Below are 43,212 nucleotides of genomic sequence, written 5' to 3'. Positions count from 1 at the left end.
ACCTGTCATAGGGAACGAAAATCACACGACGACCGACAGGGCTCCGAGCATGCCCACGTACAGTTCTCGCTGACCGGATCTTACAAGAGGGGTCGGCCGCGATGTTGATGACGTTAGCGAGTACCAGCAGAACCACCGCACTGCAGAGCAGCCACTTCCGACAGTGGATGTACATGTTGGACGCCAGACCGTTCACGCGGCCGATCCGCGCGCTGACCAGTTGTATGGCCGTAAAACCTTGCAGCTTTGCGAAGTCTGCGCGCGTACGTATTTAGGACACGAGCGCTGGGAAACCGGATCGCTGGCGTAAAGAACAAAAGGACGTCGAAAGGCGCGGTGCGTCTATGCTAGTCGGCACAGCTAAAGCAGCGGTTACCTGCGGATTGTCGCCTACTACATCGTGGTCTTCTATAATTCGCGGAATACTACCTGTTTTATCATCCAACTCGTAGCTTCGTCCCATTTTAGGACGTCTATAGTCAGTTGCGCAGACGATGCCGTTGAATTCAACTCGTCGAGCAGAAGACAGTCAGCCCGGTCGCAAGGACGACTCATCCAATCATGCTTTCTGCACCGCTCTCTGATAACGAACCCGCTCGACTTCGCCTCCTGCGCAGTCTCGCAGTGCTCGATACTGCGCCGGAGGAGGCCTTCGACCGTGTAACGCGTCTTGTCGCGCAAATACTGCAGGTGCCGATTGCGCTTGTTTCTTTGGTCGATGAGCACCGTCAGTGGTTCAAATCCCGCGTCGGCCTCGAGGTATGCGAAACAAGCCGCGAGATCGCGTTTTGCTCGCACGTTGTTAGCGAAAATGCCATGCTGGTAGTTGAGGACACGCTAACCGACCCGCGTTTCGCCGACAATCCGCTGGTCACCGGCGCACCGTTCGTACGGTTCTACGCGGGCGTTCCACTGCGTTCCAGCGAGGGGCTCGTCCTCGGGACGCTGTGTGCCATTGACGCAGCTCCGCGTTCAATCTCTAAACCGCAGCGTGAGGCGCTTGTTGACCTGGCAGCCATAGTTGAACGCGAACTCATACAGCGCGAAACAATCCGCGACACACGCCGAGTCCAACAACTCGACAGACGCAATCTGCTGGTTAGCGAGGCGCGATTCGCGACTATCTTCCAGAAAACGCCTACCGGTAAGGCGATCGTCGACTTGAAGGGCCGCTTCCTCGACGTCAATCCAAAACTTTGCGAGATTACCGGCTACACCGCGGACGCACTGATGCGGATGACGTTCGCCGACATTACCGTGCCGGAAGATCTTGCGCCGGACCTGCAACGTGTAACCGATCTTCTCGCTGGCCGGATCCAGACGTACAGCCTGGAAAAGCGTTATCGTCGACCCGACGGCTCGGTTGTCTGGGTGGATCTCACCGTCGCGCTCGTGCGCGACAATCAGCAACGCCCGCTTCACTTCATCAGTGTGGTGCAAGACATCAGCAGCAGGAAACGCAGCGAGCAGTTCCTGCGCGACTATCAGTCGGAACTGGAAAATCGCGTCATACAAAGGACGTCCGAACTAGCGAGCAGCCGCGCGGCACTACAGACGATTGCTGACAACCTCCCGGTTCTAATTGCTCACGTCGATTCGGATCTACGCTACACGTTCAACAATGAGGTTTACCGCCAGGTATTCGGCGTGGACCCTGCCGAGGTGAAGGGTAAGCGGTTGTCAGACATTCTGGACCGGGAACTCTTCGCTGAACTGAAGCCATGCTTCGATGGCGCACTGGCCGGCAATCGCACAACTCACGACAATGTCCGTTATGACAGGACGAAGGACCGCGTCTGGAGTTCCACTTACATCCCTGACATCAGGGAAAACCGCGTGGTCGGCTTTTATGTTATGTCGCAGGACGTGACCGAGCGCAAGCGCGCCGAACACGCTATGCGCGAAGAGGCAATGCGAGACGCCTTGACCGGCTTGCCCAACCGGCGCGCCTTGCATCGCCATCTCGACGAGGTGCTTAACGACGCGCACTACAGAGGCGTTCCATTTGCAACGTTCTTCCTTGACCTCGATGGCTTCAAGAAAGTCAACGACAGCTACGGCCATGACGCAGGCGACGAAGTACTGAAGGAAGTTGCCGTACGCTTGAGACGGGTGGTCCGCTCTTGCGACACGGTCACCCGGCTCGCGGGCGATGAGTTCGTCATCATCAGTCGTGGCACGTCGACGACGGACGCGTGCAGTCGAATAGCACAAGACATTTGCCGCTCCGTTGGGCGTCCGTTCAGTTTTAATGGGTCGAGCCTGCGGCTCGGCACAAGCGTAGGCATCGCTATGTGCACCGGTTGGGAGAGGTCAACCGGTGAACTGATTCTTGGTCGTGCTGACGCCGCGATGTATGAGGCCAAACGCAAAGGGCGCAACGGCTTCCGTTTTGCGAGCAATTTTGAGTCCGGCGCGGATGACAATGGTAGTGTCAAGCCGCGCTCCGGATCGATCGACAACGAACAGTTGTTCTAACCGACGCCTGCCTCCAGAAACCGTTATTCTGCCAGCTGGTGTCTTTGCTAGCATCTCGAATCGCGGAAGATGCCCGGGCGAGGCTCGGCTGATTCACAACACGCAGGGAGGTCGTCCGCCTACGACGGCCGAACAGCAATGTTCAGCGATTCACGTCCGCAAGAGAAGGAACTCAGAAGCGCTGGATAAGCAGCCTCTATCTTCGACCGATGCGGCCCCACACATAGCGGTCCGCCGTTGCCATCGGCTCCCGGGTGCGTGGCGCGTTGACCGTGGCCCGCGCATCGCGATGCTGTTCAACGGCCTTCTGCCCCTCCTGCTGGACCTGCCGTAACGTGACGCCGGCCGGACCTATCAGCGACAAGCACATTCCTCGAAGAAAGAACGTATGGCATAGTGCTGGACGTCAGGCAACCTAGGGGAGAATATGGCGACTCTCTCAAACATCGAAGAAAGGATTAGCAAATTGCAGGCTCGAGCAGACGCGATTCAAAAGAAGCAGGCGATTGCTGTGGTCGCAAAAATTCGTTCGCTCATGGAAGAGCATGGCCTGACAATCGACGACCTGACTCAGCGAGGAAGAGCTGGCGCAGCAAAGCAATCGGCCGCCGCTCCGCTAGCTGCGATCGGCAAATACCGTGATCCGAAGACGGGCGCGACGTGGAGCGGTCGAGGCCGAGCGCCGGCGTGGATAGCGAAGGTCAAAAATCGAGCGATGTTCCTAGTCTCTGCCGCAGTCGACTCTAACGATAGCCACTCCGGCAGGCGCATAGGGAACTACCCTCGCGGTCCCCAACCGGCGAAGTATCGAGATCCCAAATCGGGAGCCGAGTGGAGCGGCCGCGGCAAGGCGCCGAGATGGTTGGCATCGGTAAAGGACAGAACCAAGTTTCTGATTCTCACTGCTGATACCAAAACGGGTGGCACCAGCAAGCCGAAGTCCGAAACGAACGCAACGCCTGCGCGCTCGGCGAAGACCCGAAAGGCGCCCAGCGCCGCAAAGGCCTCCCGAGCAAAGTGGACATAGCGGCAGATCAATCTTATGCGCACGCAAATTCGTCGCGCGCAGGCTTCGACCAGAGCTTGAGCGACGAGGAAGAGCGTGCAGTGTCAGCGCTCGGATAATGCGTTAGGGACGGTTAGATGCCGCGTTTCGCTTAGGCGCGCTTCGGGCGGAGAACCGAGGGAACTGTTGCTGGGTGACGTCGCGAGATGGAAGTCCGGCTGGAGGACGATGACCGTCCGCCGTCACGGCATGGGCCGCCGGTTAACGATGGTTTAGGATCAAAGCAAGTCGGCACGGCAAGTTTCTACTCGGACGTTTGTCGAACAGACGCAACTAATGGTCTCCGCCGCCAACCCCTTAAGAAAAACCGCCGGCAACGCATTGCGAGCAGAGGGGCGCGTGATTTCGCGTGTTCACAGCGGCATCTTGGCAGTTCACAGCGTTCACAGCTATGTGAACCTAGATGCCTACGAACTCCTGGGTTGATTCGCGATGATCGGCGAAGGCCCGCCGCTGTTGAGTGGCAGCGCGGATATAGTAACGACCGTTTTTCTCCGTGCTCAAACTGTCCGGCTGGCTCGCTCGGCTAAGCGCTGCACGACTGCGGTCGTTCGGACAACTAACGGAAGATCGATAAATTCTCCATGTCCACCAATAGGTAGAATCCGAGACCCACAGCGCGTTAGGTCGCTCACCCTGGAACAGACGTTTGACCCTGTTCAGCGGGCACGGCACCGCACCGTCGCGCTCGTTGTTTCGATCCCGCGCCCATGCTGTTGCCTTTCGCCGTAAAGGGGCCGGGTGTTTTCGGCGTAATGGCGCCAGCGAAAGGCGCCTGATTCGGGGCTCGAACGGGGATCAAGAATCCTTGTTTTTACCTCCTTTCGCAAGTGCTGATTTGTTGCTCTCGGGCATCGGGCGTGGAACACGGTAGCTCTCGCCGTCGAGCACGACGCGGTACGCGGCATGTCGCAGGCGATCAAGCGTTGCGGCGCCGAGCATTTTGTTGGTCGCGAATGCGTCGCCCCATTCCGTAAAATCCAAATTACTCGTTAAGACAGTCGACGTACGCTCGTACCTCTCGGCAATCAGATCGTGGAAGTCTTCATCTTCGGGCGTGCGCATGGGTTTCAGCCCGAAATCGTCAATGATGAGCAGCGGCACCTTGGCAAGCGCCTGGAAGCGCCGGTCGTAGGAGCCGACGGCTTGCGCATTGCGTAGCGCGCCGAGAAGCCGGGTCTGGGTCATGAACAGGACATCGTGACCTTGCCGGGCGGCGGAGTGGCCCAGTGCCTGCGCCAGATGACTTTTACCCGTTCCACACGAACCCACAACACACTGCCCATCGTCATCACGAGGATGTGGTCATCCGGTGTCCGTTTCACCCACGTTGTGGCGCGCGGATCGTCGTCCTTGGATTTAACAACTACCGCGGCGAGTCGTATCTGATCATCAAGCAACCGGACGGCACTCGCGCCCATCTTCCGCCGTGGATGGCTGACGAGACTGCCGCCCGTATGTCTATCGTTCTGCAACCGGAAGTCCCACATGGAGTTTTGGTCGAACTCCTGCGTCTGGTCGATACGGCGTTATCGTGCCTTGCGTTGTCAACCCGCGAAGGAGATGGCGATGCGCAAGCAGATGACGAGACAGCAGGATCTGTTCGAGGAAGTTGTACGGGGCACACTGGTGTCAGAAGAGATGCAACCGGAGCTGGTGACGCGACTGGCGCTGCTGATGTTCGCGTTGATCGACGCCATCGAGACGGAGGTGCATGATGAGCAAGATCGGCACTGAGCACCTTTCTCGTCGCGCATACGTCTACGTCCGTCAGTCAACACTGGATCAGGTCCATTTCAATCGTGAGAGCCAGCTACGCCAGTACGGGCTGGCCGATCGCGCACGCGGACTTGGCTGGCCAGATGTGACAGTCATCGATGACGACCTTGGTCGTTCTGGTTCGGGTATTCATCGCCCAGGCTTCGAGCGCCTCCTGGCAGCGCTGTGCAGCGGCGAAGTGGGTGCCGTATTGTGTATTGAGGCATCTCGTCTGGCGCGCAACGGACGCGACTGGCACACGCTTCTGGAATTCTGCCGCCTCGTAGGATGCCTTCTGATCGACGAGGACGGAATTTACGATCCGAGACAGCCTAACGATCGCCTGCTATTGGGCATGAAGGGCACGCTCTCCGAGATGGAACTCTCCACGTTTCGCCAACGCTCGCAGGCTGCGATCGACCAGAAGGCCAAACGCGGCGAACTGTTCACGTCGATACCGATTGGTTATGTGCGTGCGCCTGGAAATCGTATCGAGAAGGATCCTGACCTACGCATTCGCGAAGCGCTCGATCTGGTGTTCCGCAAATTCCGCGAGTTTGGTAGCGTCAGGCAGGTGCTTCTATGGATTCGACAGGAGCGCATTGACTTACCCGCGGTGAACTATGGGCCAGACGGCCGTCATATTGAATGGAAGCTCCCGGTCTATAACACCTTGCTGCACATTCTGACGAATCCGACATATGGCGGTGCGTACGCCTTCGGCAAGACCCGGACCACCGCCCGCATCGTAAATGGCCGCAAGCGGGTATTTGCAGGTAACCGCCTTCCACGTGAAGACTGGCAGTCCTTGATCATCGAGCACCATGCGAGCTACATTAGCTGGGACGAGTTCGAGGCGAACCGCAAATTGATTACCCATAATGCGAACATGAAGGGCAATATGGTCCGCGGCGCGGTCAAGCGAGGCAGTTCGCTGTTGTCAGGACTACTCCGTTGCGGTCATTGCGGACGCAAACTGCACGTTGCCTATTCCGGCACAAAGGGCACCGTCGCACGCTACAACTGTCAGGGCAGCATGATCAATCACGGTGGCCCGCGCTGCATTTCGTTCGGCGCAGTTCGCGTTGACCTTCGGGTATCTGAAGAAGTTCTGCGTCAACTCCAGCCTTTGGGTGTTCGTGCATCACTTGAGGCCATCGAGCGTGCGCGGACCGAGCAGGATGAATGCGTACGACACAAAGAGCTGGCGCTTGAACAGGCCCGGTATGAGGCTGCGCGTGCACGCCGGCAATACGATGCAACTGATCCTGAGAACCGGCTGGTTGCTGCCGAACTCGAGCGACGCTGGAATGAGACGTTGAAGGCGCAGGCGCAATTGCAGGCCGAAGTCGACTTGCTGCGTGAACAGTCTTCAAGAGCGCTGAGTGCCAGCGCGCGTGACGAGCTTCTGCGACTGGGCCATGATCTGCCTCGGTTGTGGTATCACCCGGCCAGTTCTGTCGAGATCAAGAAGAGGATCTTGAGAACTGTCCTCAAGGAGATCGTCGTCACGAAGCAGGACAACACGATTCGCGCGCTCGTGCATTGGCAAGGAGGCGATCATACTGAGATCGTGTTCGAGAAGAACCAAATCGGACAGCATCGTTGGGTCACGGACGTCGAAACGATAGACATTGTTCGTGCATTGGCGCGGACGTTGCCTGATCAGGCCATCGCAGCGGTCATCAACCGGCTTGGCAAGCGCACGGCAAGAGGCCACACGTGGACCGCCGTGAGAGTCTGCACACTGCGTCATGACCATCGAATCGCAGCGTATCGCGAAGGAGAGCGCCAGGAGCGTGATGAACTGACCATAGCCGAAGTGGCCAATCTCCTCGGCGTTAGCGCGCCGACCGCCATCCGTCTGATTCGAGTGGGAAGGTTGCCTGCTTCGCAGGCCTGTCTGGGGGCGCCATGGATCATCCGCAAGGCCGATCTCGATGCTTATCTGGCACGACGGGCGAACGCCGGTCCGCAATCAGCAAATCCGAATCAATTATCCATGGATCTTCAATAACATAGGGAGGTGAGCGTTATGTCTCGTGTCCGCTCGGACCGGCGATCAGCACGCTGACCTTCTCATCGATGAAGCGGCAGGTCGCCAGATCATGGACGACGGCGCGATTAAGGTTGGGCAGCCGGTCGAAGTCGAAACCTTCCAGTGTCTTCTGGCCACGGAAGTTCGCGCGGCGCATGCGGGCGTCGAGCTTTCGATGATCGCGCCGTGCGATCTCGTCCTGGATGAGCAACGTCAGGAAATCGGTATAGGCGAGCTTACGGTCGATGGCTTCACGGTTGCGCGCTTCGAGCGTGTCGAGGATGCCGGACAGTCGCAATTGCTTAAGGGAAGACGTGAGTTCGGGAATTGGATTCATGTTCAATGGATAAGCAGAGTCTGGGTATCGCGGCAGAAGCGGCCGCCGTGGGTGTAGGTACTCGCGCCCGATTCAATGGGCTCGGTCGACAGCCACGACTGATCAAGGCCTTTCTGCAGGATCAGCTTGACGGCTTTGTAGCTTGGGGTACCGAAGTGATTCGCTCGACGGCAGGCCGCCTCCAGGCGGGACGCGCCGAACTGCTGAGCGAAGCGCAGCACGCCCTGTACAGCGCGCAGCTTGATGAGAACCTGATCGCCGAAGAGCGCGTGAACAAGCGCGTAGCACGACGGCCCGATACGCTGCGCTTCTCTCAGGCACCATTGGGTGTCGTGCAGTTGCCAGGCCTGTGCTGCTGGCGGCATGTGATCGGCCACCGTGCTACGCGTTCCTGGCGCAGTCTGGCGGACATGCGATGCTGACAGTTCGTGCTCGTAGTAAACCTGCACCATGGTGGCGGTTGCCTTGAGCCACAGCTCTTTACCGGCAAGCCGGAACGGCACGGAATAGTAGGCGCGCTCGAATTGCACATGGGCGTCGCGATGGACCTTCACGCGCGCCCAGGTTGCCAGCTCGGGCGGCACATCGGGAAGCGGCTGCAACAGCGCCCGTTCAACGTCTTCGAAACGCTTGAGCGGCACCTCGCGCGTCGTGCCATGCGTCCGGGTGCTGGCCTCTTGCATCACCCAGGCTTGCGCTTGCCGATTGGCGTCGTCCAGATCACGAAATTCGCGAAGAGGAAGGAAGCTCGACTTCACGTATTTGACGCCCGATTCGACAATTCCCTTTTTAGCCGGGTCCCTCGGCGGACACGGATCGATCTTGAACGAATACCCTTCGGCGCATTGCGCATAGGCCCGCTGGACTTCGGGTTCGTAGATACAGGCCTTGACGATGGCACACTTGGGGTTATCGATGGTGACGCGTCCCACTACGCCATTGAACCATTCGAAGGCGTGACGATGACATAGCAACCATGTGTCGACGCTCTGGTCGCGGACAAACTCGACGTATTGATGCCGCGACCAGCACAAGGTCATCACGAAGAACCACGTCTTGTGGACCTCGCCCGTGTGCGCGTCCGTGATGGTCGGACCTGCGCCGAAATCAACCTGCGCGGCTTCTGCAGGTTTGAACTCCAGCCGCATCGGTACATCCGGCGTGAGCTCCGCCTTCAATTGCTGAAGTAGCCTGTAGACGGATGAGTAGCTTCCGTCGTAGCCGTGGTTGCGCACCAGCGCGCTGTGAATCGTCGTGCCGGGCACGCCCGCGTCGTGCCACTGCGCAATCTGCTCGCGCCACGGCTCGGCCGACGAGATACAGCTCGCAGGCAGGAACTCCCTTCGGCTGAACGCTGAAGCAAGCTGCGCGTCATCCGGCAGAGCGTTGTCAGGAGAAAGCCACCCCCGCTCGGTTGCGATCTCCCGTACGGCTGCCAGCTTCTTACGGCCCATGATCTTCGAGCGGTCGATATCCCGGTCGGAGTCACCCTGGCGCATTCGCACCAGAACCTGTCGATATTGGTACATCTCGAACTTCCTCTTCAAGCCACCCTCCGGAGCAAATGCGTGCCACGAGGGTAGCGGTTGGCGAAGTTCGAGCGCCCGACTCAGACGCCAGTGGCGCCTTTATGGCGAAAATCTACTGGCGCCTATACGCCGAAAGACTTGTGGCGCCTAAACGCCGAAAAGTCCCCGGCGCCTTTATGCCGAAAACGGTTTGGCTCCTTAACGGCGAAAGTTCACACATGCCGCACACCTTGAGGCCGATCACATTCGTGAGGCGCATAACCGTGCAGCGCACGACATTCACGCCATCTCTCAAAAACTGGCGCCAAGCCTTTTCGCATACCATAGACGTCAAAGTTCTGCGCGCGGACCGCCCGTATGAAGGTCTTCAGTTCAGCGTCGCCTGGGAGCCGAGACAGCAAAATGGGGCCAACACGAGGTTCACTCACTTTTTCCCGAAAGCTTCCTTCGGTAATCCGCCACAGGCAGCCCCCCCCAGCCCCAGTTTTCCAATTGCACTTCCTCTATAACGACGAACGTCGCCTCATGCGGTTTTTTCAACACGTCTAGCATTAGCTGGCTGGCACCTGCTATCAGCCGCGCTTTCTCGTCTGCCGTAACAGCATCTGCGCCTGGGCTTGTGCCCTCACGCGTGACTTGAATAGTGACGATGGGCATGGACTGGCTCCTTTTGTTTAGTGCGGACCGCTCATCTCAGTCACCGGCAGCCCGTTCCACCATCTGCGTGCGGAGTCTGGCCAATGACAGAGGTGCGCCGTTCAAAAAAACCGCGTTAACAATGTCGATCTTAGTACACGGAAAAAAGGGCCGACAGTTGTGTCGGCCCAAAGATTCCGACACCGGAGTGGTTGTCAGAACCTGAGAGACCATTTAGGGTTGCGTCCATTCTTGATCGAGCGACCGACGCGGTGCAGCACGGCAGGAAGATCACCTCAGTAGTCGTTCTTCGCCTCTACAGCGGCTTCAGCGGCGACAAATTCACATCGACAAATAGTTACGCAACGCATAGTAGTTGAACTTGACGTTCCGTCAACTCATGTTGATATCTTGCAAAGGCTCTGCGAAAGAGACCGCCTGACTCCGCGCGTGACAACGCGACTCGCAGGTGTGTCGCAGTGGCTGTGTCCAACATTGCCCGCAGTATAGCCACGGCTGCATGATTGGAGAATCACCGCGCTACGGCAGACGCTCTTCCGCATTTCGATGCGAACAAACAAGCCACACCCCGGAGATGCGTGATTTATAGCAAGGAATCGCGCGCGGCTTTACCACTTGGCTCAATGGCCCGCGCTTTGTCCGCCATCGACGTGCAAGATCTCACCGGTGACGAATGGAGCGTCGTCGAGGAACAAAACTGCGTCGACCACATCGCGCATTTCGCCCATACGGCCGATTGGATGAAGCGCATCGAGCGTGGCATGCGTTTCCTCGGGATGCATTGGCGATTTGATGATGCCCGGCGATACCGCATTGGTACGAATCCCGCGCTTCGCATATTCGATCGCCAGCGACCGCGTTGCAGCGGCGATACCACCTTTGCTCAGAGAGGCCAGCACAGACGGCACGCCGCTAATGGCATGATCGACGAGAGTCGTCGTGATGCTGACGACATGACCACCGCCCTGTTTTTCCATCTGCACGACTGCGTGCTGGGTAATATTGAAAAAGCCCGCTACGTTCACTCCCAATACCGCAGCATAGTCATCTTCTGTATAAGCCGTGAATGGCTTTGCGATGAAAATGCCAGCATTGTTAACCAGCGTATCGACCCGACCAAAGTGCTCCAGCGCTCGCGAAATGACGCGCCGGGCGGTTGCGGGGTCGCTGATGTCGCCGGCGACAGCAACTACATTTGGATCGTCCGTTGGTTGTATGGATCGCGCGGTCGCGACGACGCGGTAGTCGCGAGCGCGAAACGCTTTGACAATTTCGGCTCCGATGCCTTGCGAAGCGCCTGTTACAACCACGACCTTTGTCTGCTCGTTCATTTGGATAACTCCGGTTTATGATTCATTTACCAACTGTCGGAAGCGCGTAGATGGGGCGTTCCGTCGACGTAAATGTAGGCGATCCAGCGTTGCAATCGAAGGCATGACAAATTGCAACAGTTTTGCGTCAACGTCACAAATCGATGCAGTCCGATCCAGTCAACTGCGTTGACGACGTTGGTACGGCGGCGCTCGGGTCATTTCTGGCCGACGCAGCCGTTGCTTCCAACGGCCGTCATCAACTGTCATCTGTTCTAGACTTACCACCCAATTTGACGCGGGCTCTTTACAACAGGGGCACGGAGCGCGCCTCGCAAAATCAGTTGAAGATGCAGGAACTCAAATGGGATCTCTGCGGCAGGCTCGGCCGTTCGACGTAGCCGGCGTTGTCGACGTTTGAAGAACCTCGCTCATCTAGTAGTGTCGTGAGTTATAGGTTCGTTGAAATCAATTTCCTGTTGTCTCCGGAACGCCTCGTTCGCAGTTATTCTTTAGCTGCTCGTGGCAATGTAGTCTCGCCTTGCAGAAAAGCTGCCTCAATTGACGTGAACTCGGTGGAACTTATTGAGCTGTTGCCGTCTGAGTTTATCAACCTGAACAGTTGTTGCGCGAACGGGCTGGTTGGATCGTCCAATGCATTGGCCAAGCCTTTCTCGAACTCGTCGTTTGAGATCGCCCCGTCACGATCGGTGTCGAATGCCTGGAAGACTTTGGCGACATCCACAGCCGCACCGGCAAGACGGGCAACCAGCTTGTTGAAGGCCGACTGCGACAGCCCTGCGTCAGAGTTCTGCAAAGCCTCGGTAGGAAGCGTCTTCGTTGCTCGCTGCAGTTCAGGAATTTGCTGTGCCATTGGCTCACTGTCAGACAACGCGAGATCCGACAGGTTGGTTTGCCCAATGGAAATTCCGGCTGCGGCAGCCGCCATCAGCGCCTGCGCGTCAGGGCTGAGCGTGACTACGCTGGAGAATTCCGTCGAGTTCGAAGACGTGACATTCACGGCGGCGTCTGATAGCCCTGAAGCGCTTCCGAACGTGTTGCCGCCGATTAGCTGGTACGGCTTTGGGGATGGATTGACAGATGAGACTGACATTTTGGCTCCGTTGCGTTGGGGCTTGCGCCATATCTTAAAATTTGGGACACGCGAGGACTGTGACCGGCTCTTCAAATCACGCGGCTTTCCTCCTGTGCCGGAATACGTATGATAAATGCAGTCGACTGTTCGAGTCAGTTTGTGTTAGATAGATCCGATGTAATAACTGTTTTGCCCTGTCTCGCGCAGTGAGGGTGCACTCGTTACACCGCACGACTGGATTAGAACTGTCGAGGCAGCCGACCTAAACGGCGCCCGGACACGCTTGACGCCGGGACATGGCCCCTTTCAACGTTGTTCGCTTGACGTTGTCCTTTTCCATACCGATAACAAACGATCCGCTCGACGAGCTCGCGATTTCGGGTAAACGTGAGTGTAGATCTCATACAAGTGGACGCACAGCGACTAGAATGGATACGACCATGCCATAAACGAAGGAAGATAACGGAAGCTCTATACAAGCGACTACATCGCAATCTAGTCAGATGCGGAGGAAACGATGCTTCACCGGCTTGAGACGGCAAAGAGCAATGCGGCGGCGAGCGATAAAACGCCGGTGGTCTACGTTGTCGACGACGACGAATCTATCCGCTTGTCGATGCATAGCTTGATTAGGTCAGTCAGATTGCGAGTTGAGACGTTCGAAACGCCTGATGAATTTCTTGCTTTCGCAAGATATGACGCACCTAGTTGCTTGGTTCTCGATGTTAGACTGCCAGAAACCAATGGGCTAACGTTCCAAGCTAAAGCGGCACAGTTCGGCGTGCGGATGCCCATACTGTTCATCACAGGGCATGGTGACATTGAGATGACCGTAAGAGCGATGAAAGCGGGTGCTGTCAACTTCCTCCAGAAGCCCTTTCGCGAGCAAGATCTGCTTGATGCAGTCGCGGAAGCGCTCAATCGCGACGCTATTCGCCGCGACGCGGAGAGTTCATTGGCTGCGGTCTCCTTGTCGTTCGAGTCGCTGACAGAACGCGAAAGAGATGTCATGAAGCGCGTTGTCGAGGGCGCACTTAATAAGCAAATCGCCTACGAGATGAACCTTAGCGAGGTGACTATAAAGGTCTACCGTGGACAGGTCATGCGCAAGATGGGATCGCGCAACCTGCCAGATCTTGTTCGAAAGGCGGAGGCGCTATCTCTTGGGTCACATACCGTTCGTGAAAGGGCGGATTCAATGCGACGTTCGCCGGCCCGCGAGCCATCTGTGTCGAACTCATCAATCGAGCGTGAGTCGCGGCAACACTAGGCTTTCTGGCTTGCACGGCGCGCGTTCGTTAAGGCGGTAATGTTAGAGCCCTAGTCCACCTGCGTCATCGCGGTTAATGGTCTTAGCGTCCGGCCGGAGCGGAACCCGGCTTCCCGGAAATAGAATGCACGGGGAACTCGCAGCCTCCTGCTATGGCAGCGAAGACCCGAGATGAATGTAGAGACGACTGCCTGATCGTCCGGTAATTCCAAGATGGATATGGAGTAACGTCCGAGCCCGTCGACATCGACCAGCGCAGCGGCTGGTGACCTCGCAACACCGATGAGGCATGAGGCCCGCTGAACTATGGGGCGACTAAAGGAAGCGTGAACAAGAACGTTGCGCCGGTGCCGACATGCTCGCCGGCCCAAAGCTGTCCTCCATGCGCCTCCACGATCGTACGACTGATGCGAAGCCCCATTCCAGTGCCTTGCGTCTTTGTAGTGAAGAAGGGATCAAATATCTTCCCGACAAGATCCGGAGGAACTCCAGGTCCGGTGTCGTGGACCGCCACAATGACAGTTCCGTTATCGGACCGCCGCGAACTAATGGTCACCTCACGGGTGCCAGCGTGATCTTTCACCGCTTCGATGCTGTTGATGACCAAATTTGAAATCACCTGCTGCACCTGTATTCTATCCCCAAGTACGATGCTTGAAGCATCGGCCCGCTCCACTCGCATTACGACGCCATAACGCGCCGCTTCGCTCTTCAGAAGGTGCACTGTCTCGTCGATCACAACGTCGATCGAGAAGCGCTCGCGATCCAAGGGGCCCTTCCTGAACTGGGCGCGAATTCTGTCAATTATGTGGCCAGCACGCTCGCCGTCATGGCTTATCCTTTCCACCAACTCGCGCACTTCGTTGATATCTGGTTCATCGCGGTTCAGCCACCGCAGACAAGCTCTTGCTCCTATTACCACAGATGTAATCGGCTGATTGATCTCGTGAGCGAGAGAGGCCGTCAATTCTCCCATTGTCGTGGCTCGATTAATACGCGATAGGTCACTTAGCGCACGGTTCAACGCCTCACGCGCCAGTGTAGGCCCGCTGATGTCATGGATAGCACCGATGTAATCCAGATCTCCAGCATCAACGGCCCGGCCAACAGCGCGCACATGTCTTATCTCGCCATTCGGCATCAACAATCGATGTTCAACGTCGAACGACATTTTTTCCCTCATCGCCGCAAACAGCATTCGACGGACAATACGCTGGTCGTCCGGATGCGTACGTTCGATTGCGAGCTCTACGGACGCCCTTACGTCACGGTCATATCCCAGCAAATCATACGTTTCATCGGACCAGTAGTATTCTTTCCTCAAGAGATTCCATCCGAACGTGCCAGTTAGGCTAATTCTTTGTCCTTGTGCGAGAAACGCTTCACTGCGTTGTAAATCGGTGTACAACTTTGCATTTTCCAACGAAATCGCTGCTTGCGATGCCATCAATTGAAGAATAGCCAAACGGTCGGCTGTGAAGACGTCGGGTGCTAAGGCATTCTCGAGGTACATCACGCCGATGACCTTCGCATGGCGCACAATCGGGACGCAAAGCAAGGACCGCGATCTGTTGCGTTGGACATACTCATCGCGTGCATATACAACGTCGGCGGAGGCATCACGCAGCACAAGGTAATCGCGCGTTCGCAATACATAACGAACGATGGATTGCGGCACGTCCGTCGATGTCATTCTAGCTTGCCGGAGGTGTACCGAGATATCGCTGGTTCCTGTGACTGCTTCTGCCTCTACTTTCAGATCATCGATTTCGCTGCCAACGAGTATAAGCAGCCCTCTTTGTGCCCCCCCGTTTTCAATTGCCATACGCAGCAAAACCTGAGTCAACCGCGGCAACATTATCTCGCTGGAAAGTGCTTGCGAGACCTTTACTACGGTCGATAGATCTAATACGGCTACCGGGGCCATAATCGTAGCGACAACAGACGATCGCGCCCCATCTTCGCTGGTTGGGAAACTTCTATCCAGTTGTCTCACCTTGCCTTCTGCACCCCAGCTTAGATAGCAGTGGCGCCCGTCTTGCAGGTATGCAAGGGCGATCCTATGATATCCTCGACTCTCGTAGAAGCGCGACGCTAGCTCATTCGCTATCGCTTCGTTGTGTATGAAGCCGCTTTCCCTCGCTGAGACGATCGCCTTCTCGTACCAGTCCTGAGCCTCGATTAGGCGCCCTTCGACCCGTGCGATTTCTGCATTGACTAGTGCTTCTCGATTTCCGAAATTCTCTGGACAATGGCGCGCCCATTGCTCAAGACGTCGCGCATGCTCAAGAAGTACGGAGAAATGCGTCGGGCGTTGAGCGTCGCTTAATTGATCTAATAATTGCGCTCGCGCCAGCGCGCCATAGTATTGATGCTCGGCGGCTTCAAAATGCGAGTGCGCGGTCCAAAAGAGGCGGTCTGCGTGCGCGGACGCTTCTACCGCTACAGCATAGTCGCCCGCGATAAACCTCGCTTGCAGCTTACGAACATAATAAAGATACAAACGGGTCAACGCCTGGCTAGATGACAGGCGGAGCTCAAAAGTCGCTTCGCTGAAGTTTCCGTCATCGAAGGAGCCGAATTTTGGCGTTAGCCCTCGCAATGTTCGAATCAGCATCAGCTGTGCCGTCATGTGCTCTGCCATGCGATCAAAGCGTACGCTTTCCGCAAAACGGAGGCCGTCTTCCACTTGTCGTTGAACGTCCGCTAGACGGTCGCCCGCTGCGAGCAGGTTCGTGTTTAGATGCGCATAACTATAACCTGCGAAGCTGACGTCGGACATCTCCGCAGCAGCTTCGATTGCGCGGCGTATCAGGTCCCGGCCTCTGCGAACATGTCCGATCCATGGCATGATGCAGTCCGCGAAACGGACGTAGACACGAGCGCGGTAATCGTCAAAGCGGTATCGTTCCACGAGGTCATACCCGAGTTTTCCCAGCTGATAGCCCTTCCCAAAATCGCCGAACCTCGATCCGGCGAGCATGCCAAGCGAAACATACGCGAAAGAGCCGGCTCCGCTGTTGCCTTCAGTTAATGTCAACTTCACCATCCTAAAAATCAATAATGCGTAAACGTTCGGATCGCTAAGCATTGCTGACATCGTTACCTCAGCTAGTACGTCAAGGAGCTGCAACGTGTCTTCCTCCGACAGCAAAGGCGTCGATAAAAGGTCCTTAGGGTCACGAGCGTCTACCATTGCACATATCTGGCCGTACTCGATCGATACCTGTTCATCGCTGGGTCGTTGGGACCATAAGTCGCCCTGTGCACGCCGGTACTCGATAAACGTCCATATTGCAGCATCGCCTTTACCTAGGACGTTATATAACGAGACACGCAACCGGGTCACGCGCGCTGCGTCGGCCGCGCGGTCGACGTGGCTGGCTAACATCGAAAGCCGCCTTTCGGCAGAGGCGAGATCGCCCGTCAAGAATTCGCATTCAGCCGTCAGGCTTTCAACAGAAAACATTAGACGAGGATTTCGCTTCCATGTGTCATCGTTGAGCAGCCGGCGACCTGCGAGCACGAAGTTCAGTGCAGACGAGTAAGCGGTCGACGCTTTGGCGCGCGCGGCAGCGATAACGTTAAGCTTAGCGAATCGTTCCCGCGTTTCGACGGCAGCCACCAAGTGCGCACCACGATTTAGTTGGTTTACAATATCGAAGATGCGCTGATCTAGCTCCTGCCCTTCTACCTGCGTTTCGAGAGAAATTCCGATCTGCAGATGCCTCTCGGCACGAGAAGCATCTGGGATTTGGCGATACGCGGCTTCCCGTACCTGGTCGTGGACGAACCGGTAATAGCCTTCTAAACGGATAATGAGACCAGCATTCACCGCAGGAAGAAGGCATTGGTGGATGTCATCCTCGGATTGTCTTCTGACGGCCGCCAGTATTTCCACAGTGGCCGCGCTGCCCAAGCATGCGAGTCCCTCGACGATCCTTTGCGTTCTCGGTGGAAGGCGACGCAATCTGTCTACGAGAAGGTCAGCAACGTTCTCTGTGGATCTGCGCTTTCGAATCCTATTCAAATCCCAAAACCATGCCGCGGCGTCCCGATCAAACTTAATAATTTCATCTTCCAACAGTGAACGAATGAATTGAATCACATAGAATGGGTTGCCGTTAGTCTTCTCATGGATGATTTCGCTTAACGAACTGCAAAACTCTCGTGAGCAATGAAGAAAGTCGGCGATAACGTTATCGAGATCACTGCGTCGTAATGGTTCAAGCTTCATATGTCGTACCGAAGCTGCTGAGTTTCTTAGGGACAGCAGTTTAAGCGATAACGGACTATCCGATGGTAATTCATTATCCCGATAGGCACCGAGCAAGATCACATTGGTTAAGCTTTTATCAACGACTAAATCCTCAATCAGATCCAGTGTTGCGGTGTCGGACCATTGCAAGTCGTCAAAAAATAGCACGAGGGGTCGCCGCAGTGCTAAGGCTTGAATAAAGCGTCGTGCGACAGCGTGTAATCGAATCTTCGCGTCGGTTGGTGGCAGAGCTGGCACTGGCCGTTGCTCTCCCAAGTGCACCCGCAAATTCGGGATTAGGTCCATTATGACCTGGCCGTTCGGGTAGAGTGCTGCTGAGACCGTCTCGCGCCACTGCGTTAGTTCATATTCTCCTTCTATCAACAATGGCCGAAGAGCGGCTAAAACGGCGTCGCCAAATACTGCGTAAGGTATATCGCGTTTCTGCTGGTCACACTTGGCTGATGCAAAATTACTGCGTATGCCGACAGTCGACCGTTGCAACTCATCTACAAGAGAAGATTTCCCGACTCCTGAATTGCCGGAAACCAATACGAGTTCACAAGGTCGATCTAATGCGGCACGATTAAGACAGGATTGTAGTACTTCGACTTCTGATTCCCTTCCATACAGTTTCTCACCTATGCGAAGTCCGCTGGTCGTGTCCAGTGTCCCTAGAGTGAAGTCCTCAACGTGGCCGGTCAGCTGCCATCCTTTGAGACACTGCTGGAGATCGTTGGCCAGACCGGCTGCGGTTTGGTATCGCTCGTCCGTATCTTTGGCAAGCAGCTTGGTAACTATCGAACTTATTACAGCAGGCACGCTTGGAACCAACTCCGTAAGGGGGACGGCTTGCCGTGCAACGTGGCAATGCACCCATTCCATCGGATCAGAAGCAACAAAAGGAAGCGTACCAGTCAGTGTCTCGAAAAGTGTAACCCCCAACGAATAGAGATCGCTGCGACAGTCAACTGGGCGATTCATCCGGCCAGTCTGTTCCGGCGACATGTATGCCAACGTTCCGGCAATCGTCTCGGGCGGAACTGTTGGTTGTCGCTCATGAGAAGTCGTGGATGCTATGCCGAAGCCGGTCAGCCAGGCACGTCCCGCAGGGGTGACGAGGATGTGCGACGGCTTGATGTCCTTGTGGACGACTCGAAGCCGGTGCAGTCCGTCTACCGCGGTTGCCAGTCCAATGGCGATATTCAGAAAAAGGCTGATATCCGGGGGGAAGCTCTCGCGTCGCGTGAGAAGAAGGTCGAGGAACTCAGCTTGAGGATCAGGATATGCAACTACGAGGGCCGCTCTGGCGTGTAATCGCGTGAGTTCTAAAGGCTGTGCTGCCCAACTCGCGTCGAGGCGACGCGCGAAGTAGTACTCGTGTTCGAGCTGGCGGACGCTGTCAGGCGTCGGCAATTCAGCCGCGACGGCGATCACGAAAACTTTCTGCTCAGTGTCGACCTTGGTGCCCTTATAAAGAGCTAGGTCCCTATCCGTCCGCAGTGGCTCTAACATGTAGCCAGGAATGTAGCCAGAAGCACCTTTCATCGCATGATCATTTGGTTCGTGGATATGACCGTTCAGCAATGAGATTGGAGTATTAGTCCTTACAGCGGCAAGGAACTAGTGTCCATGCGCCTGCGGCGACGGCAGAAAGACGCCGTCGCCGCAGGCGAGGACGTCTTGCCCGAACGCCCAAAGACCCGCATCCCATGCAAAAGCATAACGTTCAAGAGGCAGCCGTAGGTGAAACCGCTGCTTGCCGGAAGGCGGACCATATATTTCGAAAGGTTGCTTGGCGGCTCATGCCCTTCCTCTTTTTGATTTTCGTGCTCGCTATGATAGACCGGGTAAATATTGGTTACGCAAAGCTTTACTTTTCCCAGGATCTGGGCTTCTCCGACGTGGTCTACGGAGCTGGTGCCGGCGCATTTTTCGTAGGATTTGTATTGGCTGACGTGCCAAGCAATCTGCTGCTTTATCGATTCGGAACACGCATAACGATCTCACGCATCATGATCTCGTGGGGGCTCGTTTCCAGCGCGATGATGTTTATTGTCACACCGACGCACTTTTACCTTTTGAGATTCGCGCTCGGACTCGCGGAAGGCGGGCTTTTCCCGGGAATTTACCTTTATTTGACTTTCTGGTTTCCAGCTCGTCTCCGAGCGAAGATGTTGGCTCTATCACTAGCCGCAATACCGGTTGCAGGACTAATTGGCGCGCCAATTTCAGGTTATCTCCTACACCTAATGAGCGATGTCGGAAAATTGCGGGGCTGGCAGTGGATGTTCCTCTTTGAGGGTCTTCCGTCAGTGATAGTCGGGGCAATAGCCTACTTCTACCTTGAAGACTCGCCGCAAGACGCACCGTGGCTAACTGAGTCCGAGAAACGCGCAATTCACGACACATTCTCCCTGCATTCACCACAGCGGGCGCAAACACCACGGGTTAGCTGGCGACACGCGATCGTGTCGCCAGTGTTCAGACTCTTAGTGACGCTCCAGATTATCAACGGCATTGCCAACAGTAGTTTTTCGTTCTGGCTTCCACAGATCGTCCACGATCTAGGCATCACGGACTCCCGTACCAACGGCCTAGTGACTGCAATTCCGTACCTCTGTGCTGCCATTGGAATCACATACTGGGGATATTCATCCGATCAGAAGCGTGAGCGTCGGTGGCACTACGCTTTGGCGGCCATCGTTGGGGCGAGCGGGCTGACAATCGTATGCGGTTCTGGTCGTCAAATTGAGGTCGCAATTGCCGGACTTTCCCTTGCATACGTCGGCGCACTGTCGTGCACCTGTGTCTTCTGGGCGTACACCACTACCTATCTAAAGGATAAGGCCGCGGTGATAGGGATCGGACTGATCAATTCGATCGCCGCACTAGTCTCCTATGTCAGCCTAATTGGATTTGGTGCCGTTCGCTCCGCCACTCACTCGGCGAATATGGCGCTGTCGGTAATCGCGATACTTATGCTCGGCGCCGGCCTATTAGCGTTCCGCCTGCCGACATATGTCGAAAACGAAGACTGAGATCAAAGATCGAAGTTTGGAGGACGTCTGTGACAACTTGGTAATCGCGGGGGTTGACGATTCGCGGTGGTTTGAATCCGGCGTTCAATGACCACGTCCGACCTTTTGCAAGCTTGAGCGCAAGCCTGTTCCTCGGTATAACGGACGGATCCAAGGTATAGTTGAGCGCCCGGTTGAATCAGCGGATATTGCTCTCACGACAACCGGGAGGCCGAGAATGGACCAGCTTCAGCACGACGTCTTGAAACGTGACGGCGTTTGGATTCACTACGTGAAAAGCGGGACATCGCGCAGGCAGGGCGGTGGAAACCGCACGATTGTATTGCTGCACGGTTGGCCGCAAACATGGTGGGAGTGGCGTTATATCATTGAACCGTTGCGCTCCGAAGGGTGGTTCGTAGTTGCGCCAGACTACCGCGGCGCGGGCTCGTCGTCGAAGCCGGACGGTGGCTATGACAAGCAGACAATGGCCAGCGACATTAAGGCGTTGATCGAGCACCTAGGCGTCGACACACCAGTAACCTTGGTGGGTCACGACCTCTGAATGTTGGTGGCATATGCCTTTGCTTGCCTTTATCCCTCGGCGGTTGAACGTCTTGTATTAATGGAGGCGCCTATTCCGGGTACAAGAACGTATGAACGGGTGCTCGCCACTACACGGTACAGTACTGCGAAGCTCTGGCACTTCCACTTCCATGGAGCTCCCGACAACGCAGCCGAGTCCCTTATCGCTGGCCATGAACATGTCTATCTTCGCTCCTTCTACAGCAAGTTAAGCGCCAATCCGGACGCCATACCATTGCTTGAAGCACAACGATATGTCGCGGACTACATGGCACCGGGCGCAATGAGAGCGGGACTGGAACTTTTTCGTGCCTTTGAGAAGGATGCCGAAGACAACATCCGATCCATTCAACAAAACGGTAAGCTGCGAATGCCGGTTTTGGGCCTCGGAGGAACCGCGAGCTTCTTTCTGCCAGTCGCTCAAGAGATGCTAAGCGAGGTCGCCGAGGACGTAGTAGTTCGGCCGATAGAAGATTCCGGGCACTGGATAGCAGAAGAACAGCCTGAACTCCTATTGCGACGGCTACGAGAATTCATGCATAAGGATGAAAGAGTCGCAAACTGAAGCTTCTCGTCCAATTCAATGGCGCCAGTCAGCTTATATGGTTTTTGGCGCAGCGCGCCCTCGCGCCGCGCCGGCAGTCAGGCGCGGTCAGTCGCTGGGACATAGCTGACGGGCCACGCCGTCTGCGTCAGTTGCTCTTCCACCCGTCGGCAAGTCCATCAGTCCATCCAACCTCAGGGTGCGTAGCCGTGATCGTGATGGGCCGTTCCTCCAGAACCATGCGACGAGCGCGCCGGTGCGCGCGGCCGTAGTCGCGGCGATCGGCGGACAGTGTGCGATTTTCTGCCGCCCAAAGCTCCCGCGTTCCTCGCTCACGACCGGCAGTGCTGTCTCGAACATCCGCACAGTCGTTTTTATTCCCGATGTTGAAAGCCTTCACGGAGTCTGAGGGCATCAATTCGAACCTGGTGTCCGATCTTCGCAAGTTGCCGAGCCCAATGATGCGCGCGACCGCAAGCTTACCTTCCGGTTAAACCCGGCGCGCGGCTTGCGAAGTGTTCTCAGAACTTCGCGCTACGCGGACTCTCGAAACAAGTAGCAGACCACGGCGCCCGTGCTTGCTGGACGCAACACCAGCCTACAGCGTGGATACATGAGCTGCCGTCCGCCTCCTCGATAGCGTTCGCTCGTTCGTCTGACTAGTGCAGTTCGTTAGTTAAACAAACAGCTGCGCACCGCCCGAAATCTGTACTCAAACGACTAATCGAATGTTGATAAATTCCGGCGCCACGCGGCAGTCAAGATCCCCGTTTTCTTCTTAGCCGGACGCCATTTATGAGATTGGTATGGGAACGTAAACGAAGGTGTAATTGATCAAACATACCAGTTGATAGAACATTGATTTCACAACTATGTATCTGGGGCTCTTGATGAACTACACACGTCAAACCGACGGTTATCGACTTGCTTACCATAAGAGCGGGAGCGGAACACCTGTCGTAATGATTCATGGATCACCGGGCGACAGTCACGAATACGACAAACTTTCTAACTTAGTCTCACCCCGTGCCATGACCGTGGTTCCTGACTTAAGAGGATTTGGGCGTTCGGACAAGCATTCTGAGGGAGGGAATAAAGCTTATTCCCGCGACGGGCAAGTTAGAGCGGTTATCGCGCTGATGGATGAGCTAGAGCTCACCGATGCGGTGCTCGTAGGATATGACATTGGCGGATTCACCGTGCAAAAGGTAGCGACCGAACGGCCTGACCTAGCTTCCGCACTCGTGCTGGCACCACCAGTTCCGGGCGTTGGCAGGCGTATCTTGGAGGTGGCTGCGGTGAACGCATTCTGGCATGCGACCTTCTTCAGGACCCCTTTGGTCGAGCAAATTTTCGACGGGAATGCCGATTGTATTCGTGCGCTGCTGAAGATCCATCTTGACGGCTGGTCTGGACCAGGATCGACGGTCACCGATGAATTACTAGAACACATGGTTGAAGTTTATGCCGCACCTGGGTCTTTTACCGCGGGTGTGTCATGGTTCCGCGATTCCGACAGCAATCCAATTTCTGATTATGCCGCTGAAATCAAGCCGGACGCGAATGCGCGGTCAAAGAAACCGACGTCAGTTCTTTGGCCTGAATGCGATCCGTTGTTTCCAACGGAGTGGTCGGATCGAATCAGCGATTTTATGGCGAATTTTTCCCTGAAGTTTATGAAGGGGGTGGGCCACTTTTCCCCGACGGAGGCGCCAGAGATTTTCGCTGCTGAGATCTTTGCTCATCTTTCTGGCGAATGGCGTCCTGACGCCATCGCGAGTCAGGACCGTCGTAACGCCTATTGATTGAAGTTTTCCTGGGAGCAGAGCCATGGGTCGTGCCAGTGAGCTTGTGGGAGAGCTAGTTTCCGAAGCTATCGCGATGATGATCATCATCACTTTCGGTTGCTCAGTCGCCGGGATGTATCTACTGTACGAGCCGAGTCCCTATAAGACGGCCTATTGGGGAGTTTGTATGACGTGGGGAATGGCTACATCCATTGCCATTTACGTGACGGGGGCCGTATCTGGGACACATGCGAATCCCGCCGTTACTCTATCGTTAGCTGTCTTTCGGGGGTTCGAATGGCGAAAGGTGCTCCCCTATTGGACTGCGCAGCTTGTTGGCGCTTTCATCGGCGCCGCGATCGTCTATGCGCTCTACTATACGGTCATAGACAATTTCAATGCGACGCACCACCTAACGCGTGCTGAAGGTGGTGCAGCAGGTGTCTTCTTTACGGCCCCTGGGACTGCGATCACGGCATTGAAAGCGTGCGCCGATCAGGTCATTCTTACAGCCATCCTAGTCTTCGGAATTTTCGCGGTCACCGACGAGTTCAACACGATGGCACCGAAAGCTAACTTTGGAGCTGTTGTTATTGGTCTGATTGTTGCCGTGATCGGCGCAGCGACAGGGTACCTGGAAGGTTGGCCGCTCAATCCAGCACGCGATCTTGGTCCACGTGTTCTTGCGTGGCTGCTCGGATGGGATGGTTCAGCGTTCCCTGCTGTCTTCGGCTATTGGTGGGTACCGATCGTCGCGCCACTGATTGGAGGTGTCGTCGGGGGAGGTGCGCAGCACTTTCTCATCCGCCAGTTCTACCCCCATGAAAAGAAAGAGGCGCTCGACTCCTCAAGATGGTGCTCCTACCTGTCAGCCCGCCGCGGCACTAGGCGATCTCAGTTGGATGCTGTGCGCCGCAATCAACAGTTCCCATCCGCGGACTCACACGATTGAAATCCCATTCGCGGGCGCCGACGTAGTTGCGAATAAGCGGCGTGCGCGCCATCAGCACAATCAGCGATTAGTGATTCACGATGCTTTCCGTTCTCGCCCTCGCGCTCGCCCCAACGTTCTTCGTAATGCTCCTCGGCTACTGCGCCGGTATGACCCGACATATCAACAACATGCGCATCGCTGAGCTTAACACCGTGGTGATGAGTTACTGCCTTCCTGCATCGTTGTTCGTCGCCACGGCAACATCAAAATGGTCGGAGCTCGCTGCGCAGTGGCCCATCTTACTTTCTCTGACAATCACAATGATGGGCGTGTTCGCCGTCTGGTACGTTTACCAGCGTCGCGTGCGTCGGCAAAACCGCAGCGAGGCAGTTCTGCAGGCACTGGCCGTTGGCCAACCGAATTATGCTGCCGCCGCTTTCCCCGTAATAACGGCACTTTTCGGATCAACTCATCTCTCGACTGTCGCCGTCGGTATTGCAGTAGGCTCGTTGCTACCATCCCCGCTCACGTTAGCGCTTCTTGAACTGGACAAATACCGTAAGGGCACAACCAAGCTTGGGGGCGGATCAGACCCAGATGGTCACGGAGAGGGCAGCACCGGGCTAACCACGCGAGTCCTCAAAAGCGCTTTGGCTAAACCCATCGTTGTTGCACCCGTGATGGGTATGCTTGTGTCGTTATTGGGATGGCGCTTACCTGCTTTTGTGGATGCATCTTTACGCCAGATCGGAATCGCCGCAGGCGGGATGGGTTTGATGGTGACTGGCCTCGTGCTTTCTGAAAGCAAGTTTCGGATGACTCTCAATACCACCCTTGGAGTTGGTATGTCAAACGTCATTCAGCCGCTAGTTACTTTTATTGTTTGCCATTCCGTAAAGGCTCCAGTAGAGGTAACGAAGCTTGCGGTTGTCATGGCCGCACTTCCGTCTGGGTTTTTCGGAATCTTATTCGGCAACACCTATGGACGGCTGTCTAGAGAGGCAAACTCAACGATTATCGCGAGCACGATTTTCTCGGCAGTGACTTTAGCAGGGACCATCCGATGGACGTACAGCTACGGCGGCTGACGACCAGTTTCTTGTTCAATCATGGATGAAGGAGTCTAAGAATGACTAGGAAAATCTTGATTACCGGTGCTGGCTCCGGGCTTGGCGAAGGGGCTGCAATCGGCTTGGCGCGAAAAGGACACACGGTTATCGCCACCGCGGAGTCGTGGCCGCAGGTAACAGCGTTGCGCGACAGGGTAACCGCGCAACGACTCCAAAATGTCACAGTTACGAAACTCAACATGCTCGATGAGTATGACCTGGCGCATGCCGCGCGGCTCGACTTCGATGTGTTGGTGAACAACGCGGGCATCGCGGAAGATGGTCCACTCGCTGAGATACCTATAACGCTTGTCAAACGAAACTTCGAAGTCAACGTGTTTTCCTGCTTGGATCTCAGTCAGCGGGTCATTCGCCGCTGGGTAGACGCCGGAGTGAAAGGAAAGGTGGTCTTCATATCGTCGATCGTTGCGCTGGTTAGTCCGGCGATGATTGGAACATATTGTGCAACCAAACACGCGCTGCAAGCGATGGCGGAGTCGATGCAAGAGGAGTTGAAAGAATTTGGAATACAAATTCAGACTATTAATCCTGGACCGTTTTTCACCGGATTCAACGAACGCGGCGTTGAAGCTGCATATCGATGGCTCGACGATGACATCAACTTCACAAGCCGTGCATCATACAAAGCGCAAACCGACGCCTTGCTTGATAAGCCGGAGATGCGCCTCGATCCGAAGGACATGATCGAAAAGATGGTAGAGCTTATACCGGAACGAACGGGACCGTTCAGAACGATCTTCCCCGAGGAGACGGCCAGTTGGGCAACCGCCGCGGAGCTTGCGATGATAGATCGGACGATCTAATCGGCTAAAGTGCGTCGCGCTGAGTTGCTTCTTGAGATCTACGAGGGCGGCGACTCAGCCCTGATAAACGATTTTTGTTTCGCGGGGTTGGGAATGGACGTGATACGAGTCGATCTCGACGGCGTCAGGATGGCACGACGCTCGCTGCTGCTGTGCGCGGTTGCCACATGCACGCTTTGCACCATCAAACCGGCAAAGGGGTGTGGGGTCCTCATGACACCAACGTCGTCGATCAAAGCGCTGACGTTCGACATGCAAGGGACGGTTTTCAACTTCTACGGTCCTCTGGTAGCGGCAGCGACCTCGATCTGCCAAGATACGGGATTGACGACAGATTGGGTCAAATCGCTCCCAGGCGATTGGAGTGGCCGTGCTCACGAGATCATTCTTGACATCTCGGCCGGTCGCAGGCAATGGATTCCGAATTCCGACGTCTACCGCGAGGCATTAATGTCCATCCTCGCTACCGGCGGGCTCAGAGACCGTTTCTCCGGCGCGAATATCGATAAGCTGATGGGAGTTTGGGCAGAAATGGTTGCATGGCCCGACGCAGCAGAAGGTATTTCAGCTCTTGGTCGCAAGTTCACTGTGTGCACCCTCACGAACGCCTCAATGTCACAAATGACTGCGCTCGTGAAGCGTAATGGATTGCGGTTCGACGAGATTCTGACCGGTGAACTAAGTCAAGCCTACAAACCGGATCCGCGCGTCTACCAATCGGCCGTTAAGTACACAGGGTTTAGGCCCGACGAACTGCTGATGGTGTCAGCGCATAAGTGGGACCTTCAAGCATCAAAACGTGAGGGCTTCAAAACCGCATATGTTCCTCGACCACTGGAGCTTGGAACAGGCGTTGCCGACCGGGCTCCTGAGCAGTACATTGATATCATCGCGAGGGATCTAGTTGATTTGTCGTTGATACTCGCAGGTGCAACACGTAGTGCGTCGACACGTTAGGCATCCCAACGACGCACCTGCTAAGTTTTCTCATGAAAGCACCTTGCCGCAATTTCGATCATAACGGCCTCGTGGTCAGGGAGCTAATCTAGACTTGCGAGGGCGGGCGCGCTAGCCCTTGGGAAAGAATGCGCCCGCGACCTCGATCATCTGGTTGGCGCGACGTAGCTTCTTCACATCGTCTCAGAAGCCTTGAGGCGCTCGCGTCGTCTGTTGGTAGCCCTTCGCGGTTTCTTGCAGTAATCTACGCTCGACTCTATCGTGCGGCGTCTGCTGCGCTAAGCCAATCATTGGTGAAACTGATTCGATCGCCGCTGACTTTGGTGGAATGTTTGCTACGCTCTTGGAGTACCAGACGTATCGCACGCAACTTATCGTGAATGCCCGTTATTTCTCGTGGCTGCGTTGTCTCGACAGTTTAGGCCTGCACGATTCCGTGCGTGCAACTTTCTGTTGCGGCTAGCAAAACTGCGTTAGTTCAATGCGACGCTATGTGTGGCACGATAAGAACCCGCCTATACGTTCGCATAGTCTCTCATACCATCGACTGCTGGCGCTGGAGCCGGTCCAGGTGTTTAATCCAAACGGTCGAGCCACGGCGGTGCGTGATTCTGAATTCCTTAACTCGGCACTGCCGTCTCGTACTTCGGGCGGCGTACATCGGCCGGCGGCTGCATCTTTTGTCGCCAAGTGCCTTGAAGATCGCCTTGCAACGTTGCGTGCTCGTAATACCGATCACCGGAGAATGTCGATGAAGATCCTCTTGGTTCTAACCTCGCACAACAAACTTGGAAACACCGGTAGGCCGACCGGCTTTTGGCTCGAGGAGTTCACCGCTCCCTACTATGCGTTCACAGATGCGGGCGCGCAGGTCACCGTTGCTTCGCCTAAGGGCGGCGCTGCACCGATCGATCCTAGAAGCGATGACCCAGACAATCAGACAGACACAATGCTGAGGTTCAAGAGCGATCCAGCGACGCAGAAGGTCCTAGGCACGAGCGTCAAACTCGCAGACGTCAACCCGGACGACTACGACACAGTCTTTTACGCTGGAGGGCATGGCCCGATGTGGGACCTCACGAACGATGAGATTTCGATCGCACTAATCGAGAAGATGTACAACGCCGGAAAGCCGGTCGCAGCCGTCTGTCACGGTCCTTGCGTCTTTCGGAAGACGATGTACAACGGGGAACCGCTTGTCAGGGGCAAGCGGGTTACCGGATTCACTAACGAGGAAGAAGAAGCCGTCAACCTCACCGAGGTTATGCCCTTTCTCGTCGAGGACGAACTCAAGCGTCTGGGCGGCCATTTCGAAAAAGTGGCCAACTGGGAGGTCCTGACCGTGGCCGATGGGCGGCTGATAACAGGACAAAATCCGGCCTCATCCGGGCCGACGGCGCGTGAGCTTCTGAAGCATTTGTAGGCCGTATCAAGGTCGCGGACGGCGATGGATATGCTGTGTGCAGCGGAGGGCAATACACGGAGTTTCGAATTTTGAAGTCCACACGCGTTCCCGTGGTAACGCGGGCGTCAATACTCGTGGTTTGCTTTGAAAACCGTGTCGATTCTCTAAGAGAATACAAAGCCTGACACGGAATGTTGTTCGAACAGGCGACTCCACGCACTAGGAGATTGAGGCATCCTGAAGTGACCGACCCTGATCACTGTATCTACTCACCGATTCGGAGCCTAAACTATGAGTGGATCAACGAAAGTAGTCATCGTAACCGGAGCATCGCAAGGCATCGGCGCCGAACTTGTCAAAGCGTTCCGTGCGCGGGACCATATCGTTGTTGCGACGGCCCGGTCAATCAAGCCCGTTGACGATTCGAACATTGTAGCAATCGCAGGAGACATCACTGATCCTACCACGGCGCGACGGGTTATCTCGGCCGGGGTAGCACGCTTTGGTCGCATTGATACACTCGTCAACAACGCTGGCATCTTCATTTCTAAGCCATTCACAGATTACACGGCCGAAGACTACGCAGTCATGACCGCCGTCAACCTAGCAGGTTTTTTTTACATCACCCAACTAGCGATTGCAGAGATGGAGTCGCGATCCAGTGGGCATGTCGTCTCAATCACGACCAGCTTGATCGACCACGCCATCGACGGTGTTCCTTCGGTACTGGCCTCGCTTACGAAGGGTGGGTTGAACGCCGCGACGAAGTCCCTTGCGATCGAATATGCAAAGCGGGGGATCCGGGTGAACGCTGTTTCTCCAGGCGTCATTGCGTCCCCCATGCATGCAACAGAAACTCACGCATCGCTTGGCGCATTACACCCTCTGGGTCATATAGGCGCGATGAGTGATGTGGTCGATGGCGTGCTGTACCTTGATGCTGCGCCTTTTGTCACCGGGGAGATATTGCACGTTGATGGCGGGCAAAGCGCTGGGCACTAAAGTGATCCGTATGGAAAAAGGAAGCACCACCATCACGAACTTTGGCCCGGGGGACAACATGCCCATTGTGACGATCCAGCTTACCCGTGAGGGCACTACGGCCGGTGCGACATCGATAACGGCCGACGAAAAGGCTAGACTGATCAAGGAGGTCAGCGACGCTTTGCTGCGTATCTTGCAAAAGCCGCTCGACTCGACGTTCGTAGTAATTGAGGAGGTCGACCCTCAGAACTGGGGTTGGGGAGGCCTACCTGCTTTAACGTACCGCCAGCAGAGAGCAAAGAAGTCGACATAAAGGCGGCTGCCGAAATGAGACGTCGAGCCGCCGTGTAACTGTTCGGACGAAGCCCGAGTTCTCTGATAGATCGCAACTATTCTGCCGTTCCTCTCTTGAACACACTTGAGACCACCACCGTACGCTAAGGGGCGAGGAAGCCGTTCAAAAGCGCTCGCATCCCTAGATTCCGCGCGCGGCCGCCTGCAAAGCGCAGAGGAGTGCTTCATCATTAAATGGCTTGAATAGGCAACCTTTCGCTCCGACACTGAGTAGTCGACTTCTCAGTGCGTCGTCTTTGCTAGCCGTGATGAACAGGACGGGGACGGTACTGCCGAGGCCCTTCATTCGTTCAAACAAGTCCGGCCCACTCATGTTCGGCATGTTGACATCAAGTATCAAACAGTCAGGCACCTCAACACCGTCGCTTGCGAGGAACGCCTCTGCTGAGGCAAAAACGGATACAGCGTGTCCGACAGCCCGCAGCAGACTCGCGAGAGACCCGCGTACTGCTTCGTCGTCGTCAATCAGAGTAACCTGCATAGTCGCATTCGTTGAAGATTACTGTGAGTCACCAAACCTATGGTTGATGTAAGGTCGTGGGAGCCCGAACTGTGTTTCGAGGATACAACCGTATTAGGTGGCCAGTTGATATTCCTTGGTGGGTCGATACGGAGCGCCGCCCATTGGCCGCCTTGGTCGCCGCTCGACTTCAGGCTGCTTGAGGTTCGATTTGTTCGAGGCGCCGTTGGAGTTCATTCGCAGGCGCGTATCCAGAACTAACGGTGACCGGATAGTTTCGCCCCTCCAGCAGCAACGTCGGAAACGACCTGACACCAAGCGCGCGGGCGACGGCGAAATCGCTCTGAGTCTGCCGTCTCGACTGCGAAGATGCCCAATCTTCGAGAAAGTCACTTGCGCGGACTCTTGCGCCAGCGGCCGACAGAGCCCCGACCGCGACCTCAGCTAAAATCTCCTCGTTTGTCGTATCTTGACCCTTCGCGTAGAACGCGTGCTGCAGAGCGCGAAAGACATTTAGCAAGCCCTCGTTCCCAATGAGCCGACGAGCGGTGACTACGGCGCGACACACCGGTTCAGTATCGTAGATGAATAGTTGACGCGCCACGAAGGCGGCGCGATCAAAAGGGAGACCGCTCAGCGCTTCAACGCGGCTCCAGTGCTGCAGCCGGAACTGCCTTTCCGTGTCACTCAGGACTTCCGTCGTTCCCGCGCTAACTCCGCCTACGACAATTTCGATCTCAAGATCTCTGCGACGTTTCAGCAATTCGGAAAGCTCCTTTCCGAACCCATAGCACCAAGAACACATCGGATCGCCAACGTATATCAATCTCATGTTTTACTCGCGCAACGTCCATTTGATTGCCGCCGATGGCTTCACGGCGACACAGTGACATGCGACGACGATACAGCTTTCGGTCGAAGCTATGAACGCATCGAGCTGAACATCTATTGTTACACGACAGGCCTATCACTTAGACGCCGGGGGCGACGTATGGTCAGGGGATAGAACCATGGAAGCGGCACGGGCGACTGCGCAGCTGCAATCTCGAGACAACGGAGTACTTTCGCAAGGAATTACCGAGTTTCGCCGGAGGTTTGCGGAGGTGCATGTATAGCTGATGTGCGAGCGCCGCAGTGAGCGTAGTCCGTCTCGCAGCCGTCGGATCGATTGCGGCGGTGATCGGTAAGACGGGATTGCGACATCGCGACATCTCAGATGTCGCACACAACGCCACTGCTTGACCTAGCGCGCTATCAAGGTGGGGCGGCGCACGTGCCCGTCTTTCGCGCAGACGGGGCTACCACCCCCTCAATTGCTAAGAGCTTCGTTGACTGGCATCACGATACCAGTGTCTTGTCTTGCGGGTCCCCCGTCGGATTACCAAAACCGTGCAGGACGCGTCAAGATCAGTTCCGCGACCAGCCCCGACCATTCCCGGCGCGGTTCATCATTGGTGCTGATAAGGTCGCAACAACGCGGCGATGGCTAGCGAGACAACGAAGTTGCTTTTCGCTGCTCCAGTCTCTCCATGAGAAAGTCGATGAATGTCCGCACCCGCGACGAGACGTGTTGCGCATGTGGATAAAGCAGCAAGAATGGTCTTGAACATCCACCGTAGGGAATAAGCAGTTCTTTCAGTGTGCCATCGGCAAGATCTCTTTCAACGACGAATCGATATGTCTGAAAAACACCGGCTCCCTCACGTGCAAGCGTAAGTCCCGCGAGCACGTCGCCAGACGTTCCATAGCCACCGCGTGTGATCGCCTGGGTCACCTGCCCATCCAATTCGAACAACCACGGCAGGTTCCGACCGCTGCTCGGCAGCGCATACTGGATGCAATCGTGATGAACCAGGTCCTCAGGCGTTTCGAGTTTGGCAGCTTCCCGGAGATACTGTGGTGCCGCAACGACGACCAGTTCCGCGTCCTCTATCTTACGCGCGATCAAATTGGAGTCGGCCGGCGCGCGACCTCTGATCGCTAAGTCAAAGCCTTCGTCGGCGAAGTCAATGTTCCGGTTGCTTAGATGAGCTTCGACAGTGACGCCCGGATAGCGAGCGCGGAACTCCGCCAGCAAAGGCAGCACACGGTAGTGGCCATACGGCGTCGGCATGCTTATCCGCAATAACCCAGATTGCGATGTTTGTTGGCCGGTCACTTCTAGCTCAGCATCCGCGAGTTGCCGCAGAGCTTGCCTGCATTGTTCAAAGTAACGTCTGCCGGGGTCTGTCAGCCGGACCTGCCTTGTGCTGCGAACGAAAAGGCGCACGCGAAGCCGCCTCTCGAGACGCGCTACCGAACGGCTGACCGCGGCGGGAGTCACGGTGGCAGCCATTGCGGCCAGCGTGAAGCTTTCGAGTTCAGCCGCCAGGCAAAAGAGTTCGATGCTGCCTAGTAGGAGGTCTTTGAATTGACGCTGCATAGTCGCTCCACCATTGTTTCAACTTGTCGTGGCAGTCGGACGTCGCCGGTAGTGTGCTCGATCAGCTCAAGGGAACCCTCCGTCATCTGCAAACTGGAGCTCACGGTTCGATCGCGGAAGCTTGGTCTCATCATCTAGCAACGGTATTCTGCGTGCGCGTTGCACGATCCGCTCAGCCTCGTCCGACGGAAGAAGACGACTTCAACGCGGCAGGGATGAACTCGATTCCCGGGGATACGACACCAAATCAGTTGTGAGCGAGGAATTTAAGGTCAATCGAGGCAGATTCGCATACCTTGAAGGGATAAACAGTTGTGCGCGTCAGTCACAAGTGCTTCGCCAGCCAAACAGTCCGTGGTAGTGCTCGCGCGACTAACAATGCGACCGCGCCTCAATGCATGGATCGACGCCATCGAGGACGAGCGTCGAGTAATAACGTGACGCTCCAAGCGCTTGCCCCACGAACAATTACAGTTGTCTTGTCTTGTCTTGTCTTGTGTCGAGACGCGAAAGGCGGCGTGGCCGCCTCCGGAGGAAAGATGCTTCTAGGGCACTCACCACCGACCAACTTCTCGGTCGGGCTTGGTCAGTTGCTCGCTCAAGCAATGTCGGGTAGACCCAACCGACGGTGATCCGGCGGGCCCGGGCGGCGAAAACTACGTTTTCCCTGGGCTTTCGCCATCCGTAGGTCGCGAATTAGGAGCGCCTCTCGTTGGTCCGCTGAGCATTGCCACAACCCTCCAAAAGAATGAGCCGGCGATAAGAAGCCGAGCAAGGAATGACGACGATTGCGTCCGTGCAACTCTCATCGGTCATCGATGGAGATCAGCAGGCGCCTTTGGCCTCGGCGTAGGTTCCCTCGGCGCCGCGCTTGTATCATTCGGCTCACGACCGCTTTCCTCGAAAACACTACGTACCTACCGCACCGACCGAAAACTTGCCCTGAGCTCTTGTGTAAATACTTGTGGCTGTTCCCACGCCGCGAAGTGGCCACCCTTTGGAAGCTTGTTGTAACGGAGAAGCCGTGGATAGGCCCGCTCCGTCCAACTCTTCGGAGCTGCGTAGATCTCATCAGGGAAGACACTCACGGCAACCGGAATCGGAACGTGCTTGGGCTCGAAGAAGTTCAACTTGTTCTCCCAATAGAGTCGCGCTGAGGATATGCTGGTGCCCGTCAGCCAGTAAAGCGTCGCGTTGTCGAGCACGTCGCTCTGTGTCAATCCTTCTGCCTGACCCTCGAAGACACGTGCAATCAGTGCTTGGCTCCTTGCATCGTGATCGAGCATCCACGCAGCCATACCGATAGGTGAGTCTTCGATTGCGTATAGAGTCTGTGGACGGTTGGCCATTTCGAGTGCATAGCCGAGGCCGTGCTTGTAGAAGAAGTCTAACTGTTCGAAAGCATGTCGTTCCTCGGCAGAAAGGCTTGCTGGCGCCGGTTCGCCGTTCTTTAGCGTGTTTGCGATATCGTTTGGCACAGTCGCTGGCATGTTGGTGTGGATGGCGAGCAGTCCAGGAGGCGACAACAATGCCATTTGCTCCGTAACAGCATTCCCCCAATCACCGCCCTGCGCAACATATTGCGTATATCCAAGGCGCTGCATGAGCTGAACCCATGCCCGTGCGATACGTGCGGGATCCCAGCCCGTGCTTAGGGGCTTGCCTGAAAAACCGTAGCCAGGAAGCGATGGGATAACAACATCAAAAGCCTCTTGCAACTCACCACCATGCGCGGTCGGATTCGTGAGCGGATCGATAACCTTCAGTTGCTCGATGATCGACCCCGGCCATCCGTGAGTAATGATAATCGGCAGAGCGTCCGGATGCCGGGAGCGGACGTGGATGAAATGGATGTCCAGTCCGTCGATCTCGGTGATGAATTGCGGTAGCGCGTTCAGTCTGGCCTCCATGATCCGCCAGTCGTATGTGGTGCTCCAAGAAGTAGCGATCCGCTTCATAGTCGCTAATTGCACGCCTTGTGTTGCGTCGCTCACCGTCTCCTTCGTGGGCCATCTGGTCGCGTTGATTCGCCGTCTCAGGTCGACGAGTGCAGACTCGGGCACGTCAATCCGCAGCGTCCTCACCGCGCCGTCACCACCGCCACTTACCTGTGCGATGTCACTGACGCTGGTATCGGCTGTCGCAAATGGGCTGGATGAACCGGCCAACATCGCTAGCGCCGTGAAACCAATGAAACGTCGGCGCGTCGGCGTATTGGGAAGGTCTACAGTAGGCACGTGAGTCTCCCGCTATCTAAGTGGTTGCATGGGACGGCGCAGCGATGGACATTGGAAGGTGCGAACGTAAAACCGCATGAGCGGATATACGTGGCTCACTGTCCCTGCCTGCTCGTCGTCGTTATCCGATTGATTGTGCGGTTCGCGCTAAGCCATCGCTCCGTGCAGAGCTTTCAAGACCTGAGTAGTGAAGCGTGCATCGCCCAATTCGACATCGGCTGACAATCGCGCGGTCACCTCTTGCAAGGTCCAGCGGTTACCGTCTGGATCGCTAAATGACGAGAACGACGCATAGCTTTTTCGCTGTGGGTTTATGCCAGTGACTCTATCCTTCCCGTCCGCGTGGTGGAACACGCCACCTGCGTCGTGGAACGCCTCACCGACTTGGACGCCACGACGCAGCAAATCCGCACGCACCGCGTCAAGGTCGGAAACAATGAGGTAGAGACCTTGCGCATTCCCGGGGGACGCCATGGTCACGTTGGTACCAAATATTACGGAGCAGGCGGAGCCGGGAGGCGTGAACTGAATGACGCTGTAACCGTCGTCATCCGTGAAATCGAAGTCCAGGCGCCACCCTAGATCTCGATAGAATTTCTTCGACCGATTTACGTCTGATACCGGAATCACGACGATCTCGAGTTTCATTTCGTACGCTTCGGGAGACAATGACACAGGTTCTCCAATTTCGGTTTTCTTCGCACTGTCGTACATCTCTCCTCCTAAGGTTATCCGGCCATTGTTCTGGCGGTGATCGAGCCGTGGGCCGGCGACAATACGAACCACAGCCCCCCGGTCCGAGCGGCGCAACCAAATCGCCGTTGCGGAGAAATGGCGCCACCCATGCAAGTTCCCTCAATCGCGCGGGGCCTGCGCAAGGAAAGCGTGCCACGGTCGTTTGCTGTAACGTCGATCACGGCGCAGGTCGCGACTAGACCTTCAGTGGCCGGGCTCATTGATCGCTAGCCGGTTGTCCACTCGACTGACGCCCGACACTTTCGCTGCCGCAGCGGCTGCAGATGTGATCTGGGACTGATCCGGTGCGCTACCAGCGAGCGTTACGGTGCTGCCATGCGCCAGAACATTAATCCGGGAGGAATCTAATCCCTTAACCTTTGTTAAAGAACGACGGACTGCATGACCTAGAGCGCGATTTTCAGCGCGCGCCGCCGCCTTGCTATTTCCTTCGCTGCTGACGGACGTTGAATTCTCGGCTGATGCTGTCTGCATACCGCCTAGGATGGCGCTGCTTAGCGCGGTCACGGTTGCAACAGTAAAGTAGAACGCACGCGGTCTCATGTTTGGCTCCTGTCGGTGAAGATCTACGAAAGCTGACGAACGTAGCACGATGAGTTTTTATTAGATACGCGCGCGCGGTAGCCTTCAATTGTCGCCACGTATAGTTGCGCGCGCCATGAGTATCGGTCCGAAAACAATGGTCTAGCTGCCCTCAGGGGGAACTGCGCGGCGGGAACGGTTGAGGAAGTCCTTGAGAATGACGCAAACCTCACTAGCTTTTTCGTCGAGTGCGAAGTGCCCGGCGTCAAGCAAATGCACCTCAGCATGCGGAACGTCAGCGCGATATGCGTCCGCTTCGCTCGGCAAGAAGGAGGGGTCGTAGCGGCCCCACACCACGAGGGTAAGCGGTTGGTGGATACGCAGCCACGCCTGCCACCGTGGGTACGAGGCCACGTTCGTCTGGTAGTCGTGGAAGAGATCGCTTTGTATCTCGCGTTGACCCGGACGTGAGAGAAACGCATACTCATCGGTCCAGAGGTCCGGATCATAGAAAGCTGGGTTGGGGCTCGCGCCTACGTGGCGCTCTTTTGCAGCCTCGAGTGACATCAGATTCTGTTCTACTGCTGCCTGATGCTTTTCCCGGTTGGCCCAGAAGGCGCGGCGCGTTTCCCAAAGAGGGCCGAGCCCCGACACATGCGCCACGGCGTTCTGAATAATCAGAGACTCGACGCGTTCCGGGTGTGCAAGTGCAAGGCGGAACCCTACAGGGCCGCCATAGTCTTGCATGTAGATCGCGTACGACTCCAGCCCCAATGCTTCCACGAATCGATTCATGATCTCCGCTAGGCAATCAAACGTATATGCGAATGTGTCCGGGCCCGGGGCGTCGCTGTGACCGAACCCTGGATAGTCCGGTGCGATCAGGCGGAATTCATCGCCTAGCGTTCTTAGAAGCGGCTCGAACATGCGTGAAGACGACGGGAAGCCGTGTAAGAGAAGCACGGCCTGACAATGATCGCGCCCGGCTTCGCGATAGAAGATAGACAGCCCATCAACTTCGATCCATTGGTAGCAAACTTGCGACATAGCGAGTTCCCTTTTTGCGCGTTTCTCTCGACGACACCATTGCTAAAGCCCAAGCAGCAAGAGCGAAGCGGCGCTCCAAGCTTGCGCTACTCAGTCAGGGGCAGCCAGTCTCTGACGCCGGGGTACGGCCGCGAAAGCGCCCGAACGCTCGGCTATTTGAGTAGAGTCGGCCGTCACAAAAGTACAACAGCGGACGAGTCGCACCGCTCCCCTACTGCGTACGGAGCGATGGCGTCTCTCCTATCGGCTCTTGATGCAAGGGCTCTCGTTAGGTGAGCACCGCGGTCGGCAGGAGAACCCTCAACTCAACGTCGCACGAGCTATTGACCGCCCTTGTAGATATTGCAAAACGATGCCGGGCCTGCGCACGCGGGCGGTTGACTGCGAACCTCTCTGTGGCTAGCCCCAAGTTCTGACTGGGCGCGATTGCCACCGTAACCGGATGCATTGGCGGTAGGGTTGGCGCTGGGATTGCCCTGGGATAACGACCCCTCAACATGCGTTGCGTCCTGCGCTCGCACAGATAGCGCCATGAAGGCTGCTGCGGAGGCCGCCACGAAAAAAAGATTCCTGCCCATGATTCACCTTACTATGTAGGAGTATGTAATGCCCCATTGGGTCACACATCAACAAGGTAGAGGTGTTGCTCAAGTGGTCAACCTGACAGCCGAGTGCCTAGGGCACCGTCATGCACCGGGGCTAGTGGCACAAATTAGCGATCCTGCTTTAACGAGCACGTCCACATGTCTTTCGACGCATATGGCCCTTCAGCGGTGCCCAGGGTCAGCGCATAGTGTTTACGGCGGTCGGTGCCGCGCCTGCTAACGCCACAGCGTAGCTGTGTGGTAGCCAAGCCGCGCTTCGACGTCGCCACTTTCTTGCAACCCCAGCTCCATCAGTCGACCAATCTTCTCCTGCGCCACCGGACGGCCGACGGAGGTGATGAACGCGTCCCATTCGGACGCAAGCGCTGAATCCGGTGGTAGCGTAGCGGCGTTGACGTGCTGCTTTATTACGCTAAGAGAGTGCTTATCGAATGAAGCGATGCGCGTAGCTATACTATCGACAAACGCGTCAAGTTCGCCGTCCGGGAACGATCTGTTCACGTAGCCATACCGCTCGGCCAGTGCACCGTCGATATCGTTCCCACTTGTCAGTACCTCCATTGCGCGGCCCCGTCCGATCAAGTGCGATAGACGCGTCATGGGTCCGCCGCCCGGCACAAGACCGACACCGATTTCCCATTGCGACAGTAGTGCTCCTTCGTTGCTTGCAAAGCGCATGTCGCTTGCGAGCGCTAGTTCACTGCCTACCCCCGACGCCCGACCTCGGATTTTTGCAATTGATATCACCGGCGCGCGGCCGATCCGGGCGAGCATATCCGGCAACGGCGGCAAGCCCGTGGGGCCATTCGCTAATTCCGTAGTCGCCTCTAACGGCGGAACGAAGTCATAGTGAGTCATGAAAAAGCCAGCGACCGCGCTCTCGAAGACCACGACCTTCACATACGGATCGGTTTCCATTGATGTCACCACAGCGTTGAGCTTCGGAATTGTATCGGGCCCAAAAATATTGAACGGTGGATGATCGAAAATGACCCGCCAATGGGACGGGCTGATGTAGTCGATGCGAACTTGTGCATCGCCGTTGTGCAGGCTCATGATTCCATCCGATGATGTTATTGAGGTCCACGCGGACTTACGCGGTAATCCTTCGTCGCCGGCATCACTTTCGCCATTACGCTCCAACGTTCCCTAAAGAGTCCGGCGTAAGAGCACTATAGGCGCTCCCGGGACGCGCCATCCTAGAAGCTCATACCAACGTATAGCGTCCGATACAAAATGGCGGTGCAAAGAACTCGCTGCACGTCCTGGCACCGGGCAGTGGAGATTGACGGTACAGTGCCGGCAGCCGAGTTTGCATGGTGGCGCCCCGCATGATTCAGGCGGCAAGCCCCACTGGGCTCATCGACGGACGGTTTGCCTGGGGCGGGAAGACGTTCCACGTACCGTCCTCGTGGCGAAAGAAAATGATCGAGATTAGGGTATCGTGATGCCAGGTTTCTATGCGAACATAGCGCGTACCGGTGTGCCTGCGGCAGAGTTGAGCAACCCGCGCAGGATGCGTCACGGTTGGGGCGAGCCATTTATCGACCGCACTGTGCAGCGAGTTTGTAGCGACTTTCATGACGCCTTCCCTTCGGCGAAAGCGCAAAAAGTATTCGCGCCGTAGTGGGTGAGCGAGAATCACTAGAGGGCGACGCTCCAAGGCGGTATAGCTCGAAGCCACCCTTGTGGCGAGTAAACGGTAATTCTCGCGAAGACATAGCGGTCACGCAAATGTGTCAGCGGCCACGCCTTATATGCTGCTCCGATAAGCACGGAGATCGTCGGGCCTGCGGCATTCAGTCCGCGCGTAGTAAATGCATTGGCGATGTTGGTTTCGACCGGATGTACCGCAATTGCGCACAGTAACGCACGGCGCGTGCCGCTTTCATATCGGCACCTCGCTTTCAAGCACCGATGCGAGAATCATCGCGTGCGAATTACACACGGCCGTTCGTCTGCTAGGCCGATAGACGTAATCGCGCGGCGCGATAGGCTGGCCGCTCATGGCACATACTCCATGGCATCGTGCCCGAGACATTTTCCAAGTTTGGTCGCCGTAATGACAACGCGTTGCGTCTTGCCAGCTTACGACCACTGTCGTGGAATCCAGGCGTTCGATCAATCGTACATTGAGCGCGCGCCGCCACGTTTGTGTATCTGTTGTGGTCACCTTATGTTGATACCCGCGTATAGCGGGGCTGAGGTTGGCTTTGTACGATCGTCCCCGCAGCGTGACAATTATCTGTGCCCAAGGGTCTGCGCCTTTCCAGTCGGTGTCCATGAATGCGCTCCTCTTAAATAGCGCCGCGCTCGCCAACGTGACCGCGTCTTCGGATCACCAGGGAGTGTCGTCCTCTCGGGGGCTCATAGCTTCGCCGCTTGCACTATCGCTTCTGCGAAAGCGTCGGGTGCCTCCTGAGGCAGGTTGTGCCCAATACCGCCGCCGATGGTCCTATGCTGATATTTGCCGCCGAACTTCTTCTTGTAAGACGTCGGCTCGGGGTGCGGCGCGCCGTTGGCATCACCCTCGAGCGTAATAGTTGGAACGTCAATCTGTGGTGCATCCGCTAGTCGGCGTTCCAGCGCATCATAACGGGGCTCACCCGGTGCTAGACCGAGTCGCCATCGGTAGTTGTGAATGACGATTGCAACATGGTCCGGATTACGAAATGACGTTGCGCAGCGTTCGTAGGTCGCATCGTCGAACGACCATCTAGGCGAGGCGAGCTTCCAGATAAGTTTATTGAACGCATCGATGTTCGTCGCATATCCGCGTGCTCCGCGGTCGGTGGCGAAGTAGTACTGATACCACCATTGCAGTTCGGCCGACGGTGGCAGTGGCGTCATGTTTGCCGCCTGGCTGCCGATCAGATAGCCACTGACTGACACCAGCGCTTTCACCCGTTCCGGCCACAACGCAGCAATGATGTCAGCAGTGCGAGCACCCCAGTCATAGCCGCCTAGCACAGCCGAGTCGACTTTCAAGGCATCCATAAGCGCGAGAGTGTCTAACGCGGTCACGACTTGCTGGCCATTTCGGGGCGTGTCCGAAGAAATGAATCGCGTCGATCCGTAGCCGCGCAAATACGGAATCACCACGCGATAACCCTCAGCCGCTAGCAGTGGAGCAACTTCCACGTAACTGTGAATATCGTATGGCCAACCGTGCAGCAGTAAAACCACGGGGCCTTCCGGCGGCCCGACTTCGGCATAGCCCACGTTCAGTACGCCGGCATTGATCTGCTGAATGGTGCCGAATGTAGCGATGGCATTTCCTGTTCCGGCCGTTACAGCGCTGTTCACCGTCTCGTACCCGGCTCGACTTAATCCTGTATGCGCGACGCCCGTCATAGCGATGGCCGCTCCGACAACGCGACGGCGTTGGATATTGACGTGATGACGCATTCTGTATCCTCGACTTCTATCTAGTTTAAGGAGCCGCTCCTTGCCGATCGAAGCATCACTCGGGGGGCGCGGAACCATGTCTGAATACGACCAGTAGCCGTTTGGCCGGCCTCTTCTATCAGGTGACTTCGCCGTGCAAACGTCCTCCTTAGCAAGTCGAACCATCCTGTCGCCGCGCAGCCCTATCGCAACAAGAAGCCGATTGGCCTTCTTCGTTCACGACGGCATCGCTAGACGCAGTTCCGGAGTGTGCGCGGCACCAGGTTCGGTGCCAGCACAAACGCTTTTGACCTCGGTTGCGTTGAGACCCTGTGTTGCCTAGTCATTTCGAGCAAGATCTCGTGCGACAGACGGCGCGCTCGCACGCTAGCCGGCACTTGCTTCCATTTAACTGGTAAGCGATGTTGGTGTCGACGGAACATTGGTATAGGTCCGCATACGTAAGTGTGACTGCAATGGGTCTCGCAGCTAGCTATCCTTGAACGCATAAGCCGATGAAGGTGACCATTTGCGCAAAGACCGCGGAGATTGACGTGAAATGTCTTGTGACTGCACTGTACTTCGTGATGACGTTTCTGGCTCGCACGGGCAACGCGGAGGAAAACGAAGTGTCGGAATACAACCGATACTCGTTGCCTTTGCGGCTAGCAATCGAGGCCGCGCAAGAAGCAATTCGAGTATGCGAGGAAAATCATTACTGGGTGTCTGCTACAGTCGTTGATATGGATGGTGTTACTCAACTGGCGATGCGCGGAGACAAGGCAACGGTACATACGGGGGAGTCGAGCTTTCGGAAGGCGTTTACGGTGGTCACGCTGGGTCCTGAGTTCGACTTTGACCGTTCAAGCGGCTTCTTTGAGCTTGTCAAAACAAACCCGTTCGCGCCGCAGCTTGCGACCGTTCACAACGTGATGGCCTTGCCGGGTGCGGTCGCCTTTAAGGTCAATGGCCGAATTGTGGGGGCTCTTGGCATCGGAGGCGCGCCTGGCGGAGATAAAGACGAGGTATGTGCGGCAGCGGGTGTTGCAAAGGTCGCAGAACAACTGCCGCACTAGTGCACTACATCTTTTAGTACGGTCATTGGCAGAATCATATGACTGAAACCGCGCGCGGGTACGGGCGCTTTTAGCGAGCGACTGGCCGACATCCGTGCGCGGCGTCCCGGGCACGCTCGCCCCTATGTGAATCTTTGCACGTCGTATCGGCAATGTCCCGGGCGTAGTTGAAGGTTGAAGGCGGCGGTTCCCCGTTGGAAATCCGAGAGAATCGGGTTTCGACGACCAACTTCCCGGACAGGGAACCAAGGAGAACCGCCTTATGAAGCGTACCAAGAAGAAGGCCCAAAGCGCCAGCGCGCCGTTGCACGTGGTGCCCAAGCAGGACCCGGAAGGACTGCGTGCCTGTTTTGCCGAGAACAGTCAGATCCTGTTGCCCATGCTCGATCTGATTCAGAAC

At 56.3% G+C, this 43,212-nt stretch carries 33 protein-coding genes and 6 pseudogenes; 19 read left to right on the top strand and 20 right to left on the bottom strand.

What is annotated here, in order from left to right:
- Positions 1-232 (bottom strand): annotated as a pseudogene (locus tag NCR37_RS24265) (divalent metal cation transporter); the annotation flags it as partial.
- A 329-nt stretch (positions 233-561) separates the two neighbouring features.
- On the opposite strand from NCR37_RS24265, the gene NCR37_RS24260 reads away from it, so the two are divergent.
- Together NCR37_RS24260 and NCR37_RS28590 are read left to right on the top strand one after the other, a co-directional pair.
- On the top strand, positions 562-2,478 hold the full coding sequence (locus tag NCR37_RS24260; protein WP_250475356.1) for a PAS domain S-box protein: 1,917 nt from the start codon (positions 562-564) through the stop codon (positions 2,476-2,478).
- A gap of 427 nt (positions 2,479-2,905) precedes the next feature.
- Complete coding sequence (locus NCR37_RS28590; protein ID WP_350029089.1) at positions 2,906-3,505, top strand: H-NS family nucleoid-associated regulatory protein; 600 nt, start codon at positions 2,906-2,908, stop codon at positions 3,503-3,505.
- 837 nt (positions 3,506-4,342) lie between these two features.
- On the opposite strand, the pseudogene NCR37_RS24255 reads toward NCR37_RS28590, so the two are convergent.
- A pseudogene (locus NCR37_RS24255) lies at positions 4,343-4,819 on the bottom strand (ATP-binding protein); the annotation flags it as partial.
- Between NCR37_RS24255 and NCR37_RS28745 the strand changes: the two are divergent.
- The 3 genes and pseudogenes from NCR37_RS28745 to NCR37_RS24240 form a co-directional block, all read left to right on the top strand.
- Positions 4,774-5,007: pseudogene (locus NCR37_RS28745) on the top strand (DUF5372 family protein); the annotation flags it as partial. The pseudogenes NCR37_RS24255 and NCR37_RS28745 sit on opposite strands and share 46 nt — an antisense overlap.
- 106 nt (positions 5,008-5,113) lie before the next feature.
- Complete coding sequence (locus NCR37_RS24245) at positions 5,114-5,281, top strand: hypothetical protein (RefSeq protein ID WP_250475354.1); 168 nt, start codon at positions 5,114-5,116, stop codon at positions 5,279-5,281.
- Positions 5,259-7,319, top strand: coding sequence for a recombinase family protein (locus NCR37_RS24240; protein ID WP_250475353.1), 2,061 nt, complete (start codon positions 5,259-5,261; stop codon positions 7,317-7,319). The genes NCR37_RS24245 and NCR37_RS24240 overlap by 23 nt, the downstream gene beginning before the upstream one ends.
- A 28-nt stretch (positions 7,320-7,347) precedes the next feature.
- Here the strand turns inward: NCR37_RS24240 and NCR37_RS24235 are convergent.
- From NCR37_RS24235 to NCR37_RS24215, 5 genes and pseudogenes are all read right to left on the bottom strand, one after another.
- A pseudogene (locus tag NCR37_RS24235) lies at positions 7,348-7,677 on the bottom strand (ATP-binding protein); the annotation flags it as partial.
- 2 nt (positions 7,678-7,679) lie between these two features.
- On the bottom strand, positions 7,680-9,206 hold the full coding sequence (gene istA, locus NCR37_RS24230) for an IS21 family transposase (RefSeq protein WP_250475360.1): 1,527 nt from the start codon (positions 9,204-9,206) through the stop codon (positions 7,680-7,682).
- Between the two features lie 420 nt (positions 9,207-9,626).
- Positions 9,627-9,863 carry a tautomerase family protein gene (locus NCR37_RS24225; RefSeq protein WP_250475352.1) on the bottom strand — a complete coding sequence of 79 codons (237 nt, stop codon included), beginning with the start codon at positions 9,861-9,863 and terminating at the stop codon, positions 9,627-9,629.
- 620 nt (positions 9,864-10,483) lie between these two features.
- Positions 10,484-11,194, bottom strand: a complete 711-nt coding sequence (locus NCR37_RS24220; protein WP_250475351.1) for an SDR family NAD(P)-dependent oxidoreductase — start codon at positions 11,192-11,194, stop codon at positions 10,484-10,486.
- Between the two features lie 484 nt (positions 11,195-11,678).
- Positions 11,679-12,287 carry an EF-hand domain-containing protein gene (locus tag NCR37_RS24215; protein WP_250475350.1) on the bottom strand — a complete coding sequence of 203 codons (609 nt, stop codon included), beginning with the start codon at positions 12,285-12,287 and terminating at the stop codon, positions 11,679-11,681.
- Positions 12,288-12,786: 499 nt separating this feature from the next.
- On the opposite strand from NCR37_RS24215, the gene NCR37_RS24210 reads away from it, so the two are divergent.
- Complete coding sequence (locus NCR37_RS24210; RefSeq protein ID WP_250475349.1) at positions 12,787-13,539, top strand: response regulator transcription factor; 753 nt, start codon at positions 12,787-12,789, stop codon at positions 13,537-13,539.
- Between the two features lie 304 nt (positions 13,540-13,843).
- Here the strand turns inward: NCR37_RS24210 and NCR37_RS24205 are convergent, their stop codons facing one another.
- Positions 13,844-19,345: an AAA family ATPase gene (locus NCR37_RS24205; protein ID WP_250475348.1), complete on the bottom strand. Its 5,502-nt coding sequence runs from the start codon at positions 19,343-19,345 to the stop codon at positions 13,844-13,846.
- A gap of 164 nt (positions 19,346-19,509) precedes the next feature.
- Between NCR37_RS24205 and NCR37_RS24200 the strand changes: the two genes are divergently transcribed.
- From NCR37_RS24200 to NCR37_RS24190, 3 genes are all read left to right on the top strand, one after another.
- Positions 19,510-20,838, top strand: coding sequence for an MFS transporter (locus NCR37_RS24200; protein WP_250475347.1), 1,329 nt, complete (start codon positions 19,510-19,512; stop codon positions 20,836-20,838).
- A 217-nt stretch (positions 20,839-21,055) separates the two neighbouring features.
- Positions 21,056-21,382, top strand: a complete 327-nt coding sequence (locus NCR37_RS24195) for an alpha/beta fold hydrolase (RefSeq protein ID WP_250475346.1) — start codon at positions 21,056-21,058, stop codon at positions 21,380-21,382.
- A complete protein-coding gene (locus NCR37_RS24190; protein ID WP_250475345.1) occupies positions 21,383-21,967 on the top strand; it encodes an alpha/beta fold hydrolase in 585 nt (194 codons plus the stop codon).
- A gap of 331 nt (positions 21,968-22,298) precedes the next feature.
- On the opposite strand, the pseudogene NCR37_RS24185 reads toward NCR37_RS24190, so the two are convergent.
- Positions 22,299-22,467, bottom strand: a pseudogene (locus NCR37_RS24185) (IS110 family transposase); the annotation flags it as partial.
- A gap of 369 nt (positions 22,468-22,836) precedes the next feature.
- Between NCR37_RS24185 and NCR37_RS24180 the strand changes: the two are divergent.
- From NCR37_RS24180 to NCR37_RS24145, 8 genes are all read left to right on the top strand, one after another.
- Positions 22,837-23,751 carry an alpha/beta fold hydrolase gene (locus NCR37_RS24180; protein WP_250475344.1) on the top strand — a complete coding sequence of 305 codons (915 nt, stop codon included), beginning with the start codon at positions 22,837-22,839 and terminating at the stop codon, positions 23,749-23,751.
- Positions 23,752-23,776: 25 nt separating this feature from the next.
- Positions 23,777-24,685 (top strand): MIP/aquaporin family protein, encoded by a 909-nt coding sequence (locus tag NCR37_RS24175; RefSeq protein WP_284507015.1) that lies wholly within the window; start codon positions 23,777-23,779, stop codon positions 24,683-24,685.
- A gap of 80 nt (positions 24,686-24,765) precedes the next feature.
- Entirely contained in the window at positions 24,766-25,755 is a 990-nt protein-coding gene (locus tag NCR37_RS24170; RefSeq protein WP_250475342.1) for an AEC family transporter, read from the top strand.
- A 41-nt stretch (positions 25,756-25,796) separates the two neighbouring features.
- Positions 25,797-26,600, top strand: a complete 804-nt coding sequence (locus NCR37_RS24165) for an SDR family oxidoreductase (RefSeq protein WP_250475341.1) — start codon at positions 25,797-25,799, stop codon at positions 26,598-26,600.
- A gap of 24 nt (positions 26,601-26,624) precedes the next feature.
- The gene (locus tag NCR37_RS24160; RefSeq protein ID WP_250475340.1) at positions 26,625-27,557 is read left to right on the top strand and encodes a haloacid dehalogenase type II; all 933 of its coding nucleotides are present in this window, start codon (positions 26,625-26,627) and stop codon (positions 27,555-27,557) included.
- Positions 27,558-28,308: 751 nt separating this feature from the next.
- Positions 28,309-28,980: a type 1 glutamine amidotransferase domain-containing protein gene (locus NCR37_RS24155; protein ID WP_250475339.1), complete on the top strand. Its 672-nt coding sequence runs from the start codon at positions 28,309-28,311 to the stop codon at positions 28,978-28,980.
- 273 nt (positions 28,981-29,253) lie between these two features.
- Entirely contained in the window at positions 29,254-29,964 is a 711-nt protein-coding gene (locus tag NCR37_RS24150) for an SDR family NAD(P)-dependent oxidoreductase (RefSeq protein WP_250475338.1), read from the top strand.
- Between the two features lie 58 nt (positions 29,965-30,022).
- Positions 30,023-30,259, top strand: a complete 237-nt coding sequence (locus NCR37_RS24145) for a tautomerase family protein (protein ID WP_250475359.1) — start codon at positions 30,023-30,025, stop codon at positions 30,257-30,259.
- Positions 30,260-30,421: 162 nt separating this feature from the next.
- Here the strand turns inward: NCR37_RS24145 and NCR37_RS24140 are convergent, their stop codons facing one another.
- The 11 genes from NCR37_RS24140 to NCR37_RS24090 all read right to left on the bottom strand — a co-directional run bounded on the left by NCR37_RS24140 (position 30,422) and on the right by NCR37_RS24090 (position 41,757).
- Complete coding sequence (locus tag NCR37_RS24140) at positions 30,422-30,781, bottom strand: response regulator transcription factor (protein WP_250475337.1); 360 nt, start codon at positions 30,779-30,781, stop codon at positions 30,422-30,424.
- Between the two features lie 169 nt (positions 30,782-30,950).
- Positions 30,951-31,592 (bottom strand): DsbA family protein, encoded by a 642-nt coding sequence (locus tag NCR37_RS24135; RefSeq protein ID WP_250475336.1) that lies wholly within the window; start codon positions 31,590-31,592, stop codon positions 30,951-30,953.
- 654 nt (positions 31,593-32,246) lie between these two features.
- The gene (locus NCR37_RS24130) at positions 32,247-33,182 is read right to left on the bottom strand and encodes a LysR family transcriptional regulator (protein WP_250475335.1); all 936 of its coding nucleotides are present in this window, start codon (positions 33,180-33,182) and stop codon (positions 32,247-32,249) included.
- Between the two features lie 917 nt (positions 33,183-34,099).
- On the bottom strand, positions 34,100-35,353 hold the full coding sequence (locus NCR37_RS24125; RefSeq protein WP_250475358.1) for an epoxide hydrolase family protein: 1,254 nt from the start codon (positions 35,351-35,353) through the stop codon (positions 34,100-34,102).
- Positions 35,354-35,566: 213 nt separating this feature from the next.
- Positions 35,567-36,133, bottom strand: a complete 567-nt coding sequence (locus NCR37_RS24120) for a VOC family protein (protein ID WP_250475334.1) — start codon at positions 36,131-36,133, stop codon at positions 35,567-35,569.
- Positions 36,134-36,358: 225 nt separating this feature from the next.
- On the bottom strand, positions 36,359-36,649 hold the full coding sequence (locus NCR37_RS24115; protein ID WP_250475357.1) for a BON domain-containing protein: 291 nt from the start codon (positions 36,647-36,649) through the stop codon (positions 36,359-36,361).
- A 210-nt stretch (positions 36,650-36,859) separates the two neighbouring features.
- On the bottom strand, positions 36,860-37,744 hold the full coding sequence (locus NCR37_RS24110; RefSeq protein ID WP_250475333.1) for an alpha/beta fold hydrolase: 885 nt from the start codon (positions 37,742-37,744) through the stop codon (positions 36,860-36,862).
- 821 nt (positions 37,745-38,565) lie between these two features.
- Positions 38,566-39,405, bottom strand: a complete 840-nt coding sequence (locus NCR37_RS24105; protein WP_250475332.1) for an enoyl-CoA hydratase/isomerase family protein — start codon at positions 39,403-39,405, stop codon at positions 38,566-38,568.
- Positions 39,406-39,685: 280 nt separating this feature from the next.
- Positions 39,686-39,931 (bottom strand): hypothetical protein, encoded by a 246-nt coding sequence (locus NCR37_RS24100; RefSeq protein ID WP_250475331.1) that lies wholly within the window; start codon positions 39,929-39,931, stop codon positions 39,686-39,688.
- Between the two features lie 306 nt (positions 39,932-40,237).
- The gene (locus NCR37_RS24095; protein ID WP_250475330.1) at positions 40,238-40,633 is read right to left on the bottom strand and encodes a DUF3331 domain-containing protein; all 396 of its coding nucleotides are present in this window, start codon (positions 40,631-40,633) and stop codon (positions 40,238-40,240) included.
- 83 nt (positions 40,634-40,716) lie between these two features.
- Entirely contained in the window at positions 40,717-41,757 is a 1,041-nt protein-coding gene (locus tag NCR37_RS24090) for an alpha/beta fold hydrolase (protein WP_250475329.1), read from the bottom strand.
- Positions 41,758-42,251: 494 nt separating this feature from the next.
- Here NCR37_RS24090 and NCR37_RS24085 point away from each other — a divergent pair, with 494 nt between their 5' ends.
- Complete coding sequence (locus NCR37_RS24085; RefSeq protein ID WP_250475328.1) at positions 42,252-42,812, top strand: GlcG/HbpS family heme-binding protein; 561 nt, start codon at positions 42,252-42,254, stop codon at positions 42,810-42,812.
- Between the two features lie 262 nt (positions 42,813-43,074).
- Positions 43,075-43,212 (top strand): annotated as a pseudogene (locus NCR37_RS24080) (IS256 family transposase); the annotation flags it as partial.

Source organism: Caballeronia sp. GAFFF1, from assembly GCF_023630705.1.
GTDB lineage: Bacteria > Pseudomonadota > Gammaproteobacteria > Burkholderiales > Burkholderiaceae > Caballeronia.
The sequence above is the reverse complement of the archived record's forward strand: the minus strand, read 5'-3'. Positions and strand labels throughout refer to the sequence as shown.

Excerpts from the sequence above, each read along its gene's own strand:
- NCR37_RS24165 (WP_250475341.1), top strand. The coding sequence starts at position 25,797 with ATGACTAGGAAAATCTTGATTACCGGTGCTGGCTCCGGGCTTGGCGAA.
- NCR37_RS24260 (WP_250475356.1), top strand. The coding sequence starts at position 562 with ATGCTTTCTGCACCGCTCTCTGATAACGAACCCGCTCGACTTCGCCTC.
- NCR37_RS24175 (WP_284507015.1), top strand. The coding sequence starts at position 23,777 with ATGGGTCGTGCCAGTGAGCTTGTGGGAGAGCTAGTTTCCGAAGCTATC.
- NCR37_RS24095 (WP_250475330.1), bottom strand. The coding sequence starts at position 40,633 with ATGGACACCGACTGGAAAGGCGCAGACCCTTGGGCACAGATAATTGTC.
- NCR37_RS24090 (WP_250475329.1), bottom strand. The coding sequence starts at position 41,757 with ATGCGTCATCACGTCAATATCCAACGCCGTCGCGTTGTCGGAGCGGCC.
- NCR37_RS24135 (WP_250475336.1), bottom strand. The coding sequence starts at position 31,592 with ATGAGATTGATATACGTTGGCGATCCGATGTGTTCTTGGTGCTATGGG.
- NCR37_RS24155 (WP_250475339.1), top strand. The coding sequence starts at position 28,309 with ATGAAGATCCTCTTGGTTCTAACCTCGCACAACAAACTTGGAAACACC.
- NCR37_RS24195 (WP_250475346.1), top strand. The coding sequence starts at position 21,056 with ATGGACCAGCTTCAGCACGACGTCTTGAAACGTGACGGCGTTTGGATT.
- NCR37_RS24150 (WP_250475338.1), top strand. The coding sequence starts at position 29,254 with ATGAGTGGATCAACGAAAGTAGTCATCGTAACCGGAGCATCGCAAGGC.
- NCR37_RS24170 (WP_250475342.1), top strand. The coding sequence starts at position 24,766 with ATGCTTTCCGTTCTCGCCCTCGCGCTCGCCCCAACGTTCTTCGTAATG.
- NCR37_RS24210 (WP_250475349.1), top strand. The coding sequence starts at position 12,787 with ATGCTTCACCGGCTTGAGACGGCAAAGAGCAATGCGGCGGCGAGCGAT.
- NCR37_RS24215 (WP_250475350.1), bottom strand. The coding sequence starts at position 12,287 with ATGTCAGTCTCATCTGTCAATCCATCCCCAAAGCCGTACCAGCTAATC.
- NCR37_RS24205 (WP_250475348.1), bottom strand. The coding sequence starts at position 19,345 with ATGAAAGGTGCTTCTGGCTACATTCCTGGCTACATGTTAGAGCCACTG.
- NCR37_RS24220 (WP_250475351.1), bottom strand. The coding sequence starts at position 11,194 with ATGAACGAGCAGACAAAGGTCGTGGTTGTAACAGGCGCTTCGCAAGGC.
- NCR37_RS24225 (WP_250475352.1), bottom strand. The coding sequence starts at position 9,863 with ATGCCCATCGTCACTATTCAAGTCACGCGTGAGGGCACAAGCCCAGGC.
- NCR37_RS24180 (WP_250475344.1), top strand. The coding sequence starts at position 22,837 with ATGAACTACACACGTCAAACCGACGGTTATCGACTTGCTTACCATAAG.
- NCR37_RS24110 (WP_250475333.1), bottom strand. The coding sequence starts at position 37,744 with ATGTCGCAAGTTTGCTACCAATGGATCGAAGTTGATGGGCTGTCTATC.
- NCR37_RS24240 (WP_250475353.1), top strand. The coding sequence starts at position 5,259 with ATGATGAGCAAGATCGGCACTGAGCACCTTTCTCGTCGCGCATACGTC.
- NCR37_RS24125 (WP_250475358.1), bottom strand. The coding sequence starts at position 35,353 with ATGTTGGCCGGTTCATCCAGCCCATTTGCGACAGCCGATACCAGCGTC.
- NCR37_RS24130 (WP_250475335.1), bottom strand. The coding sequence starts at position 33,182 with ATGCAGCGTCAATTCAAAGACCTCCTACTAGGCAGCATCGAACTCTTT.
- NCR37_RS24200 (WP_250475347.1), top strand. The coding sequence starts at position 19,510 with ATGCAAAAGCATAACGTTCAAGAGGCAGCCGTAGGTGAAACCGCTGCT.
- NCR37_RS24245 (WP_250475354.1), top strand. The coding sequence starts at position 5,114 with ATGCGCAAGCAGATGACGAGACAGCAGGATCTGTTCGAGGAAGTTGTA.
- NCR37_RS24105 (WP_250475332.1), bottom strand. The coding sequence starts at position 39,405 with ATGAGCCTGCACAACGGCGATGCACAAGTTCGCATCGACTACATCAGC.
- NCR37_RS24190 (WP_250475345.1), top strand. The coding sequence starts at position 21,383 with ATGTTGGTGGCATATGCCTTTGCTTGCCTTTATCCCTCGGCGGTTGAA.
- NCR37_RS24145 (WP_250475359.1), top strand. The coding sequence starts at position 30,023 with ATGCCCATTGTGACGATCCAGCTTACCCGTGAGGGCACTACGGCCGGT.
- NCR37_RS24085 (WP_250475328.1), top strand. The coding sequence starts at position 42,252 with ATGAAGGTGACCATTTGCGCAAAGACCGCGGAGATTGACGTGAAATGT.
- NCR37_RS28590 (WP_350029089.1), top strand. The coding sequence starts at position 2,906 with ATGGCGACTCTCTCAAACATCGAAGAAAGGATTAGCAAATTGCAGGCT.
- NCR37_RS24100 (WP_250475331.1), bottom strand. The coding sequence starts at position 39,931 with ATGAAAGTCGCTACAAACTCGCTGCACAGTGCGGTCGATAAATGGCTC.
- NCR37_RS24140 (WP_250475337.1), bottom strand. The coding sequence starts at position 30,781 with ATGCAGGTTACTCTGATTGACGACGACGAAGCAGTACGCGGGTCTCTC.
- NCR37_RS24120 (WP_250475334.1), bottom strand. The coding sequence starts at position 36,133 with ATGTACGACAGTGCGAAGAAAACCGAAATTGGAGAACCTGTGTCATTG.
- istA (WP_250475360.1), bottom strand. The coding sequence starts at position 9,206 with ATGTACCAATATCGACAGGTTCTGGTGCGAATGCGCCAGGGTGACTCC.
- NCR37_RS24115 (WP_250475357.1), bottom strand. The coding sequence starts at position 36,649 with ATGCAGACAGCATCAGCCGAGAATTCAACGTCCGTCAGCAGCGAAGGA.